Origin of the sequence: Methylophaga sp. UBA2012 (genome assembly GCF_002335235.1) — a bacterium.
Taxonomy (GTDB): Bacteria; Pseudomonadota; Gammaproteobacteria; order Nitrosococcales; family Methylophagaceae; genus Methylophaga; species Methylophaga thalassica.
In genome coordinates, this window is record NZ_DDCG01000018.1 from 1 (window position 1) to 57671 (window position 57671).

Consider the following 57671-nt stretch of genomic DNA (forward strand, 5'->3'; position numbering starts at 1 on the left):
GGTGAAGAAGAAGCCCGACTGATTTATCTGGGCGTGGCTCACTCGTTGGGCTTTGATGACAGCCGCCGTTTAGTGATGGACATCGGCGGTGGCAGTACCGAATTTATCATTGGTGATGGATTTAAAGGCTTGATGCGCGAGAGCCTGGAAATGGGCTGTGTGAGTTTTTCACAGAAGTTTTTTGCTGATGGCAAAACCACGGCGACACAGATGCAACATGCGATGTTGGCTGCGGCAAGACGTATTCGTTTTATCCAGCGACCTTATCGTCAGGCTGGCTGGCAGGAGGCTGTTGGCGCATCGGGCACGATTCGAACGGTCGCCAATATTTGCAAAGAACACGGCTGGGCTGATGATGGCGTGATTACCGGCAAGGCGCTGGAGAAGATGGTAAATCATCTTATCGAAGCCGGCAGTGTCGAAGAGGCAAAGTTCGACGGACTGTCTGAAGAGCGAAATAATGTATTAGCTGGTGGCTTGTGTGTATTGGCTGCTGCGTTCGAGCGACTCGGCATTGAAAAAATGATTGTATCCGATGGCGCTTTAAGAGAAGGGTTATTGTATGACCTGCTTGGCCGTATTCAGCACGATGATGAGCGTGATCGCACCGTCCTAGCCTTGATGCGTCGCTATCACGTTGATGAGGCGCATGCCGAACGTGTTGCGGTGATGGCAACCCAACTTTATGAGCAAGTGGCGCATGAGTGGGAGCTGGATCACGATGAGTTACTGCATCGTCTGCAATGGGCCTGCAAACTTCATGAAGTAGGATTGTCTATCTCTCATAACCAGTTTCATAAACACTCGGCCTATCTGGTGGAACATTCGGATTTACCCGGCTTTTCCCGTGAGGAACAGCATGCCTTATCAGTAATGGTCAGAGGGCAACGGCGTTCATTCCCGAAAAAACATATCAATAAATTATCGGATGAAATGCAGTTAAGCACACAACGCTTAACGGTGCTGCTGCGACTTTCCATGGTGTTTAATCGCGGCCGGTCTGAGCATGCCGATACCTATATCAAGTTAAAATTAGACGGTAAAAAGATGATGCTGGTTTTGCCTGATGGTTGGTTAAAAGAGCATCCATTAACTGAAGCCGACCTGGCCCATGAAGTGGAACAACTGAAAAAAGTGGATTTGAAATTGAGTGTGGTAGCCTAGCTAAGCAATAAAAAGGCATCTCTGGATAATCTCGGCAGAGATGCCTTGTTTTAACTAAAAAGAGTAACTGACAGCCGTATAAAATGACCGTCCCATGCCGGGAACGGTAACGCCCCAAGGCACACCGGAACCTGACATTGTCATTCCCTGACCCGTATAAGCACCTGACAATGGTTCGCTATAAGCTTTATCCAGAACATTGTCGATACCAAAATCAACACGTGCTTGTTTCCACTCATAGCTGGTACGTAAGTTTAATAAGCCATAGCCCGCTGTTTCCTGTTCATTCCGTTCATCGTTTACCTGATCTTTAGCAGCCACTACTTGCCACTCAGCGGTGTTATGCCAGGCACCTTTGGCATGCTGTAAAGTGAATGTCGCATTCAATGGCATGATGTTGTACAGATTGTCACCAGTATCGCGGTTTTTACCCCTGACATAACTGAACACCGCTTGGCCACTGATATGACCAATCTGGTCATCGTGATAAAGGTGTTTAGCCAATGACAAATCCGCGCCATATAACTTCGCTGAGACATTGTCGTATTGCAGGTAGACAAAGTTATCTGTTGCACTCAGGTTAGCTGTTGTGCATGCCGACATGCCAGTGCCACCACTACAACGTTTGGCATCGATAAAGTCATCTACATAGCTGACATAGGGAGTGAAAGTCACATTCCAGTCCTGTTTGTCGGCATCATGCCAGTCCGCTGTGAAGCTGATGGTGTGTGCAATTTCTGGCTCCAAATCCACATTCCCAACATAACCATTACCATCACCGACCAGGTTCACCATACGCATAGCCATGCCGTTAGTTGACCAGGCATAACGTTCATAGAGATTAGGTGAACGTGTTTTCTGAGCGTAACCGAATTCATAACTGGCATTATCAGATGGGGTGAAACGTCCCATTAAAGTCAGATCAAGATTGTTATCGGTTTTGCTTTTATCTGCATTATTGAAGTCAGTAGGGTTGTAATTTGTTGTGTTATACCCCTGAACATTGTCGGCATTCATTTTCACGGTTTCATGACGAATACCAGCCAGAGTTGTCCATTTTGATGTCCAGTTGGCTTCCCATTCTGTATAAATGGCATAACGGTCGCGTTGGCCATTATTGATATTTTCAAAGGTATTTGGCTGCATCATGCCTGTTGAGCCTGATGCTTCCCAGAAGTCATCCAGACGGTATTTTTGTATCTCTGTCCCCACTCTCAATAAATCACGGTCGTTGAGCATGACCTCTGTTTTTAACGAGACACCCGTATTGCGACCTTCCGTTTCCATCGGCATACCAAGCGCATCAGTACCGTATAAAAACTGTTTGTCATCACCAAACTGCATTTTATGGTGTGTTTTTTCACGATAAACCGAGGCTTCCAAAGAGCCCCAATCAAACAGGCCGTTGTAGATTAAATTGACTTGATTACTCCGGTTTTCGGTCATATCCATACGTTGGTTTGGAAAACCTTGATAAGGGATATCCTGATGGGCCAGTTTTAATTGCAATAAGTGATTATCAAGTTTAAAGCCAAGGTTTAAAGCATGGTTACGTGTTTCATAGGCGGTGGAGCCGACTTCATCACCATCTAACCAGCCACGATCAGAGGCGGCGGGGCCTGCAGTTTTAAAACTATCTGCCGCATCATAATTATTCGCTTTACTGGTGGAACCGGTGTAATTAAGGCTAAAGCTCTCCGTTGCTAGTGTGGTGGATAAATTGGCGCCACGAGCGTGGCCATTACTGCGGTAGAAGGCACCGATTTCACCTTTTGATAATACGCTGTCAGCATCTTTGGCAAACTCAGGTTGTTTACTTTTGACGATGATAGTCCCGCCAATACTGTCGCCACCAGCACTAACTGGTGTAATGCCTGAATACACTTTTAATTCAGCAATATTATTCGGCGCAATGTATGACAGTGGCGGATTCATATGATTAGCACAGGCTGAAATCAGATCCATCCCATCAACTTTAATCCGAAGACGATCGTCAGCTAAACCATGAATCACTGGCAGACTGGATACGCCACCAGCCCCATATAAGGAGACACCTGGAATACCTTTTAATAAAGAGGCCGTATCACTTGATTGGGCACGCTTTGATTTGAGTGCTTCCAGATCAAGTCCGGCACTGTCTTGAGGTAACGGTTGAATGGCTTGGCCAGACACGGTGACTTTCTCTAGTTCTTCAACATCGTGCTTGTGTTCAGCATAAGCAAGTGATGGTAGGAATAAACTCAGCATGATGCTGAGTGACAGACTGGTGCGTTTCATTTATCTTCTCTCTCAGATAACCCAACCAAAAATAATAGGAAGTTATCGTTATTAAGAAGTGTGTTTTTTCAATAAGTAGTAGGTGAAATGACACAAATTCATGCTGAAAAGGCGTGCTAACCTGATAATTAATCAAAAAAATAAGAGAAGACTGTAAGCATGGCTGCTATTACCAGTTCCTATATCACGGCTTTTTTACTCGGTTTATTCAGTACGGTGCATTGTATTGCGATGTGTGGCTCGGTGATTGGCGCATTGACGCTGAGCTTGCCGAAAGAAGTAAGAGAGAGCCAGCGGCGGATGTTACCGTTTGTGTTTAACTACAATGTCGGCCGTATTCTGAGTTATAGCTTTGCTGGCATTATCGTCGGTCTGTTAAGTACGCCACTGACCCAACTGAACGCACATTGGGTACTCAGGGTATTGTCGGTCATCATTATGATTTCAATGGGCTTATATCTGGCTGGCTGGTTCCCTAAATTTGCTCGTGCCGAGCGTATGGGCGCACCTTTATGGCGGTTATTGCAGCCTATTGGGCAAAAACTGTTACCAGTTAGAAAAGGCAGCCAGGCGTTTTTTTTGGGTATGGTTTGGGGCTGGTTGCCCTGTGGTCTGGTGTATGCCGCACTGGCCGTTGCGGCCACTGCTGGTGACCCGATCAAAGGTGGTCTGGTGATGTTGTCATTCGGCGCGGGCACCTTACCGGCGGTGATGGGCGCAGGTTTGTTTACCGGTATGTTAGCGGCACTGGGACGCTCACCTAACTTACGTAAAGCGGCAGGGATACTGATTATTCTGATGGCATTAGCGACCTTGTTCTGGCCGATGGAAAGTCTGCATGAGCATCATGCCATGCCTGATCATCAACATCTGATGCAGGGGTAAGCGTTATGAGTAAAATTTTAGGTCAATCGCCTGATTTAACCCATATCCTGCGTACATTGCCCATGATTGCTTTGAGTGATGCCAGTGTGCTTATCAGTGGCGAAACGGGGACTGGCAAAGAGTTAATTGCCTTAAGTCTGCATGAGCAGAGCCGCCGACGTGATAATGCCCTGATAACGATTAACTGTGCTGCATTACCCACAGAAGATGTGGAACTGGATTTGTTTGGCCGAAGTAATGAGCATGGCGAGGTCACCTTTCGGGGACGGCTGTTGGCGGCAGAAGGTGGTACGGTGTTTTTGGATGAAGTGGATGCCTTACCATTATCGGTGCAGGCAAAAGTCTTACGTTTTCTGGAAGCAGGTGAGTGTCAGTTACAGGGAAGTCATCGATTACACGTGGCCGATGTGCGTATTCTGGCCGCGACCAGTGCTGACTTGCCTGCGGAAGTGAAAGCCGGGCGATTCAGGGCTGATTTGTTTTATCGCTTACAGGTGGTGCCAATTGAGCTACCGGCCTTACGTAATCGTGCCGAAGACATTCCGCTACTGATGAAACATTACCTGAAAGAGTTTGCTGGTAATAATGCAGTGGTCAGGCTCTCAAGAGAAGCGGAACAGAGCCTTGTCCATTACCGCTGGCCTGGCAATATCCGTGAGTTACAGAATCTGTGTCAACGTCTGGCGCTTTTGCATGTCGGTGAGTTATTGCAACCGGCTGATTTACCGAGAGAGATGCGCCCCGAAGTGGCCATAGAGCAACATCAGTTTGTGCTGCCGGCCAGTGGTATCGATCTCGCAAAAGTGGAGCTGGACTTAATTGAGCAGGCACTGGATATGGCGGCTGGTAATCGCTCTAAAGCCGCCCGCTTATTAGGTATTAGCCGCGATACCCTGTTATATCGAATGCAGAAATATAATCTGTCCCCTTAATGAGGTTGTCTGTCTGACCTAGCAATGCCAAAATCATCAGCAATTTTGCAGCGAGAATTGGAGTCTTCTGAGTGAGACAGTATCTGGATTTATGCCAACGTATTATCGACGAAGGTGAGTGGGTTGAAAATGAACGGACGGGTAAACGTTGCCTGACCGTGATTAATGCTGATTTGGAATATGACGTGGCCAATAATCAGTTTCCCTTAATCACCACACGAAAGAGTTATTGGAAAGCGGCCATTGCTGAAATGTTGGGATATTTGCGTGGTTATGACAATGCAGCAGATTTTCGGGCGATTGGTTGTCGCACCTGGGATGCCAATGCCAATGATAATAAAGACTGGCTGAATAACCCTCATCGCAAAGGTGATGATGATATGGGACGGGTGTATGGTGTTCAAGGTCGTCGCTGGCAAAAACCGGATGGCTCAACACTAGATCAATTACAAAAAATCGCCGATGACTTGAAGCGTGGCATTGATGATCGTGGCGAGATTCTGACATTTTACAATCCGGGTGAGTTTGATATGGGCTGTCTCAGACCCTGCATGCATACCCACACTTTCTCTGTATTGGGCGATACGCTCTATTTAACCTCTTACCAGCGTTCTTGTGATGTGCCTCTGGGCCTTAACTTCAATCAGGTACAGGTGTTTTTCTTACTCAAAATCATGGCGCAAATTTCTGGGCTGAAACCTGGTAAGGCCTACCATAAGATTGTGAATGCGCATATTTACGAAGACCAATTGCAATTAATGCGCGATGTACAGTTGAAACGTGAACCTTATCCTTCACCGAGCTTACACATTAACCCGGAAATTAAGTCATTAAAGGATCTGGAAACCTGGGTCACGCTGGATGATTTTGAGGTTGAAGGTTACCAATATCACGAAGCCATCAAATATCCATTCTCAGTCTGATGCGATAGCTTGTTGCGGGAGTGAACGACATGGATAGACCGTTATTACTGGTATGGCAAGATGAGTTTAGTCAGCAAGTGCCCATTATTGACGAACAGCACAGAGCCATCCTCGCCACCATAAATTCACTGCATTATTTCCTCCAGCAAGGGCTGGAATTTGAGTCCTTATTACCCACGGTTAAGCTTCTGATAAGTTACATCGTGTTTCATTACAAAACAGAAGAAGGCATATTGAATTCAACGGAGTATCCAGAACTGAAAAACTATCAACAGCAAATGGATAATCTAATCACCGAATTCAAAGTTGTTTGTGAGCATGCAAAACATCAAAAGCGGCCCGAACAAGTGCTTATTTTTCTGAAAGATTGGTGGCAGGCCCATCTAGAAGAGCATAAAACCATCACACCTTATCTACATGACTGGAGTGGCGAATATTGCCGTGTAGATAAACAAGGAGAGAGAGAAAAATGAAAAAACAAATGGCGAGAACATTAACAGAGTACCCAGTATGGGATCGCATGATTCGCTGGTTTCACTGGATAAACGTATTGTCGGTTATTGCGTTGATTGCTATTGGTGTGGCAATTATGAACAGTAAAGCCTTGGGCGTAACGACAGAAGGCAAAATCTTGTTAAAAACATGGCATGTATATGTGGGTTATGTGTTTGTGATTAATCTTGCCGTACGGCTGTTTTGGAGTTTTATTGGTAACCGATTTAGTCGCTGGGCAGCTATTTTTCCGCTTGGAAAAAAGTATAAACAGCAACGGCAACTATACCTGGATAGCATCAATGAGGGTAAGCCGGTTGGTTTTGCAGGACATAATCCTCTGGCACGTTTGATGGTGACTTTGTTATTTATCTTGTTAACTACTCAGGCGGTAACAGGGTTAGTGCTTGGTGGTACCGATGTGTATATGCCACCATTTGGCGATAGTTTTAAAGCATGGGTGGCAGAGAGTCCACAAACAGAAGCCTTAGTTCAGCCATATTCAAAAGACGGCGTGAATGAAGCGGCTTATCAACAAATGCGTGACTTTCGTTCACCATTCAAAGAAATACATGAGATCGTATTCTGGGTGCTGAGTCTGGCCATCATCTTACATATTCTGGGAGTCGTTTATAGCGAGCTTCGGGAGCGTAATGGTCTGGTATCGGCCATGTTTACTGGTAAAAAAGTATTCAAAGATACCCCGGTAGACTGGGACGAAGATTAACTATGACGATAAGCGGTGCGCTTTCTAGCGTGCCGCTTTTGTTGCCAGCGCAATAAGCCGGTAATGAACAAAATTAATGGCAGAAAACCACAGATAAGCACAATAATCCTGCCAGTTAGACCAAAAGCTTCGCCATTATGTAAGGGGTGTAGCCAGTTTAAGACTTTATCTCCAGTTTTATCGGCTAAGCCATCACGGCTAGCGACAATATCACCAGTAAAGGCATTCACCCAGACTTGTGTTCGTGGAAAACGACGGCTTGGTTCGCCTTGTTGGTAGAAAACGACTCGCCAGCTATTTTTTTTGATTCCCGGTGATTCTACCCAGCGTAACTCAGCATCGGGGAATAGTTTAAAAGCTGACTCTACCGCTGTATCTGCTGAGATAACAGGTTTTTTTCCTTGCTGCTGCAGTGAGCGAGCAAGTATAGGGCTGGAAGTCAATGGAGAAAAAACACTGATAATTTGCTGAGTCTGTGTAGGTAAAGCCAGTGCTGCACCCGTTAAACTGAGCATCAACAACACAATGAAACCATAACTGCCAGACAGAATATGTAGATCAAACACTTTTTTTGCATAGCTGGTGCGCAACCGCCAAGCCATCACTTGTCGCAATTTATGCCAGCCGGGCCACCACAGAATTATTCCAGAAATCAGTGATATCAGACTAATCAAGCCGATGATCCCAATAAACGTTTTGCCGTTTTTATCCAGTAATAAGTTGTAATGCAGGTTGTAGATCCAGGTCATCACAAATTCGCCCCAGAAGCGTTTACTGGTGATCTCTAATGTGGCGGGATCGATTGTTACCATCAATGGCGCAAATTGCAGATCACGTGTTTCAACAGGCGTGTAATAACGCGCCATAATTGGCCAGCCTGAATGAAGTGGCTGTTCAATACGCCAGGAATCAGTTCGTGTTGGAAATTGCTGCTGTAAGTGATCAAAGACAGCTTGTTGCTGACTGACGGGGGCTGTCGAGACAGCTTCGATATCTGGATTTAACCAGATATCGAATTGTAAATAGAACACTAAAATGCTGCCCGTCAGACCTAGTAAGACCAGCATGATGCCAATGCTGAGTCCCAGGTAGGTATGAATTTTCAGCCAAAACTGTCGCGCTTTTGTCATTAATGCTTAAAAGTCATATTGAATTGAGCCATATATCGAGCGACCATCGCCAGGCGAATGCATTGATTCTGAATTCATCCACACATACTCATAATAACGATCAAAGATATTTTTAAGTTCAACATCGAGTCTGACCTTTTCTGTGAGTGCATAACTGGCTGAGGCATTCACTAACACATATTGACCGTATTTATTGGTATCGTTTTCCTGGTTTAAATATGCATCATCCTGGGCGCTCACCCAAGATGATAATTTAAGTTTTGGTGAGGCTTGATAATCTACCCCGGCATCAATCAAATAGTGTGGCACATGATCAATCTCGTTACCTTTATTAAGAGGTTTATCTGCACCAGCTTTGAGGATTTCTGAATCCTGAAAGGATGCGGCGAACCAGAGGCCAACTTTGTCAGAAGCTTGTGTATTGAATTGAAAATCAACGCCACGACGCTGGGTTTTACCAATATTTTCACTGTCATTATTGGCGTCTCCCAACTTTGTTTTAAATTCACCTGAGGCCACTTGCTGCCAGACAGCAATTCGCCCATTTAACCAATCTGTGGGTGTAAATTTAAGTCCGACTTCCCAGCCTTCGTTAATTGAAGCATCAAGATCGTTTGATAATGCGTTTTGTTTATAGCTGGCAGCGCCGGAAGCGACCTGAAAGGTTTTGCCCCAGTTGGTATACACAGCATATTGTTCATTAAAAGAATAGACCGCACTGAGTTTAGGTTGGTTGATATTGCCATAATCGTTAATTTCACGATGCGTGCCATTATCATTTAAGCTGCCACGAAAGGTATCAACCCGAAACGCGGGAACAATTTTCAGTTTCTCAGTTGGTTTATAAATAGCCTGAATAAATCCACCATAAATATCAAAATCAAAGTTCTGGTTGCGGGTTTGCGATGTTCTATTGCGGTCCAGATCCACCAGATAACGACGACTTTCATTATTTTGCCATTCAGCACTCAATCCACCCATCAGGCTGAACTCATGTGCCCAGCTCACATCCGGTCGCCAGGTTAAGGTAGTTAACGCGCCTTTATGTTCTTCTTCGGTTAATCGTTCGTTATGGTTGCCGCCTGCTGCAAAGGTGACATAACGATCTTCATCTAACTCATTCAAATAAGCTTTGCTGCTCCAGAATAGATTATCCGTGATATCAATATCCAAGTGAGCACTGAACTGATTCATCATACGATCACCACCATCTGCGGCGTTATGCGGTCGTGATTGCTCTGGATCATCATGTGCCTCTGCCCGGGTCAGATAACCGGCTTCATCAGCTTCAGCTTTGCCATGTCTGGCAATAAAGCCGATTTGGGCACGGCCATCATTAGGTGTATAAAACCACTTACCAGAGAAGGTACTTTTTTCGATATCACTGTGGTGACGATAACGATTAGAATTTAAATAGCTAATAGCATAGTTCTGGGAAAAGCCATTACTTTCCATGCCACTGATAAACTGCACATTGCGTGTCGCATAACTGCCGTAAGTGACACGAGCTTTATTATAGTTACCGCCTTGACGGGTAAAAATACCGGCATTACCAGCAATATTATGTAAACCATAACGCGGGTCATTGGTGCCCCGCACCACTTCGATACTCTCGATTTCCAGAGGTGTCAGTAACTCCAGATAGGGCATATTGCCGGAGTTCTGATTACTGGGAATGCCATCAATCAGCAGTTTCACTGCATTGACTTCACCTTCGCCATTAAAACCACGAAAGGAAATTTTGCCAGACTCATTACCCATACCGAACTGGGTCAGCATCACGCCCGGCATCTGGTCAAAAAGCTGCCATGTGTAACTCACATTCTGATCTTCAATCCGGTCTTGGTTCAACACATCAACTGATGTCGACAGATTGCGTGAAGTTAGTGGTCCTGTGCTGTCTGATGACACAACCAGACTACCCAAGCTCAGGCTGGCATCATCGATTAGCCCATTATCGGCAGCGTACAGACTCATACACTGCGTTAATAAAAAGCCCAGACTGAATAATTCCAGTGACTTTCTCATGATTATCTCACCCATTTAAATTCAAAAACTGGACAATAGTAGAGATATCAAACACCTGATAAATAGGTCATTTCACTTATCGTTATGGCAATTGACGCAGTTAAATACAACCGCGTTGTGCCAAAGAGGTGACATCTGCATCCCCAACGATAATGTGGTCCAGTACTCTTATATCGACGAGATCGAGGGCAGACTTAATTCGTTTTGTGATATGAATATCGGCCTGACTGGGCTCAGCGACACCAGACGGATGATTATGGGCCAGGATAATGGCTGCAGCATTATGTTTTAGGGCTGCTTTAACGACTTCACGTGGATAAACACTGGCACCATCAATGGTGCCGCGAAATAATTCATCGAAGGACAAAAACCGATGTTGGTTATCCAGATATAGACAAGCAAATACTTCATGAGGATAGGCGCGTAAACGTTGTTTGATATAGCGCATGGTGTTGTCAGCATCGGTAAAGGCATCACCATGCTTTAAACTCGATTCCAGGTGACGGCGGCCCATTTCCAGAACAGCCTGAAGCTGGACGTATTTCGCCTGACCTAATCCATGACCTTCACAAAACTGCTGCTGGTCCGCTTCTAATAATTGTCGTAAAGAGCCAAACTCATGAATGAGTTTGCGTGCTAAGTCGACAGCTGAAAATCCTTTCACACCCGTGCGCAGAAAAATCGCCAGAAGCTCTGCATCAGAAAGTGCCTTAGCACCTGATAATAAAAGCTTTTCCCGAGGGCGATCATCGGCAGGCCAATCCTTGATTGCCATGATTCACTTCCTTGTTGTTGTTCCTTCCCACACTATATTTGCAGTTATTAGTAAAAACAATCACTTGTATGTACTAATCAAGCAAAAAATAGTATCCTGTGCGCCCTTTGACTTTAGCAGAAACTATGGCTGGCAAACTATATATCAGAACATTCGGCTGTCAGATGAATGAGTACGATTCATCAAAAATGGCAGAAGTCCTGGCGGCATCTCATCAATTAGAACCCACAGATATTCCAGAAGAAGCAGATGTCTTACTTCTTAATACCTGCTCGATTCGCGAAAAAGCACAGGAAAAAGTGTTTCACCAGCTTGGTCGCTGGAAACGTTGGAAAGATACACGTCCTGACTTGGTTATTGGTGTGGGTGGCTGTGTGGCAAGCCAGGAAGGTGAAGCGATTCGTCAGCGTGCGCCCTATGTCGATCTGATTTTTGGACCACAAACCTTGCACCGTCTTCCGGCCATGTTGGAAGAGGTCAAAATCAGCCGCAAACCCAGCATTGATATCTCATTCCCTGAGATTGAGAAGTTTGACAATTTACCAGCACCGAAAGCTGATGGCCCAACTGCCTTTGTTTCGGTGATGGAAGGTTGCAGTAAATACTGCACATTTTGCGTAGTGCCTTATACCCGTGGTGAAGAAGTCAGCCGCCCGGTTGGTCCGATTCTGCGTGAAATTCGTCAGTTAGCGGCGCAAGGTGTGCGTGAAGTGAACCTGTTAGGTCAAAATGTGAATGCTTATCAGGGGGTGATTGAAGGTGATGAAACCGCTGATCTGGCGCTGTTAATTCATTACGTCGCTGCAATAGATGGCATTGAACGTATTCGCTTTACCACCTCTCATCCAGTTGAGTTTTCTGACAGCCTGATTGAGGCCTTTGCCGAAGTGCCAGAGTTGGTGAATCATCTGCACTTACCGGTTCAGTCGGGTTCTGATCGTATTTTGACGATGATGAAGCGTGGTCATACCGCGTTGGAATATAAAAGTAAGATTCGCCGATTACTGGAAGTCAGACCGAATTTAAGTATGTCGAGTGACTTTATTGTCGGTTTCCCTAATGAAACGGAAGAAGACTTTCAGGCGACCATGGATTTAATCAACGAGATTAAATTCGATCATTCATTCAGCTTTGTTTATAGCGCTCGCCCTGGGACACCGGCCGCGGCATTTGTGGATTCCGTTTCCGAAGAAGAAAAGAAACGTCGTCTGCAAATCATGCAGGATCGTTTACGTGAGTTGGAAGACGAGCATGCCAAAGCCATGATTGGCACCACTCAACGTATTTTAGTTGAGCGCGAAGCTCATCGCGGTGGTGGTGATATGGCCGGTCGCACAGAAAATAACCGGGTAGTGAATTTCCCTGGTGACCGCAGTCTTATCGGGCAGTTTGTGGATGTGCGTATTGAAGAAGCCTTCTCCAACTCCTTGCGCGGCGAATTACTCGCTGATAGCGTTGCACTTTAAGCTCATCGGAATTCTATAGTGACTCAAACTTCTCAAGCGCTCGATAGCATCAGCTTCGAGCTTAGTCCGGCAGATAACCCTCGTCTTGCCAATCTGTGTGGTCATATGGATGAACATATTCGTATGATGGAACGTGGCTTTGGTGTGGAAATCAATAATCGAGGCGTGAACTTTCAGATTATTGGCCCGGCAGATACGTTAACACTCATCCAGGAAGTCATTCATGACTTGTATGCTGAAACGGCACAGACCGTATTAGCGCCTGAGCAGATTCATATGGCGATTCGTAAAAGTGGTGGTGACGATGTCGCCACGGCCAGTGAACCTGATAAAGAAGTGGTGATTAAAACCAAGCGTGGTTTGATTAAAGCCCGTGGTGAAAATCAGCAAGCCTACTTACGTCGGGTGATGACCCACGATATTAACTTTGGTGTGGGGCCTGCTGGTACCGGTAAAACCTATCTTGCCGTGGCCTGTGCGGTGGAAGCCCTCGAACGTGATTTTTGTCGCCGCATTGTATTGGTTAGACCCGCAGTAGAAGCGGGCGAACGTCTTGGTTTCTTGCCCGGTGATCTAGCTCAGAAAGTTGACCCTTATCTCAGACCGCTGTTTGATGCCTTGTATGAAATGTTAGGGTTTGAACGCGTGGCTAAGTTAATGGAACGCAATGTGATTGAAGTCGCGCCATTAGCCTATATGCGTGGTCGCACACTCAATGAGTCTTTCATTATTCTTGATGAAGCGCAAAATACCACGATCGAACAAATGAAGATGTTCCTGACCCGGATGGGGTACAACTCCACTGCGGTCATTACCGGTGATATCACTCAGGTGGATTTGCCCGGTTCAACCCGTTCTGGCTTGCGTCATGCGATTGAAGTGTTGAAGGATGTGGACGGCATCGGCTTTACTTTCTTCCAGGCAAAAGATGTTGTTCGACATTCGCTGGTACAAAAAGTCATCTTGGCATACGATAAGGCTGACCGAAAAGCATGAGCGTGGTAGTGGATTTTCAGTGTGCTTATGATGGTGATATACCGGATGAGTCACTGTTTACTCAGTGGGCTGAAGCAGCGTTAGACGAAGTCAATGAAGACTGTGAACTGAGTATTCGTTTAGTCGATGAAACAGAAAGTGCTGAACTCAACGGTCAGTATCGTGGCAAAAATGGGCCAACCAATGTCTTGTCTTTTCCTTTTGATGCACCCATTAAATTAGAACCCCGTTTATTAGGCGACTTAGTGATATGTGTGCCTGTGGTAAGAAAAGAAGCGCAAGAGCAAGGTAAGGCCGAGTTACATCACTGGGCACATATGGTGATCCATGGATGTTTGCATTTATTAGGTTATGATCATATTGAATCGGATGAAGCGGAACAGATGGAAACATTAGAAATAGCTATTCTGCATCAGTTAAATATAGCTAATCCCTATGAATGGCAGGGAGTGGAATCATGAGTGAAGGACGACCGAGTCGCTTAGCAAATCAATCCTGGGTGCGAAAACTCAGCAATTTGTTTCTGGAACCGCAAGATCAGGAACAACTGATTGAGTTAATTCGTTCAGCTTCTGAACGGCATATTCTGGATTCAGAAGCGCTGTCTATTGTTGAAGGCGCATTAAGCGTCTCGCAAATGCAGGCCCGCGATATTATGATTCCACGCTCACAAGTGGTCATGGTGTCACGTGATGCTGCTCCTGAAGAAACATTGAAACTGGTCACTGAAACGGCTCACTCTCGCTTTCCTGTGATGGATGATGACCGTGATGATGTGATTGGCATCCTGCTCGCCAAGGATTTATTAACGGCTGTGGTGAACAGCGGTGATTTCAATTTTGATCTGCGTGAGATATTACGTCCTGCTGTATTTATCCCTGAAAGTAAGCGCTTGAATGTGTTGTTACGTGAGTTTCGGGCTCGCCGTAATCATATGGCCATCGTGGTAGACGAATATGGTGGCGTGGCTGGCATTGTCACGATTGAAAACGTATTAGAACAAATCGTCGGTGAAATTGAAGACGAGCATGATATTGATGATGATGCACCTATTCTGCAAAGAAATGAAAACACCTACACCATCAAAGCTTTAACGATGGTCGAAGACTTCAACGAGTTTTTTGAAACCGATTGGAGTGATGAAGATTTTGATACGGTGGGTGGTTATGTCGTTAATCAGTTCGGGCATTTGCCTGAACGTGGCGAAGAAATCACGATTGATCGTTTCCAGTTCACGATTTTACGCGCAGATAACCGCCGTTTGTATCTGATGAAGATGGTGGTGTTACCGGAAGAAGAGCCAGAAGCTGATACTGAATAATGCAAAAGAATAACGGGCTGATTATGCAGGGTTGGAAAGGACATATCGTTGCATTATTTGGTGGCGCTATTTTGCCACTGGCGTTTTCCCCCTTTAATGCGTATCCGATTGCTGTTTTAAGTCTGATTCTGCTTTTCGCCAGTTGGGATAACACAACACCTAAACAAGCCGCATGGCGAGGCTGGCTGTTTGGGCTTGGCATGTTTGGCGTCGGCGTGTCATGGGTCTATGTCGCTATTCATGTATTTGGGCACTCAGGCTGGTTCTTGGCCGGTATGCTGACATTTTTGTTTGTCGCTATTCTGGCTTCCTATCTGGCCTTGTTTGGCTGGCTGGTAAAAAAACTCTCTTCTTACACATTTTCCTTATTTGATAGTGTTTTACTGTTACCGATTGCCTGGTTTGGTTTTGAGTTATTTAAAGCATGGTTCTTGAGTGGCTTCCCCTGGCTCGAGCTGGGTGTGAGTCAAATTGAAGGTCCGTTAGCTGGTTGGTTACCTGTTATTGGTGTCAATGCTGTGTCTTTCCTGGTCGCGCTGACGGCAAGTTGTTTGTTTATTTTGTTTAAATACAAACAACCGTTGTTCATACTGCCTGTAGTGGTTATTTGGGCTGGGGGGCAAGGGCTGCAATCCGTCGATTGGACTCGGACGGCTGGCGAACCTATCAAAACTACGATTGTGCAGGGCAATGTGCCGCAAGATGTGAAGTGGAGTCCTGAACAGCTTGTCAGCACACTTACCCTGTATCAGCAATTAACGGAACAACATTGGGACAGCGAGCTGGTGGTGTGGCCCGAAAATGCCGTTCCCGCTTTTTATCATCAATTAAAAGACTTTTATATCGACCCGCTGATTAACGAAGCGCAACAACACAATACCGATATTCTACTTGGCCTGCCGGTTGAAGATAAAAATGGTCAGGACTACTACAACAGTATGATGGTCGCCGGGCAAGATGAGGGCTTCTATCATAAACGCCATCTGGTGCCTTTTGGCGATTATGTGCCTTTTGCCTGGCTCAGAGGGTTGATTGCTTTTTTTGATTTGCCGATGTCTGGCTTTGTACCGGGACCAGAGCAACAAAGTCTGTTAAAAGCCTCTGGGCAGCAAGTTGGCATCTCTATTTGCTATGAAGATGTTTTTTCACTTGAGGTGTTAGACGCATTGCCTCAAGCTTCTATTCTGGTTAATGCCACCAATAATGCTTGGTATGGGGATTCATTCGCACCGCATCAACATTTACAAATTTCACGAAGCCGTGCTTTAGAAACAGAAAGGCCTTTGGTGCGGGCTACAACAAATGGCATATCGGCATTTGTCGATTATAAAGGGCATATTCAGTCGCAAACTCCTCAATTTGAGCAGGCAACGCTGACGGCTGATATCCAGCCAAGACAGGGCGCAACCCCCTATGTTATCGCCAAACGCTGGCCAGTGTTTATGTTGATGCTTTTGATGCTGCTAAGCTGGTTTTATTATCACCGTAAAACGGATTCAACCTAACCATCATGCAGTTACTGACGATTCAACGCATTCTAGGCATTTTATTATCGCTGTTCAGTATCACGATGCTGCCGCCTGTATTGGTGTCCTGGTACTACCAGGATGGTGCCAGTAGCGCCTTCCTCACCGCCTTTGTTTTGTTGTTGATTATCGGCTTATTGTTTTGGTTGCCCGTCAGGCATCATCGTAAAGAGTTAAAAATTCGCGATGGTTTTATTGTGGTGGTGATGTTTTGGATTGCTTTGGGCTTATCCGGGTCATTGCCTTTCTTCTTGACTGAAGTCCCTAAAATGTCATTCACTGATGCTGTGTTTGAGTCGATGTCGGGGCTGACAACTACTGGTGCAACCGTTCTTACTGGCTTAGATACACTGCCTAAAGCCGTTCTGTTTTATCGCCAGTTTCTACAGTGGTTAGGCGGCATGGGAATTGTCGTATTGGCGGTCGCTATCCTGCCCTTATTAGGTGTTGGTGGTATGCAGCTCTATCGTGCTGAGACACCGGGGCCGATGAAAGATGCCAAACTCACACCACGGATCACCGAAACAGCTAAAGCACTCTGGTATATCTACTTATCGTTGACCATTGCTTGCGCGATTGCTTTTCGTTTAGGTGGGATGACCTGGTTTGACGCTATTTGTCATAGTTTCTCAACAGTGGCTATAGGTGGTTTCTCCACTCATGATGCCAGTATTGGTTTTTTTGACAGTGCAACGATTGAAATGATTACCGTAGTCTTTATGTTGATCTCCGGTATGAACTTCTCGCTTCACTTTCTGGCTTGGCGCCACCGCAGCATCAAACATTATTGGAAAGACTCTGAGTTACGGACTTATCTGGCCATACTTGGCGTGATATCAGTAGTGACGTCGAGTTATCTGTATTTCAGTGGTACCTTCGATAACCTTTGGACCGCAGTGCATCAAGGCGTTTTCCAGACAGTGTCTATCGGTACAACGGCTGGTTACACCACAACCGATTATTACCTGTGGCCTGGTTTCTTACCTATCCTATTATTGATGGCAAGTTATATCGGTGGCTGTGCTTTTTCCACGGGTGGCGGTATTAAAGTCATCCGTATCATGCTGCTGTTTAAACAGGGGTATCGTGAAGTGTTACGTCTGATTCACCCTAATGCGGTCTTTGCCATCAAGGTGAATGGCAAAGCCCTGCCTGCGAAAGTGGTTGGCGCGGTCTGGGGCTTTTTTGCCATGTATGTGTTCTGTTTCAGTATCATGCATTTATTTTTAATGTCGACCGGCCTTGATGTAGTGACCTCATTCTCTGCAGTAACAGCCTGCCTGAATAATCTCGGTCCAGGGCTTGGCGAAGTGGGTGCCAACTTTGGTGAGATTAATGCACCCTCCAAATGGGTATTAGCCATGGCTATGCTATTGGGACGATTAGAAATATTTACTTTGCTTGTGGTGCTGACCCCGGCCTTTTGGCGTCGCTAATGATGGATGTACAACAAAAATGGGATGCGATTTACAGCAAGCGCCAGAGTGAGAAGCCTGGTGTTTCGACAGTGTTAGAGCAAAACCAGCATTTATTACCTAAAACTGGGCTGGCATTAGATCTGGCTTGTGGGTTGGGTGGCAATAGTCTTTTTTTAGCAGAGAAAGGCTTAAAAGTTGAGAGTTGGGATATTTCATCGGTCGCGATTGAACAATTAAAGGTAAATGCCGGAAAAGTCTCTTTGGATATTCATGCACAACAACGTGATGTCATTGCGGATCCTCCTGCAACAGCAGTCTATGATGTGATTGTCGTATCGCATTTTTTAGTACGGGATATGGCGCCAGTGATTGTTGATGCTCTCAAGTCGGGTGGTCTGTTGTTTTATCAGACGTTTTGTCGGAATAAAGTTAATGAGATTGGTCCAAATAACCCTGACTTTCTGTTAGATGATAATGAGCTACTGCATATGTTCAGCGGTCTTAACGTTCGGGTTTATCGTGAAGAATCTGTGTTGGGGCAGCTTGAGTCAGGTTGGCGAGATCAAGCCATGCTGGTCGCTGAGAAAGCTTAAGCAGATTTTATTGTAAATAAACTTGCCTGAAGCATGGTTGATCTATAAAATAACGCGGTTCTAAAGCTCGTAACCTTATGGTTACAGCAAGATTTTTTGCAAACACACATAACGAGTACAGATATGAAAGCGGATATCCATCCAGATTACACCGAGATCAATGTTACCTGTAGCTGCGGTAACACCTTTAAAACTCGCTCTACACGCACTTCAGACTTGACTCTGGATGTGTGTTCAGAATGCCACCCGTTCTACACTGGCAAACAAAAAATGTTAGACACAGCGGGTCGTGTTGATAAATTCCGTCAAAAATACGGTAAATAATCTGTCGAACAAAAATGGTTTGAACTATGATTGACGTGTTCGTACAAGGTAGTACAAGTCACGACAGAATACGAAGCCTCTGCTTAATCGCAGGGGCTTTGTTGTTTCTGGGGCTTGGTGGATGTGCAACGAATCCGGTAACCGGTGATCAAAACTTCGTCATGTTTGGTGAAGATACCGAGCTGGAGATGGGAAGGACCAATCATCCCAAAATTATTGCTGAATATGGTCGTTATGATGATGAGCAACTGCAAACTTATGTGCAGTCTGTGGGCGAAAAACTGGCATCGGTTAGTCATCGTAAAGACTTAGTCTATCGATTTACTGTACTGGATTCTCCGGTCATCAATGCCTTTGCCTTGCCAGGTGGTTATGTTTATATCACCCGTGGCCTAATGGCTTATCTGAATTCTGAAGCTGAACTTGCTGCGGTGCTTGGCCATGAAATTGGTCATGTCACTGCCCGGCATGGTGTCAGACAACAAAGTGCAGCACAAGCGGCCAATATTGGATATACCCTGGGCTCAATATTAATCCCGGAGCTACGTAATGCAGGGTCCCAGAATATCTTTAATATGTTGGGTGGTGCTTTATTAAGCGGTTATGGCCGTGAACATGAGCTTGAGTCGGATCGCTTAGGTGCCGAGTATCTGGCCAGAGCAGGCTATGATCCACATGCCATGATTGATGTCATTACTGTATTGAAAAATCAGGAGATTTTTGCTGCTGCTGAGGCGAAGAAACAAGGTCGTGAGTATCAGGGCTACCATGGTTTATTTGCTAGTCACCCTGATAATGATACACGGTTGCAAGGCGTTGTTGCCGCTGCGGATAAATATAAAGTGACTGACGGTAAAATCGACAGAACGGCTTATTTAGACCATATCGCCGGCATGACCTTTGGTGATAGTGAGGAGCAGGGCATTCGCTCCGAAAATCATTTTTATCATCTTGCTATGGGGTTTGCTGTTGATTTTCCTGAAAAATGGCACATTAACAATAACCCGGATAGCCTGCAGGCTGTAGCCCCTGATGGCAAGGCTGTCGTTGAAATGGGCGCAGCGGATCTGAATCGTAAGTTAACGCCGGAGCAGTTTATTAAGCAACGTTTGAAAATTACCACAATTCGTTCTGGCCAAAGCTTTAATAGTCATGGGCTTGAAGGATATACCGGGATTACGCTTGCTCAGGATAAAACCATCAGGGTCGCTGTCGTTTACTTAAAAGATAAAGCCTATATTTTCTTTGGTGGTGCAGAAAGTAACACTTTGTTTAGCAGCTATGATCAAGCTTTTATTAACACGATTAAAAGTCTGCATAGTTTGCGAGAAGATGAAATTAAACTGGCTCAGGAGCTAAAAATCCAAATTCTCAGGGTGGGTAAAAACGATAATTATGCTTCATGGGCAAAACAAAGCAGAATCAGCAACAGCCCAATTGAGCAATTACGATTACTGAATGGCGACTACCCGAACGGTGAATTACAGTCCGGGCAGTTGGCCAAACAGGTTCGATAAATCAGAATAAGTCGATGACCGGTGATGTACCGCTATCACCTTGCCCAGATAGCGGTGCCATCTGTTTTGGTACATATTCTTCTCTGAAGGTCTCATATATCGCATCTGTGGCTTCAGGTCTAGCCAGTAGGCCTGTCGCGGGATCGATTCTGACGGTTACCATTCCAACAGGTGGTTGCAATGGTGCTTCTGGCATGCCTTCCAGAGCAACTTTCATGAAATCTATCCACATTGGTAAAGCGGCGCGCCCCCCTGTTTCATAGCGGCCTAATGAGTGTGGATTATCGAATCCTACCCAGGCCACAGCCACTAATTCCGGATGAAAACCATTAAACCAGGCATCCACCTGATCATTGGTTGTACCGGTTTTTCCGGCTAAATCATCACGACCAAGACTCATTGCTTTCCGACCGGTGCCATGTTTAACCACATCCCGTAATAAACTATTCATGATGTAGTTATTTTGTGGCGTCATGATACGCTTAGCGACATGGAAATCACTATCATCAAGAGTAGATTCATCCATCAGACAGGTTTCACAAACGGTATCAGGTGTTGCCTGCATCACAATTTTTCCAGAGGCATCTTCTACACGCTGGATGATGTAAGGCTCAATTTTATAACCACCATTAGCCAGTGAGGAATAGGCTCGTGCCATATCCCATGGGGCGGCACTGCCACTGCCCAGCGCTAACGACAGATTTTTATGCATCATGCCGGGTTTGAAACCAAAACGTTCTGCATATTGAACGGCATAGTCAGCGCCAATATCGCGCAACAACCGGATGGATACCAGGTTACGGGAATGAATAAGGGCTTCGCGTAAACGTGTGGGCCCAAAGAATTTACCGCTGTAGTTTTGTGGTCGCCAGACGTTCTCTAGACCAGGATCATCAAACACCACTGGTGCATCATTAATAATCGTCGCTGCGGTGTACCCTTTTTCCAAGGCAGCAGAGTAGATAAAGGGTTTGAAGCCAGAGCCGGGTTGGCGACGAGATTGAGTCACACGGTTAAACTTGTTGTTAAAGAAGTCAAAACCACCATTCAATGCTGTGACTGCACCATCATATGGGGCAACAGCAACTAATGCGCCTTGGGCCTCAGGTAGTTCAGCCAATTCCCAGTTAGGGCTGGTCAATTGTTCGACACGGATGATGTCACCTACTTTGATGGCATCTGTGATCTTTTTAGGGACAGGGCCACGACTGTTGGTACTGAGTTTTTTCTGAGCCCACTTAACGGCATTAAGTGGTAATTGAGCATAACCCCAGTTCCGAATATAGAGCTCTGCTTTTTCATCTGTGGTCTCAATAACAACAGCCGTTTTTAACGGACCTATGTTGTCATAGTCCTTAACCACTTTATCAAGAGCTGCGCGGTCAGAAACATCTTCTGGTAAAGCCACATTTGCAACGGGACCGCGATAGCCATGTCTGCGATCGTAATCTAACAAAGCCGATTGTAATGCCTTATTGGCTGCTTGCTGATGCTTTGCACGAATCGTTGTATAGACGTTAAAGCCATTGGTGTATGCCTCTTCACCAAACTTATTAATCAATTCTGTACGAACCATTTCAGACACATAGGGCGCGTAAACTTTGATTTCCGGGCCATGGTAGCTGGCAGTAACGGGTGCTTTTATGGCTTCCTCGTAATCGGCTTTCTGGATAAAGCCGACTTCCCACATACGTCGTAAAACATAGTTTCGTCTTACTGTCGCGCGTTCTGGATTGGCTATGGGATTATAAGCGGAAGGGGCTTTGGGTAAGCCTGCAATCATCGCCATCTCAGCGAGAGATAACTGATCCAGTGGTTTGCCGTAATAGACATTAGCAGCGGCACCGACACCGTAGGCACGACTGCCTAGATATATTTTATTCAAGTAAAGCGCTAATATTTCTTCTTTCGATAAAACCTTTTCAATCTCCAGTGCGAGAATAATTTCATTTAATTTTCTTAAATAAGTTTTTTCATTAGATAAGAAAAAATTGCGCGCAACTTGCATGGTGATTGTGCTACCACCCTGTGATTTTTCACCTGTGAGCAGCAGGGAGTAAGCAGCACGAATAATGCCCTGATAATCAACCCCAGGATGCTGGTAGAAGCGATCATCCTCTGCGGCTAAAAAGGCCTCAACCAGCGGTTTGGGGATATCATTATATTCCACTGGAATACGTCTTTTCTCGCCAAATTCAGCCATCAATAGACCTTCAGAGCTGAAAATTCGCAAAGGGATTTGCAACTGAGTTTCTTTAAGGGTGTTAGTGTCAGGCAGTTTGGGAGCCAAAAAGAAATAAATCACGCCGGCGGCGATAAGGGTCAACAACGCTAAAATTAAAATAAGCTTTGTGGTCAAACGAATAAATCGATACATGTAGACTTGGCTGCTATGTAAGAAATGATGTGAAAGTATATATTGAGTCACAAATAATAACAGTGAGAGGGTTCAAATCACTAGTTTTATTGATATATTTAGGTTGACAAGCTCAAGATTCTTAATAAACTACTTTAAGTAATAGTGCTAAGTGGGCTTATTCAATGAATCAACGGGAATTGAGGCGATAAATGTTCGGACGAAAAAAATCCCCTTTGCTAGGCATAGATATCAGTTCTTCGGTAGTAAAGGTATTAGAACTGAGTAAAAAAGGTGAGAAATATACTGTCGAGTCATATTCCGTTGAGCCTTTACCTGTCAATGCTGTGGTTGAAAGCCGCATCGAAAATAGAGATGAAGTGGCTGGCGCAATAAGACGCGCAGTCAAACGTTCAGGCACAAAAGCCAAAGAAGCCGCTGTTGCCGTTTCTGCTAATTCAGCCATCAGTAAAATCGTATCTTTTCCTGCTTCATTATCAGAGCGTGAGCTTGAAGAAAATGTCCTTATGGAAGCAGAAAACTATATTCCTTACCCACTTGATGAAGTACGACTGGATTTTGAAATATTAGGGCCTTCAGCAGCTGATGTTGAAGCTGTTGATGTTCTGCTTGCTGCTTCACGCCGTGAAAATGTGGATGTCCGTACTGAGGTGGTCGAGAAAGCTGGATTAAAACCCCGACTGGTCGATGTCGAAGCCTATACTATGGAAAATGCGTTTGAATTAATCGCTCGACAATTGCCACACCATGGCCAGGGCTTGACGGTCGCCGTTGCTGATGTCGGTGCAACACTGACAACCTTACACGTACTGGTTGACGGTAAAATTGTTTTTACCCGAGAGCAAACATTTGGCGGAAGAATGTTAACTGAAGATATTGAACGCCATTACGGGATGTCTTATCAGGAGGCGGGGCGAGCGAAGAAAGATGGCAGTTTGCCAGATGATTATGGTCCGAAAGTGCTTGAACCTTTCAAGCGTTCAATGGCAATGACCGTAACACGAGCATTGCAATTCTTCTTTTCAGCATCGACACAATATCAGTCCATCGATCATATTATTCTGGCTGGGGGGTGTGCTTCTATCGAAGGTATCGATACGATGATAGAAGAAGAAACCGGTACATCAACATCTATTGCTAATCCTTTTGCAGAGATGATTCTGGGATCTCGGGTGAAAATACAGGCATTAAGTAATGATGCTCCTTCGATGATGATTGCTTGCGGCTTGGCAATGAGGAGTTTTGACTGATGGCACATATCAATCTACTGCCATGGCGTGAAGAGCGAAGAGAAGAGCGGCAGAAACAGTTTTATTTAGCGATGGGCGCGACTTTTTTGTTTGCAGCCCTTATTTTTTATCTTGTGATGGGTTACGCCAATAGCCTGATTAGTGATCAAAACCAGCGCAATACGCTATTACAGACAGAAATCACTAAGTTAGATGTCAAAATTAAAGAAATTCAAGACCTCGAAGCACAAAAGAAACGGCTTCTGGCCAGAATGCAAGTTATTCAGGATTTACAGGAAAGTCGTCCTAAAGTGGTAAAAGTATTCGACTCTATCGCGCGGGTGGTTCCTGAGGGTATTCATTTAGAAAAAGTGGTACGTACAGGTAATACCATTACCTTCAGCGGAACGGCAGAATCGAATGCCAGGGTATCTGTCTTTATGCGTCAACTTGATGAAAATCCTGAATACGGCGAGTCTCGCCTGGAAGTTATCAAACGGACATCTACAAGCAATAATGCGATCAGACAGTTTACTGTAGAGGTCAATGAATCAGCAGCTGCGACAAAGGGGGATAAATAATGGACCTTTCCTCTATTACCGAACTTGATTTTAATGAAAGTGGTGAGTGGCCCACGCCTATAAAAATCGTTGCTGCTGTGTTGATTTGTCTGTTGGTCTGGGCTGGTGGTTATTATTTTATTCTGAAAGATAAGCAAGCCGAGCTGACCAAACTTGAGCAAAAAGAAGTCGAACTCAAGCAAATTTTTGAGATTAAACAAGCCAAAGCGGTAAATCTCGAGGCTTACAAAGAACAGTTAGCCGAAATGCGAGTGATGTTTTCCTCTATGCTTGAGCAACTACCTAAAAAAAGTGAAGTACCCGATTTACTCGTCGATATCACCCGAACAGGTTTGATAAATGGTCTGGAGTTTGAGCTTTTCAAACCCGAAGGTGAGAGGCCTGTGGATTTTTATGCTGAATTGCCGATACAGATGACGGTGACTGGAACATACCACCAGTTCGGAGAATTTGTGAGTGGGGTAGCGGCTTTACCACGAATTGTGACTTTGCATGACATCAGCATGGGGCCAATGAGTCAGGCGACAGGCAAAATGACCATGAACATTACAGCAAAAACCTATCGTTATTTTGATGATGATAAATAGAGTAACAATGACATGAACACAATTTACCCATCATCAAACCTTATATTTAAATGGGCCTTATCACTGCTTCTTGTATGCTCACTGGCAGCTTGTAATCAGGATAAAGCCGATTTGAATGCCTATATAGCTCAGGTGAAAAGTCAACAGAAATCGGATATAGAGCCGATACCCGTTATGAAACCCTATGAGAAGTTTGCGTATGCGGCTTCAAACTTGAGAGACCCGTTTGTTCCAACTGTGATTGATGTCCCGCAGCCCGCACCAGAGCCTGTTGTTGATAATGGTATTCGTCCCGATGAAAACAGACGAAAAGAAGTATTAGAATTTTTCGATTTATCACAGTTGCAATATGTAGGTACATTGGAGCAAGAGCAGGTTTGGGCTTTGGTAAGAGCACCGGATGGTGTCATACACCGTGTGCAGACAGGTAACTATATGGGCCAGAATAACGGCAAAATCATGGAAATCAGTGATTCTAAATTGGTTCTCAAGGAAATCGTTCCTCAGGGCGGTGGTGGTTATATCGAACGTGAGACTTCCGTTCCGGCGGTAGAGGTAAATTAGTCAATGAAAATGATTAGAGATGGAAAAGTCATGGATACACAGCAATCATTACAAACCAAGCCGAGTTGGAGCGTTAGATTGAAACAGCATTTATTCTGGTTAACCGCTTTTCTAATGGCATCAAATAGCGTCAATGCAGCAGAAATGACGGCTGTCGATTTCACTGCACTGCCTGGTGATAAAGCAAAAATACAGGTGCAGTTCTCTGGAGATTTTCCTGAACCACATAGTTTTTCGACAGATGATCCAGCCAGGATTGTGATTGATTTTGCTGGTGTCAAGAATGCACTGCCACAGAGAGTCAAACAGGTAAATATTGGTGTGACTAAAAGTATCGCTGCTGTGGAAGCAGGGGATCGCACCAGAATGGTTATTAATCTACTGCAAAAAGTGCCTTATACAATAAGCCGTGACAACAATCAGATGACTGTTACCATCGATAGTGTCAATGTGGCCAAAAATAAAACAAGTACGACATCGGCAGCAAATAGTGTGACTGATATTGATTTTCGTCGAGGTGATGACGGCCAGGCCCGTTTGATATTAAAACTCGCCAATGATAATGCCTCTATGGATGTTAAACAGGAGCGGGGAAATATTGTTGTTGATTTGAGCAATGTTTCTTTGCCGGAAAAACTTCATCGTCGTCTGGATGTGATGGATTTTGCTACACCAGTACAGTTTGTGGATACTGAAAGTAAAAATGGTGGGACGCAGCTAACGCTGACAACAAAAGGTAAATATGAACACCTTGCCTATCAATCTGAAAATACACTGGTGGTGGAAGTTAAACCTGTAGCAGAAGATGAGTTGAAAAAAGGTGGCCGAAATGAGTTTGGCTACACCGGCGAAAAACTCTCATTGAATTTCCAGAATATTGAAGTGAGAGCGGTACTTCAACTCTTGGCTGATTTCACAGGAATGAATCTGGTCACCAGTGATACAGTAACGGGCAATCTTACTCTACGTTTGAAAAATGTCCCTTGGGATCAGGCCTTAGATATCATTCTAAAAACAAAAGGCCTTGCCATGAGACAAAATGGCAATGTGATGTTAGTGGCACCGGCAGCAGAAATTGCGGCAAGAGAAAAGCAAGAGCTGGAAGCACAAAAACAGCTAGTTGAGTTAGAGCCTTTGTATACGGAGATCAAAGAAATCAAGTTTGCCAAAGCTGATGAACTGGCAACTTTGTTGCAAGGCGATGGTAAAGAGTCAGGTTTCTTGTCAGCCCGAGGTAATATTACGATTGATGCCAGAACAAACTCCCTGTTAATTCGTGACACAGCGAAGAGTCTGACTGAAATTGGGCAAGTGATTGAACAGTTGGATAAACCTGTCAGACAAGTACTGATTGAATCACGAATCGTTATTGCCAATAATGATTTCGAAAATGAATTAGGTGTGCGGTTTGGAGCCTCTGCAAAAAGTAATACCTTGGGTGCTGCTACTTCGTCATCACTCAGTGATTTGTCAGTCACCGACACCGGTAGTGTTACTCCAGCAACAGGAGCGAGAGCACTTGGACAGGATTTAAATGTTAATCTACCTGTTAGTGATGCCGCAGGCACTATTGGTCTTGCATTAACAAAATTACCGCTAGGCATGATTCTTGAGCTTGAATTATCAGCCATGGAAACAGAAGGTAAAGGTGAGGTTATCTCATCTCCACGAGTGATCACCTCTAACCAAAAGCAAGCTACGATTGAGCAGGGCACAGAAATTCCATATCAGGAAGCAACTTCAAGTGGTGCGACGAATGTATCTTTCAAAGAAGCTGTTCTTAAGCTTGATGTGACACCTCAAATTACCCCTGATGATCGTATTGTCATGGATTTGGAAGTCAGTAAAGATGCAGTAGGTAGCCTTTTTAATGGTATTCCGAGTATAGATACTCGAAAAGTTCAGACTCAAGTGTTGGTCGACAATGGTGAAACCGTCGTGCTTGGTGGTATTTATGAACAAACAAAATCTGATACGGTAGAACGTGTGCCATTCTTTGGTGATTTACCCTATGTCGGCTTTATGTTCAGAAATACGAATAAAACAGATACAAAGCGCGAACTACTTGTTTTCATTACACCAAAAATTGTAAAAGAAGGTTTTCAATACTGAAATCAGTCATTTTCAGTTAAAATCAAAAAGCCGGGTCTTGTATGAGCCGGCTTTTTTGTCATCAGCATTTGGATAAACCACATTGAGTTTAGGTAATATATTTCTTGTTGGGCCGATGGGATCAGGGAAGTCTACGATTGGTAGACAACTGGCTAAAGTTCTGCATAGAAAATTTTATGATAGCGATAAAGTCATCGAAAAGCGTACAGGCGTCTCGATTTCCTGGATTTTTGAGATGGAAGGCGAGTCGGGTTTTAGAGAACGTGAATCCAAAGCGATTGACGAGCTGACAGAGCTAAAAAATGTGGTCGTGGCTACAGGTGGTGGTGCCGTTTTATCCGAGCAGAATCGACAATGCCTGAAGTCTCGTGGCCAGGTGATTTATTTATCAGCCTCAGCCGAACAGTTATATCGGCGCACGGCCAGAGATAAAAAACGGCCATTGTTACAAAATACGGATAGACGTAAACAAATCGAAAATTTGCTCACTATTCGTGAACCACTCTATCGTGACGTGGCTGACATCATAATAAAAACCGGTGAACAATCCGTCCAGCACACTGTAAATGAAGTTATCCGTAGGCTGAAAGAATTAGACAAGAAAAGAAGAACTCATGAAAACGTTACAGGTTGAATTAGCAGAGCGAAGCTACCCGATATACATCGGTACTGACTTATTGTCACAGAAAGAACTCCTTACAAAGCATATTAAGCGTCAGGAAGTATTGATTGTCACCAATGAAACAATCGCACCTTTATATCTCGATAAAGTAAGTGCTCTGTTGACAGAATTTAAATGTGACTCGGTGGTGCTTCCTGATGGCGAATCATACAAAACTCTGGAGGTCATGAATCATATCTTTGACAAGTTACTGTCTGAGCAGTTTTCCAGACAAGTGACTTTGATTGCATTAGGTGGTGGTGTGATTGGCGATATGACAGGGTTTGCAGCCGCTTGCTATCAGCGTGGTGTACCCTTTATTCAAATACCCACCACATTATTGTCACAAGTGGATTCTTCTGTGGGTGGGAAAACAGCGGTTAATCATGCTTTGGGTAAGAATATGATCGGCGCTTTTTATCAGCCTCAGTGTGTGGTCGCTGATACCAATACACTCAATACGCTGGATGACCGACAATTAGCATCGGGTCTTGCCGAAGTCATTAAATATGGTTTGATCAATGACCTGGACTTTTTTGAGTGGTTAGAAAAAAATATCTCAGCATTAAAACAACGTGACTCCCAAGCCCTGGCTTACGCCATTGAACGCTCATGTCAGGATAAAGCGGATATTGTTGCCAAAGATGAGACAGAGCAGGATGTTCGTGCCTTATTGAATTTAGGTCATACCTTTGGGCACGCTATTGAAACTGGCATGGGCTATGGTAATTGGCTACATGGCGAAGCGATTGCAACTGGTATGTTGATGGCGGCAGATCTCTCTGCACGGCAAGGTTGGATGTCTGCCGATGAAGTGAGCCGAATTGCCGATTTGTTTCTCGCTGCTGGACTTCCTGTTCAAAGCCCACAGGAAATGTCTGCTGAGAAATTTTTATCCCTGATGTCTGTGGATAAAAAAGTGCAGGATGGCGTTATCCGTCTTGTACTCTTAAAAGGTATTGGTAAGGCCATCATCAGTGATGATTATGATGTAGAAAAGCTGCAAGAAACGCTGGTGGCATTTCAGGAAAAACAGTAGGTGATAGATGAGTGATATTGCGGCAACATCGCCTGAGCCAGCATATATCACTAAGCTGGCCTTACAGCGTTTACCTTTTTCTGAAGTCAAATCTGCGGAAGATTTTTTTGATGGCCGATATATTAAGCAACGTCGTTTGCTTATTCTGCATTTATTAAGATCCACTTCCACACCGATATTGTTGCAAGCTGACACTGGCTTAGGAAAAACGACGTTACTGCAACAATTACAGCGTCAAACGACGTCGGATATGCGCTTTTATCGCTGGCGTAATAATATTTCCACACTTGAACAATATCAGGGCATGCTAAAGGCATTAGCTACTGAACTTGCGTCGACAAATGATGAAAAATCATTGGCGAATCTATTAAAAGAGCGGTTGAGTCATCTAAAAAAACTCAATATCACACCGGTATTGCTAGTAGATGACGTACAACTTTTATCTGAGCCTGAGCAGCAACTATTACACAGTTGCCTGAGCTGGCAGGATGATGAACAGCAACCCATTCTGCAAGCTGTTCTTTCGATGACGGCAGAGACGAAATTTAATCTTGTTTCTACACAGTGGTTGGATTTACCACCGCTGGAGTTTATTGAGACAGAAGCGTATTTACTACATCGTTTGAAAAGCGCCGCATATCAGGGCGACAGCCCTTTTTCGGCAAAAGAAATTCAGTATTTAAGTAAGGCCTCTGCTGGTAATCTTGCGCGGTTAAATGCTCTGGCTCATCAACAATTGCTGGGTATCAAGGCAAAAACCTGGAAACGTACGCCTAAAATTTCCTTGGGTCAGATTAACTGGCTTCGATGGAGCGGTGGTATTTCACTTGCTGCTGTTATTGTGCTTATTCTGATTTTCCAGAATCGAATCAATGACTGGATATCTGCATCTACAGCATCACAGAACACACTGGAATTACCTGAAGATATTTCCGCAGAGGATAATAAGCTGGCTACAGTAGTGGTGGGCGATGAGCAAGAGAAAGAAGCCAAAATGCTATCTGAGCGAGAAAAACTAGAGGCCTTGCTTGCAGAAATCCCAACGCCAGCGTCAGAAACTTCAAGTGCTCAAGAACAGGAAAAATTGATGCCGTCGGCTGAAGCTGAGCAGGTAGTTGTCGAAGCAGAACCTGAGGAAATAGAAAAAGAAACCCCTACCGTTCCTGGGCCTGAAGAGCAAATAGTTAACAATGAAAATAAAACAATTGCTCCAAAACAAGTGAAAAAACTTGAACTAAGTATCCTTGATAAGGTTCACGACACTAAGTGGATTCTTTCTCGCCCAGCCAAACATTACACATTCCAGTTAATGGGGTCATGGGATGACAAAGAAGTCGATGCCTTTATTGAAGAACATGGGCTGACCGGTGATGTGGCCCGCTTTACCAGCTTGCGTGATAACAAACCTTGGCATGTTTTAATTTTTGGTGTTTATCCATCTAAGCAGGCAGCTTTAAAAGCGAGTAATCAGTGGTCAGGTGCAATGAATAATTTGCCTACCTGGTTACGCCGTTTTGATAGCGTACAGAAACAAATTAAAGAAAAGGGTGTAAAGCCTTGAGCAGTTTTTCTGCACTAGTATCGAGCCCGGCAAAAATCACACGGTGATAGCACGTTTGATTCAAGTTAATGGTAGAAACGGTACCCTTTTCGACTAACGGGGCTAACAGAGCGTCATGATCCGCTTTGAAACAGACAATCCCAGTGCCATGATTGATAACCGGCCATTTTGTTTGTTTCTGAAGTTGGCTTGCAAAATATTCTGCTTGCTCTAGTCGGTAGTTGATCTTATCGATAAACCAATCTTTTCCTAATATTTTCCAATTTAGCCATAGAGGTATAAATAATTCTGCCCCATAAGAGCCGCTAATGGCCTTCTCCGGTGATTCGGAGAGGTAGTTGATGTCATGGGTATGTTCAGGTTTTGAATGGCTGAATAAAACACTGCAAGGGCGTGGCTGAAACAGTGACTTATGGGGATCAAAGCTGAGACTATCCACTTTGGGCATAAATTGCTTAAACAGATTGTTTTCATCGATGAGTAAATTACTGCCGCCCCATGCCGCATCGATATGTAACCAACAGTTATGTTTTGTTGAAATAGCGGTGATTTCTTCTATGGGATCAATTGCCCCTGTCGCGGAGGTGCCCATATTAGCAATAATCGCGATGGGGGCATCTTGTGCACATTTTTTCTCTAATGCAACGAGGTCGATTTGCTGAGCCGTATTGCAGGGAATCGCTTCAAAGGAGATACCGAGAATGTCACAGGCTTTTCTTATCGAGTAATGTGAAGCTTCACTGCCGTATACCACCTTTTTATTAACAGACTGACTTCTTGCCTGCCATAATGCGTCTAAATTTGAGTAGGATCCGCCATGCGTGAAGCGTGCATGAGAAAAGCCAAACTCGTGAGCTAACGTTGTTTTTATCTCGCTTTCAGCGTGTTTAAGTTTAGGGTAAAGGTCTGGAGATAAGAGATTGCCATGGTGGTGTAGTGCTAACTGCATGCCTAATTGACTATAAGGTGCTAATGACGGTGTCATATGAGCAGCCCAGTCGGCGCGTTCATGATAGCTGGCTTCGTTAACTAAGTCTTGGTAAGAGATGTCTGACGACATTAACCGTTGCGTATCAATGATATATTGTTTGTCTTCTGAACGATGAACGACAGGGGATTCAGGATTTCTCATCAGCTGTCATTGCAGGACAAGACCTTTGTCAGGGAACAAGGCTTGTTGTTGAAAATGAAATAAACGGGTCATCACTGGTTGTTGATGGAATAAAGGCAGAAAACCACTATCTAGTACATTATGACTGATCAATGATTTTATTTGACTGGAGATGACTGTGCTGCGTTTGATAATGCTTAACTCGTCAGCCTTTAGGGATTGACTTAGCCACAGAGCCATACTGTCTGATGTAATATTCCAGCTGTGTCTCAACTCCGGGACAGATAATACTTTTTTATCAGGTAACCAGATATAAAGACCATTTTTCAGTGGCGCGGTTGGTTGCTCAGTTGGATAATAAAAAGGCCGACAATTTGGCGCGAGATCTTGTATCAGTAAGCCGAACTGTGACATCGCTAATATCGCCATGTGATGCGCTGTTGAGTCACTAAATCGATGTAAACGTTGGGCATGTCGGACTTCATCGGCGAAAGGACCACCGCCCGGTACAATAATGACTGTTTCGTATTCACTGGCTCTGCTTAACAATGTCAGCCATTGTTTCAGCTCTGGGGTATGAAAAAGGCTGCCGCCCAGCTTGATAATCCGCATATTATTGTAAAAACTTGATTAAATTAATCATGGCTGCCGCTTTATCATGCACTTCCTGATATTCCTCATCTGCATCTGAGTCTGCCACAATGCCACCACCAGCCCAGAATCTTAAACGATTGTTACTGAAGACCATAGTGCGAATAGTAATATTAGTATCCATATTACCATCAAAGCCAATATAACCAATGCTTCCGCAATAAATACCACGACGGTGAGGTTCTAGTTCTTCAATAATTTCCATTGCCCGAAGTTTGGGGGCGCCAGTAATTGAACCACCAGGAAAGCAGGCTCTGAGCAAGGTAACGGCAGATTCTGTCTTGGCAAGTGTACCTGTAATCGTACTGACCAAATGATGCACGGTAGCAAAGCTTTCCAGAGCAAAAGGATGGGGAACCCGAATACTCCCAGGCACACATACTTTGCCGATATCATTTCTGAGTAAATCAACGATCATTAAATTTTCGGCACGGTCTTTCAGGCTGGCCTGTAATGATTGAGCAAGCTGGCGGTCTTTTTCCGGATTGTTTAGATCCCGCGGCCTTGTACCTTTAATCGGTTTTGTTTCAACTTTGGCCCCATCAACGCGTAATAAGCGCTCTGGTGAAGAGCTCAAAATGGTTACATTGCCCGTGTCAAAATAGGCTGAAAACGGCGCTGAATTTTGTTTACGTAATGCCTGATAAGCTATCCAGGGATCCCCTTCAGCTGTGACCTCAAAGCGTTTTGCCAGATTTACCTGATAACAGTCACCTTCGGTAATATATGTTTTGATTTTTGCGAATGCCGCTTTATAGCCAGATTCATCAAAATTACTGGTGAGTGGGCTGATAATGGTAAATGTTTCCGATGTTTCTTCCGCTGTGGACACATTTAATTTCTGAAGCAGTTCTGGCCATATTTTATGGGTTTGTGGATCCAGACCATGACTAGTTAACCAGCAGCGTTTCAACTTGTGATCAACGATGACTGCCCAATCATAGATACCAATCGCCATATCTGGAATATGTTCAGCATCTTCAGCAAGTTCAGGTAATACTTCCAAATACCGACCTAAATCATAGGCAAAATAACCTATTGCACCACCGGCAAAAGGCAAATCGGTTGTCCGCTGTTTATAGTCTTTTAATATGTCATTAAGCAGCAGAAAAGGATCCAACGTCACAGTTCGCTTATTGTGATGATGGCTTATCTGTGTGCTGCCGGCCGTTGTTTCTAAGGTAATAAATGGCGCTGCCGCGAGAATGTCATAGCGGCCTACTTCTGGTGAGGTATTGGCACTATCCAGCATGACTGGCCAGGGATAATCACGTATTTGACTAAAAAGAGCGGCACTGTCTTCGACATAGGGCAGCTCAGTTGTTAAGGAAGGGTAATCAGCATTCATTAAGGTATTCTACGACAACTGATGTGCGGCAAGAAGAGCTAAAGCCGCTGCAGGTGCGAAACAAGAGGCTTCGGGATGATGTTGGCAAAACTGAGCATAATCGATATAGGGACGGTTCAGCCGGGTTGCACATTTTTCGACGATAAATTTCCCCACACCTGCACCCACAATCGGACTGGATAGTTTCCAGTCTGGAAATCGGCTTAATACTTGATGACAGCCTTTAATGACTTGTTGTAACTGCTTTTCGGCAAACCAGGCTGCGACATTTTGCCATTGTGCTATGGAAGCATCGTGTGTATCACAGCCTAGCATTCTGGCTAATCGCTGTTGGCTATAAACCGCATTCCATGGCTTGCCATCAGCACTTTCATCCTGAATATCGGTGGAGATAAGTTGATCTAATAACAGCCAGATATCACCACTACTGGCAAACCATTCTGCAGCGAGTGAAATACGGTCGCCATGCAATGGCGCTTCATCAGTAATGGCCATAAGTGGTGTTCTTATGGCACCGGTATACACCAGTTCTCCTGAACGCTGCCGGCCATAATCGGTGGTAGCGGCTGGTTGTATTTGATAGTTATCAATGGCGATGATGTCGCAAGTCGTACTTCCAATATCAATGAATAAGCCCTGTTCGATATGCTTAGCAGCCAGAATTGCGCTGGCTTGCCAGTTCATTGAGGCAACATCTTGCCATTGCAGGATGGCTTGTTTTTTATTGAGCCAACCAGATTGGCCCGCAAAAAAATGCAAGTCATCAGCTTTTAGGTGAGTATCAACACAATTAACAATGGCTTTGACACCTTCTTCTCGATTATTAAAAGCATCAACCAGTTCCCCTGTCATCGTGATGTAGTGTGATATGGGCGTGTCAGGCAATTGTTTGAGTGCTTTTTGTAGCGTATCAGTTAATGCATCAATGCCTTTCCACAACGCACAGGGGAGCTGAAAAACATTAAGCAGTTTACCTTTGCTGTCTGCATAAGCGACTTTAAGGTGAGCCCCGCCGATATCCCAGCCACAATAAGCCATATTTGTTTTTGTTATCATTTTGCTAGTAATGCTTGTATTTGTTTATTAAGTGTTTCAGAGGGATTTGTTTTTTCTCGCATGGCAGGCTCAGCATAGGTACTGGTTAGTCGTGGATTTACCTCTATGACATATATGGCATTGGTCGTTTTTACAATGTCGATACCAACAAACCCACTTAACCCATCGATACAATGACTAATCTGATTGGCTAAACTCAATGCCTGCTCACGAGATAACATATCAAAACGCTGTGCTTCACAGTAACCTAAGTGTAACTGTTGCTGATCTTGTTTTATATGCTGAATATTGACTGAAAGCAGTTGAGTTTCCCCTTCATTGATAAATAAACTTAGGCTGAGGTTCTCACCAGAAATATAAGTCTGAACAATAAATTTATCTTTAGGCAATGTCGACAGTCGTTGTCTTGTGTCAACACTATCGCTGCAATAGGTGTTTTCACAGCCTGCACCATCAATTGGTTTTATGATCCATTGAGCCTCGGTGGAGTGATCTTCACTTAACCAGTCATTTGCTGTGAAGGTCTTTGGTGTTGTTATATGATGTTTTTTTAAATGTTGATAGCAGAGATATTTATCACTACAAAGTCGAATCGCACTGGAGCTACAGTTAAATATCCGCTTTTGTTGCTGCTCCAGTGACAACACAAAATTAAACAGTATTGAATCTGTTTCGGGGGCTATGACCAGAAAGAAATCATAGTGCTGTTGGCATTGTTGCCAGGTTTCAGTGAATTGAAGCTCATTTTGGATAGGATATGTCGTTAAACGATCTGTAGGGATAGTTAGTGCTGGCAGTCTTGAGTCTCGCATGAGCGCGACTTTATAACCATATGCCAGTAGATCACGACAGATGCTTTCAAGCATTAACTCACCTTCGTGCATCAGGCCAGCGGAAAATACCTCTTCTGACAAGGCTCCACTGGTAAGATGTTCATATATAAAAATCGTCATTTAAGCGGACATATTGAGAACTATGAATATTATACCTGTCATTGATATACGTGATGGTATTGTTGTACATGCAAAAGGCGGAGACAGGGCTAACTACCAGCCATTGACCTCGTTATTAACATCATCAGTGATACCTGAGGATGTCATTGGCGATTTATTAGTTTGGTACCCTTTTCAGCAGTTATATATTGCCGATCTGGATGCGATAGAGAAGGGAGTTCATCATCCACAGCGTTATAAAAATATCTTGACGGCATTTCCACGGCTGAATATTTGGCTTGATGCGGGTATTGCTGAAATGCAGGATTATTTATGTTATTCAGACACATCCCGACTATTTCTGGTGCTTGGTAGTGAAACTCTGAAAGATATCAGTTTGCTTGAAAAGTCTGGTTCTGATGTTGAAAAACAACCAATTTTGTCATTGGATAAAAAGTCTGGGCAGCTTCTGGGACATGGGGCCATCCATGAATCAGCATACTGGACAGATAGATGCATCGCGATGAGTTTAGATAATATCGGTGCGAATCAAGGTCCTGATTTTGAGTGGCTGAAGTTATTAATGGAAGCTAAACAGAGTGTGGGCTGGTATGCTGCGGGCGGTGTACGTAGTGAAGAAGATTTAGAAGAATTATCAGAAATGGGAGTCGCAGGAGCTCTTATTGCCAGTGCATTACACACCGGTAAGATAAGAAAATCAGCAATCAAGAAATTAAGCAGGGACATCACTCTTCCGTAGAAGAGTGATGTATGAATTGCTTAAATCTTACTTAGCACCAAATGGGTGTTCGCTAGATTTGTATTGTGCAACAACGTCAGCCGCTTTAGGCTCACGAGCAACTGCACGTTTGATAGCTTCTTTAGTAGCGCGATAGTTCCAATCTTGGATTTTTTCATCGCTATCAGCAGTTGGAGAGATGAATACACCAACGCAAATGAAGCAGTCATCAGCTTCACCAGCTGGGATTGTGCCATCTTCAACACATTCAGCAACAGCAAGTGAAACACCACGCTGTGCTGGGCCGAACATTTGAACGGCTTGTTTCATGTTTTTGATGGTGACTTTGTTGAACATTACAGTCGCTGGCTTAACCATTAAGTTAGGCGCAACAACAGCCAACAAGCCATTAACCCCTTGTTTCTGGTCGGTGAGTGTACGGCAGAAAGCATCTTCTGCTGCTGAGCCACGTGGACCCATGATTAAGTCAATGTGAGCTACGTTGTCTAAGTCACCATCTTCGATGACCAATGATTCACCTACAAGTACGCGATCGATAACTGGCATGTTATATTTTCCTGTTCCAAAAAAATTGTCAAAAAGGCTCATTTTTTTCCCTCCTTATTGTGAAAGGAAGGGTTTATACGTAATAAAGGAACGTATCACCTGCTCAGTGCCGTCCGCTAAATGCTTCGTGGTACTGAAATTCATTAAAAGAAAGCAGTCGACCAAACCTGTGCAGTAATAATGTCGCTGCGATGAGGTCTGCCGATGTTCCCGGGTTAATTGCTTTCTCTTTTAATTCTTTATCCCAGAGAGAGAGTGCATCAAAATGGGTGTCTAAATTACCCGTTTCTTCTATTTGGATCACAAACTGTTTTGCTCTCTCACTGACTTTGGTTGCCAGCGCAGTGGATTGCTTACGGGATATCAAGCTATCCAACGCCTTCGATAACAACTTAAGATACGCGAAAGCGGTTGCCCATTCAACACTTTCCCCAGAATTTATCGCTTTTGTCAATGCTGGCAAACTCAGATCCCATAGCGTCTTGAAATTATTGACATATTGTTGGGCAATTTGATCACGGTTTTTTGCTAAGTCCATGGCTTCAAGCAAGGTAATGGTTGGTACTGCGCTGATATCATGCTCGTCTTCCTTGCCTAGCCCTCCCGCTTCAGCCAAACGTATTGCTTCGTAGCAATGAATTGCATCATTAACAGTCAGGTTACTGAGTACGACTTGGAGCCGCTGTGGAAGTTCATCAAATGATTGACAATACTGGATCGCCTGGCAAAGTGGTGCAAATAGTAAAACGATGCCTAAATTGGTATTGCAGTTAACAACCTGTCGTGTTGCCTGAACCGATTGCAAAATACGTTCGCCTACGGTCAAGCCAGTTTTTGCCATAATGGGTGCAATTGCACGAGCGCTTTTAATAAAATCTTCCACCACCATATTATGGCCGTCACTGATGACATTTACGTTACCAGGTTTAGGCGCTAATACTTCCTGCTGACAGGCCCAGAACACAGCATCTTTAATGTCTGATTCAGAGAGCATGTGTGGCTTGTTTCTGCTCTATTCGTCTGATTAGTGCTTGTGCTAAGTGCATAGCAACATCAACGCCGGTCGCTTGATAAAGGCCTTTCCACGCTGGAACGCTATTAACTTCTAAAACAGTAAAACGACCGTCTTTATCTCGAATCAGATCAACTCCAGCGTAATCAGCATTCACTGCTGCAGTGGCTTTTATCGCTAATTGTTTCATGTCTTCGGTGACCGTTGTCGCAAAACAACTGGCGCCCTGAGCAAAATTGGTGATCCATTTGTTTGAGCGTCGGCTCATTGCAGCACAGACTTCATTATCGATGACTAATAACCGCCAATCTTGCCAGATCCCTTCTTTCTCAGGTGCAATATATTCCTGAAGGTAATAAGCGTCGCCGACAGGAGCGAGCTGTTCAAATTGGCCTAACTCTTCTATTAAAGTAATGCCTTTACCCTGACAGCCAAACAGGGGTTTCATCACGATTTTATTACCCATATTCAATTCCCGGGTAATGATGTGTTTTGCCATGCTGCTATCTTCGCAAGCCCAGGTTCTGGGGGTGCTCAATCCTGCCTGATGCAAGCGTAATGATGTTCTGGCTTTATCTACCGTGTATTCAATCGCAGTTGCCGGGTTAAAAACGGGAACACCCAGTTCAGCCAAGGTATGTAAAACATCCATACGGAGGGTAATTTGTTCCAGAAACCCTGGCGCAATTCCACGGACCATGGCGGCGGCGGGTAGCTCATTCTCGAAACCTGGAATATACAATCCCGTGGGGGAATCAAGGTCAATACGGCAGGCCGCTAAGTCAGTTAATACGGCATCGGCACCAAGCTGGCTCAGTGAATGCGTTAATTGTTCACTGTGCCAGCCATGTGTGTCATTAAAAATAACAAGGCGATTTGTCGCCATAGATAATTAAAGTCCGAAAGAAAGGTTGAGTAGTTCCTGATTCAGCTCACCAGCAGTAAAGCTTTTACCTGTTTTAGTACTCGTCACAATGACTTTACCTGGGCTGAACAGCATGCCGTCAATTTTGAAAAAGTCGTATTCATATGACTTAAAGATATCCGCAAAAGGTCGGCCATAATCTGATGAGGTATTGCTTGGCATTTTTTCAGCCAGATATTTCGCTTCTTCATCGGTGGCATCGACAAATAAATGAACCTGGCCACCAAACAGAATAGCGTCATTAGTGCGGCCCATGGCTGTCATAAAGTCCCCACCTGGCGGTGCGACAGGTGTTGAGCCATAACCATCAACAATTTTCTCTAACGGGAAATGCAGTTCGTGGGCTTTATGCATGGCCACTTCCAATACGCGAATAGCAATTTGCATAACACCAGCCAGACTGGATGTCGGGGTAAGAATAAAAGTTAGATTTTCTGGTTTGATACCACAGTTATCAGCCACTTTTTCAGCCACTTCTACTGGTGGGAAACTATCTACTTCCAGAACAATAACGGTAGATTCTGCTTCATCTTTGTAACCAAACTCTTTAAATATCTCTTCTCTTGCCGCCAGTGCACGACCAGGGCCTGAGCCTAAAGCAAAAAACTTACTGTCTTCACTTTTATGAGATAAGCTCCATCCTGCATATTGACTACCAAGACAACTCAATACCGGTGTTTTGGCATGAACATTAACTGACCATGGCCAGTTAGCAAAACCACTGTTTGTTCCAAGTGTGGCCGTACCCAGACCACCCATGCAAATTTCGCCAATAAGACGTCCAGCTTCAAGACCGCCAGTACAATTGATACCTGCATCAACGACGCGGGTGCCATTGCTTAATGTGCTGATTTCAAGTTGTAATGCTTCAGCATTATCAATTAATGCATCTACGAGGGGTTGGCAGGCAGCGTTTACACTGGTCCATTTGGCTGAAATGTCTGTGCTCATTGTAACGTCCTATAGCTAGAGTCGAAAAAAGTTGCTTAGATTATACGTGATGAATGGTTCGCTTATGCAAGGTCATTAGCCTCTACGATAGCTCGATAAAACGCTTTCAATGGCATCGCATCGCTGCTGATGTATGGCTTGTTTGATTTGTTCGCCAGCCAAACCTTGTTCAAGTAGTGGTTTGATATCCACCTGAGCTGCTTGTTGGAAGCATTCTGCAAAGGCCATTTTTTCAGGATAATCGGCTGTTTCATAACCAGGACGACCACGAAAATCGGCTTCGCCAGCAAGTAAAAACTGCTCAAAGCGTTGAGGGCGTCGAAAACTATCCAGACCCTCGATAACATCCAAAACTCTTGTCGCATCAAGTTCAAATAATAAGTGAACATCCGTGTGGTATTCCGCTACTTTTGCGGCGAGCGTGGCGATGTCTTTGGGGACTCGTAAACGTTGGCATAATTTTTTAGTGAGTTCTATGCTTGTCGCTTCATGGCCTGCATGGCTGGGGAGGATGTCTTTTGGCGTTAGACCTTTGCCTAAGTCATGACATAAAGCGGCAAATCTGACAGCAAGGTCATCGCTTAGTTTGGCTGACTGGTCAATAACCATCATCACATGAATTCCGGTATCGACTTCAGGATGCCATTTTGGAATTTGTGGCACACCAAACAGGCGATCAACTTCAGGAAATAAGCATGAAAGCGCATTCACCTGTCGAAGGCTGGTGAAAAAGACAGAAGGCTGGTCAGTTTGTAACGCTTTTGATAGTTCTTGCCAGACGCGTTCAGCAACAAGATGCTCTAACTCTCCACTGGCTACCATCTGTTTGATCAGCTGTTGCGTTTCTTCAGCGATGGCAAAGTTAAAGCGTGCAGCAAAGCGGGCTATTCGCAGAACTCTGACAGGATCCTCAATAAAAGCAGGAGAGACATGACGGAGAATGCCTTTCTTTAGATCTTCGATGCCATTGAAGGGATCGATGAGATCGCCATCCACTGATTCTGCAATGGCATTAATCGTGAGATCACGCCGAGCAAGATCTTCTTCTAATGTAACCTCTGGTGAGGCATAAACAGTAAAGCCCTGATAACCATGGCCGGATTTTCGTTCCGTTCTGGCGAGGGCATATTCTTCCTGAGTTTTAGGATGAAGAAAAACCGGAAAGTCTTTACCTACGGGTTTATATCCGTTTTTTAACATATAGTCTGTAGTGGCACCAACCACCACCCAGTCACGATCTTTGACGGGTTTTCCAAGCAGTTTGTCCCGAACGCAACCACCTACAAGATAAGTTTGTATGGTGTCGATAACGACCTTACTCCGATTTTACTTTGGGCATTCTTTCAGACAACGGTTTAATGGATTGGTTACGCTGACTATCAAAAATAGCCGCGTAGCTCATCACTGTCTGAACATAATGCCGTGTTTCATTAAAAGGAATATTTTCAGCCCATATATCAGCATCAAGTGAGCTGTCTGGCAACCACTTGTTCACGCGATGTGGTCCGGCATTGTAGGCGGCTGTAGCCAGTACAGGGTTTTTTTGGTTTTCATCATACATACGGCGTAAATAGGCACTGCCGAGTTCGATATTACGTTCTGGACGGTACAACTCACTAAGTTGTTTGAGTGGACGATTAATGATTTTGGAGATTAATCGTCCGGTGTCCGGCATTAACTGCATAAGTCCCATCGCACCGGCATGAGATCTGGCTTCGGGGTTAAAGGCACTTTCCTGACGGGCAATGGCTAACAGCCAGGATGGATCCAGCCCCTGAGCTTTTCCAGCTTGCAACATCGCGTCGTCATAGACAACTGGGAAACGCAGATCCAGGGCATCCCAGTATTGCGCCTTGCCTAATAAAGCGATGGTTTGATTATGCCAACCCCATTCATGAGTGATCATGGCGATCATCTGAAGCTCACGATCTGGCCGTGTCTGTTTCAAATGATAGGCTTCCCGGCGCGCTTCCAAATGCATATTTTGCAGGAAAAACTCATGTAAACGTTGAATAGCAGGCTGTTTTCTGAGTGCTGCCATTTCTTCTTTAGTGACCGGTATTGGCCGGTGATTCATTTTGTAAGGTTGGGTTAAGTGGTCGGAAGCAAGAAACGAATAATAGTCACGTTTGCCAAGAATGGCTGAAAAGGTCTGATTAGCCGCTGCTTTTTGTCCCTGCGCTTCCTGACTTCTGCCCAGCCAATACTGCCAGCGTGTCGAGCCCAGCTCATCAATATTCATTAGCTTGATAGCTTTCTCTACAGCTTTCCAGTCTTTTTGCCACAAAGCCGCGCGAGCCTGCCATTCGCCGCCAGGGATATCACCGAAATAGGTCAGTGCTTTTTTATCACGGTTGAGTGCTGCCCATTTACCGATGGCTTTTCTAATTTCAATGACATCTTGTTGCGTAAATTGATAGCGAGGTTTGATGTTTAACCAACTGTTGAAGGCTTGTTCTGGTGAACGTCTGGCCAGTTGCTGTAGACCATGAATAATGATTTCGCGGTTTAGCGCATTATCCCTGCTTAATGTTTTATCTTTTGCCAGTCCATTCAGTACAGGGAGAGGGTTATCATGAATCGATTGCCACTGTTTGACCAATAGCTGGTTTTGTTCAGGATTGGCTGTTGATTTGGCTAAGTAATTGGCCATAGAAAACTGATTATCACGAATTGCTAACATCATGCGTTGATGACGTAGATCTTTATTTAATAAGCCAGCGGCTTCCCAGGCTGAAAATACCGGGTCACACGCTTTTTCCTGAGAGTGGGGGACAAGCCATAATTCTGGTGCCTGCTCGAATGCTTTTTGTTTTTGGCCGGTAGCCAGTAAAGCTTGCAGGTAATAACACTGCCTTGTTGCTGTTTGTGGTGCCTGATAAAAGCTCAGATAATCAGTCCACCTTTTTTGCTGAGCTAATTTGTTTAACCAAAAGTTGCGTAAGCGTTCTGCATAAAAGCTGCCATCTTCTTTTGTCAGAAATTGATGCATTGATGCATTACTTGCCTGATTGAGTCGGCCATTGAGGTAAAGATACTGTAAATATCCTTGTAGTGGATAACCATCCAGTTGGTTATAGAGCGCTTGATAGCGGGTGATCTGGTTGTCCTGTAATGCTTTTTTGGCCTGTTGAAATAATTGACGCTGTTTTGTGAGTTGCGCGGCATCATCGCTATAAGCCAGAGGACTTAACAGCAGAAAGAGAATAAAAAACGGCAGTGCTTTGAGTAGTTTCATAGCTACTATGTTAAACCATATATACAAACAAAATCAGCCCATCAATAAATAAAAATTGAGAGCGATTGACTGTGTTAATCGAAGGTCGGATTTTAATCGTTTCAGACTAATTAACTGGCATTCTTGATAGCCAGTTCAAGGTTATCAAGATGGGGGATGAACGCGACTTTATTGCCGATTTTAATCTGACAATATAAAAACTCAGAAGCATTCTGATCATGCGTCATTTTTAACGCAGATGCATTTAAGGTGATGAGTTGTGGTGAGCCTGTGCAGGGAATAGCATAAAAACCGATATCTGCTTCAGCATTGATGCCTTCGATGATACAGAGTTTATTGGCCGGATAAACTGTTTCCACATCCTGTGCTAACAAGGTTTCAAGATCGACAACTGCCAGCGATTTTTGCTGCCAATCAACCCATTCCAACCATGGTGTTGTTTTTGTTGAGGAGGAGTTGATGGTGGCTTTCGGAATAACTTCAGTAATCGTACTGTTCGGCAGCAGCAGGTAATGCTTTTGCAATGGAATCAGCATGCAATGAATAAATTGGGCTTGAGCTGGTTTTTCCATATCTGATATCTACTGTGTGGGTTCTTGAAACGTGTCTTTTCCGAGCAGTTTTTGCATCTGCCAGATAAGCTCTTCTTCTTGATAAGGTTTTCCTAAATAAGCATTGACGCCTATTTCGAGAGCTCTTTCACGGTGTTTATTACCTGTTCTTGAGGTAATCATGATGATGGGCAGATGCCTGAATTCTTTATCGTTGCGAACAATGGATGCGAACTCAAATCCATCCATGCGGGGCATCTCAACGTCTAACAGAATGATGTCCGGTTTTTGTTCATGTAGTTGCGACAGAGCATCCACGCCATCACGAGCTGTCATGACTTCAAAACCGATTCGACGTAGTAAATTGCCTGTAGCCTTGCGCATGGTGATCGAGTCATCAACGACCATGGCTATTGGTAATCTGTCCTGTAATTGCTCTAACTCTCGTTCAAGATTTATTGCATCGTCAGTATCCAGCGTGATGTGTTGACTGCTATCCATTAATGTCGGGATATCCAGAATAAATACCACATGACCATCACCCAGAATGGTAGCACCATTGATCGCTGAGATATGTCCAAGCTGAGTACCGACTGACTTGATGACAATCTCACGATTACTGACAATATCATCGACTAACAGGGCAATGCGCAAATCACCTGAGCGGAACAGCAGTAGCGGCATTTGATGTTTTAAGTTATCAGCCAATGACAATGGCTTGTCGAGTAATGAGCTAAGCGGCATAAACCGATATTTCTCTCCATGGAAATCATAGTGCGGTTTATGCGTGCCTAACATCAGTTTGATATCGCGAACGCTAATGCGCTGACCAGCGTTTATTGTGTTGAGCGGTAAGGCATATTGCTCGTCTTGAACTCGTATGAGCAGGGCCTGAATGACCGACAAGGTCAGCGGCAGACGAATAATAAAGGTGCTGCCTTTGCCACGTTCAGACTTGATGCTGAGGCGACCTTTCATGCCACGAATCTCATTACTGACGACGTCCATGCCAACACCGCGGCCAGCAAGTTGAGAAACATTGTCTGCGGTGCTAAAGCCTGAACTCAGAATTAATTGTATCAATTCATCATCTGATGGCATGTTATCGTGACTGATGAGGTTCATCGATAATGCTTTTTCACGAACCTTGTCTAAATTGATACCATGGCCGTCATCACTGATATTGATGACAATCTCAGAACCCTCACGAGTGATCACCAATGACAGCAGGCCATTGTCTGGTTTGCCATTACTGATACGAACGTCACTGTCTTCAATACCATGTGCAATAGCGTTGCGAAGAATATGCTCCAGCGGCGCGACAAGTCGATCAAGAATGGTTCTGTCTATATCCAGCTCTGAGCCTCGGATTTTTAATTCCACTTTTTTGCCCAGCTCGGATGCTGTTTGTCTGACAATTCGCTCCAGTCTGCCAACGATGCCACTAAAGGGCAAAAGTCGCGTAGTCATCAAGCCTTGTTGTAAGTCAGTGTTCAGTCGAGACTGTTGAAGTAATATTGCATCAGTCTCTCTCACCAGCGTGTTCATTGAATGACTGATGTCATGTAAGTCGATAACACTCTCTGTCAGACTACGTGAGAGTTGTTGAATCATTGAGAATCGATCTAATTCTAGAGGGTCAAAATCTGATTCGTTTTTAATCCTTTCATCTTCGTAACGGAAAAGAATCTGGGTTTCCGTTTCAATCTCTAAATTACGTAACTGATCATGCAGGCGGGCAACGGTTTCTTCCATTTCATGCAACTGCTGACGAAGCGCAACATGTTGTTGTGTTACACGATCACGAGAAATACTCACTTCACCAGCAAAATTAGTCAGATAATCCAGAAGATCAGCTCTTACCCTGACTTGCTCAACATGTTGTGGGGTAACGGCGACATCTGTTTGCAATGGTGCAACAGGTAAAATATCGGCTGATCCATCGCCATCGTGCTCGGCTTGTTTCACTTTTTCAGGAGCTGGTAATGGCCTGTCTTCAATATGTAAATCTTGACCTTGTGTGCGTGCAGTAATTTCAGCAATCAGTGATAAAGCGGTTTTGACGGCTTGTTGATTAGCTAACTGCTCCTGCATTTCAGCCAACTTATCCTGACAGCGCTGCAATAAATCAAAGAAGTCTTCGTCCGCTTTTTGTAGACCATCACTGACCGCCAGCACTAAGGTTTCGATCTGATGCGTGAGATCTGCCATAGGCATAATGCCTGTCAGTCTGGCACCACCTTTTAGTGTATGTAGATCACGTTGAAGTTGTAATGTGTCTTGTTCAGTGTGGGTATTACTTACCCAGGCCTTGATGATCTGACGACTGGAGTCGAGTAGCTCTTGTGCTTCAGCCGCAAAGGCTGACAATAGATCATCATCCACATCTGTAGGGATGGCATAGTCGGTTTCGTCTAAGTCAATGCCCTCTTGATGCAGCGCTTTCTGCGTTAAATAATTATCAACACGCGTCGGAAAATCAGAGGAGGTTGATAAAGGCTTATTTTGCAACAAGCTTTCAATAAACTGGTTGAGCTGTTCGTATCCCTGCTCTAGTAAAGCATTTAAACCGATATCTTGAGGATGGCAGTGATTGATGAGTTTACTCAGGCTGGCATAGGTATTTGCAATTAACCTTTGTTGTGCATCCGATGCCGTTTGTTCCAGTTTGCTCAGGGTAGATGTTATCGCTTCAATATTTTCTTGATCAGATGGGACCTGTTGCCATTGCTTTAATTGTGTTGTGTAGTCCTCAAGCAGTTCGTCTGTTTCTTCCAGCAGTGTCATTAAAAATTCAGGATCAATGACTGGCGCTTGCAGATTTTCACCTGATGGCATGAGCTCTGAGATGTATGATGATAATTCAATAAGATCAGGCTGTTCACCCTCTCCGGTAATATGGTGCAGTACCAGCTCAAAGCCTTCTACCACATTATTCATCAGTTTCATCTGATGATTGTCTAACACAACATCATTCATATGAAGCTGTTTGACTGCTTGATCCATTTCCGTCGCAATCATCGCCATGGCTTTAACGCCTGCAATATTGGCACAGCCTTTTAGTGAGTGAACTGAACGTAAGACAGGAGAGGTAATTTGTCTTGAGAAAGCAATATCGTTAAGGCTTTGTTTGAGGTTGGCAATATGCTGTTTAGCCTCAGTAACAAAGATAGATAATAATTCGTTATCTTCTTCATCAGCAATTTCATCCGCTTCTGCTTCTGATAAGGCTTTTGCTTTTATATATTCAGAAACACCGGTATTTTTTTGCCCAAGCTCAATAATGTAATGGTCAACAGAGCTTAGCGATGTTTGTTGTATTGGCGTTGACAGCGCTGAGCGGAATGCATCGATTTCTTTCAGTCGATTCTGTTGTGCAATATAGCGTTCAACACTGGTTTGTTGAGGCTCTTCAGACGATTGTTCTTGTCTTGACGCCAGTCTCTGAAGGTATTTTTCAACGCTGGTGGCAGCCTTAGCAGGCTGTGGTTCAACACCCCATTTATCTCGGATATAACGCTCAACGCTGGTAGGAATAATGGCATCTATTTCAAACAGTGGTTTTGCCGGGAATTTCTGAGCATCTTGCTGTGCCTGATACGTTGTTAAATCAATATCCAGTCTTGCCTCATCGCGGGCCTTACGAATTTGGATATAGCGTTCCACAGAAGTCGGTCGATACTGTTCAGGTTGTTCTTTTGCTTCTTTCAGTAGCGGATTGAGGCAGGTTTCTTTGAGTTCATACAAGGCATTGATTTTATCAGGTGTGCTGATATCAGCTTGAGTGAAGCGTGATAATAAATCGGGCAATGCCTGATAGGCTTCTTGCACCAGTTTTTTCACCAGATGATTATCATCGCGATTGCCTTCTATCACATGATTTAATACATCTTCAACAGCCCAGCAGAGCTCGGCTATGACCGTCGCATTGGCCATTCGACCACTGCCTTTTAGAGTATGGAAATGACGACGGGTTTCTGCCCGGGCGGTCTCATCTTGTTCATCGATCCAGGCGGGAATCTGTTGAGCTAATTCCTGTAAGACCTCTGTGGCTTCTTCGATAAATATTTCAGCGACTTCTCTATCGATACCTTCAGCAAATTGCCAAAGCTCGCCTGGCGGTAAATCGCTATGTGTTACATCATCTAAAACCGAAAGGCTTTGATCTTCTTCAGATAAGCTGATTGGCGTTTCGTCATCATTAGCAAAAGACAATACTGGCTCAGCATCTGGCACGATAGGCTCAATAGCCGCTTCAGTGTGCTCTGCAACAAACTCTTCTTGGATTATCTCTGGTTCTGCTATGAATTCAGGTTCAGCAGATATGTCGCTGTCACTATCAAATTGAAGCAGTTTAGTTTTTGCTGTTGATAAATAATCATCATCCGCATGACCGTGATGACGAATTCCTTCCATATAGAGTTCACAGCAGGCGATGATATCCGCCAGCTTTTGTAATTTAATGGCAGAAAAATCATTGTTACCGTGCTTATATTCAGACAATGTGTCTGCGGTCAGTTTGATTATTTCTGCTGCGGCAGACTGATCCAGCATATCCAAACAACCGGCTATCAAAATGAGCTGTTGTTCTGTGTCGCCCAGTCCATCGCTGTAACGCTCGGATTTTTCCATCAAAGTGAGGGTTTCTTTGATGTTGGATAATTCAAGCAAACATTCAGACATCACTGTTTGACGTAACTGATCGTTAACATTCGCCTGTGTTGATGATTGTAGTAATGATTCAGCCTGCAACAGGCTATCAGCAAGCTGGGTTAGATCATCATCCCCTGGAACATCACCTCTGCTGCTAATGGCATTAAGTTGCTCGACCTGATGGTGTAATAAATTACTGGCTTCGTACTCGGCAAGTAGGGCCAGAGTATCGGACATGCTTTGTAGTTGTTTTGTCGTTGAATCAATGGTTTCAACAGTGATGTTATTGTCATGGGCATGTTGATCGAGCTGATCTTTGATGTCCTGAAGTTGCTCGAGTAGAGCCAGGTGGGCATCACCTAATGCGTTATCACTCATGCCATAGATACGTGAGCGTTGATCAAAGAAATAGAGCTGCAAAGTGGCTTTTAACAGTGTGACATTAGGCCCACGGCTGCTGGCTCTGGCGATAGCAAGCAGCAGTTGCTTTTCCAGGTCGTCTGGGAAGTTTAATTGCACTGCCGCCTCACCCGATTCGCTATGTTGCTTGATCGGTTGAACCAGCTTGCCTAGTAAGGGTTTTATCTGGCCTGCAGAGGTCAGGCCTTGTTGTTGAATGGCTTCGATAAGGGTTTCAGCTGTCCACCAGAATAAACAGACTTTTTCCTGGTGGCTGGATAATCGTAAAAAATGCACAATCGCATGCATTTGTCTCAAACTATCCTCATCCTGCTTACGCAACCATTGTAATAACAATACTTGAAAAACGTGACCCAGCTTACGTTGCTCGATATTTAATGCCGGGATTTTTCGTGCAGGGTTAGGGGCAATGCTATCCGGTAATACTACGGAGAAGCTTGGGTTGAACATCTCCATTTCAGTTTTTGCGTCCGCTTTGTAAGCTTGTCTTAGTTCATTGATCAATTCCAGTACGGCAAGTGGATGATCCTGGAAGTCGTTATTCAGCAGTTTTAAATAATTAGGTAATAGTAATAGTGATTTCACAATGGCATCTTGTGCCACGGATGTATTGGCTACCTGATTATTCTGTAAGGCTCTGACAGTTTTTAGCGTTTCATCTGTCAGCATGGCAGCACCAGACATATTAATCATGTCCAATGTGCCTTTCACCTGATAAAGAGACTCGATGGTGTCGGTGAGTAGTTTATCGTCAGCCTGACCATCAAGAAAATTATTCATGGCCGCTAAGGCATGAGCAAGCGACTGTTGCAATTCATCTTGCAGCCAGACTAATGCATCGTAATTGCCTTTGATGAGTTGTGCCATTAGATGACTTTCTCCAGATAAGCTTAGCGTGGCAACTTGAAGCCAGAGACAGACTTACGCAGTTCATTGGTTAACTCAAGTAATCGACCAATGGAGGCTGCACTTTCATTCGTGCCGGTAGATGTCTGCATAGTGATTTCCTGAATAACATTCATGTTTTCAGAGGTTGTCACAGCCGCTGTTGCCTGTTGTTTGGCATTATCAGAGATGTTGTTGATAAGTTCGGCCAATTGATGAGAAACGCTTTCAATCTGTTCAAGAGAGGTACCGGCATCCTGAGATAACTTGGCTCCAGCAACCACTTCCGTCGTACTTTGTTCCATTGAGCTGATGGCTTCATTGGTGTCACTTTGAATGGTCTTAACCAGTGCATCAATCTGCCGGGTTGCGTTACTGGAACGTTCAGCCAGACGCTGAACCTCATCAGCAACGACCGCAAAACCACGACCTGCTTCACCCGCCATGGCCGCCTGGATAGCAGCGTTTAGTGACAATATATTGGTTTGTTCAGCAATGTCGTTAATGAGTTCGACAATGTCGCCGATTTGCTGCGAGCTCTCACCCAGACGTTTAATACGTTTGGATGTTTCCTGGATTTGTTCACGAATGGTATCCATTCCGTGAATCGCTTTTTTCACCGCACTGTTACCCTGGATTGCCAGGGATACAGATTGTTTTGCCACGTCAGATGACTGGCTGGCACTGCGGGATACCTGTTCGATAGACCCTGCCATTTGAGTGATAGATGAACTTACTTCAGTAATTTGCTGGGCTTGATGCTCACTGGCATCAGTCAGGTGTAATGCTGTTGCCTGAGTTTCTTGTGCGGCGGAAGCTACTTGCATGGTGGTCGAATTAATTTGCTCAACCAGACTTCTTAATGCGTCAATGGTATAGTTGACTGAGTCGGCGATTGCACCCGTAATGTCTTCAGTCACGGTTGCGCTCACTGTAAGGTCACCATCGGCCAGATCGCCCATTTCATCGAGTAAGCGCAGAATGGCATCCTGATTATGGCGGTTTTGCAATTCCATTTTATCCAGTGAAACTTTTAACAGCTGGATAGTGGGAAAGCAGAGATTAATCGCTGCAAGCGTACTGAGAATAAATAATACGCCAACCCCAATGACAACAAACAGCAGGTTGGGGTAAATAAGCGTGTAAAACCCAGTAGCAATAAGGGCTAAACCTGCCAATGACAGAGCAAACAGCAGGATAAAGGCAAATAAGCCTGGCCAGTTCTTACTGTTTTTCAGCGACGAAAATAAAAGCTTGCTGGTTGAGTTCATATATCTTGTCCTGATATCAAATTATTATGCGGCAGCATTAATAAACCTTTCATCTTCAATAAGTTTTGAAAAACTGAAAACGTCCCATTGTGTGTCTTGTTGGTAAACCGTGCCGGTTAGATAAGGCGAAATATCTTTATGCGATGGGGTATCTATTTCATCCGGTTCACGTTGAAAATGTTTAAGCCCGTAGACTTCATCAACTAATAAACCACTATTGATGTCAGCGTCATTAATGACGATGATGCGGCTGCGTTTAGAGACTCTGCTGGGTTTGTCGATAAGGTAATGTTTCAGATCCAGCACCGGCAATAACTCACCTCGCAGATTCACAATGCCAAATACCCATGACTTAGCTTTGGGAACAGCGGTGATATGCTCTGGTACCGGAAAAACTTCTCTTGAATCGTTTAATGGAATGACAAAGTGATGATTAGCAACACGAAAGCCAATAGCCGTCCAACTTTGTCCGAGCGTTTCCTGCTGTGTTAAGCCTGCGGCTTTCTGTCTACTGCGGCGTTCGATGTCCTGCAGTATGGCAATGATGTCTTCTGGAGATTGTGGTTGCATCATAGTCATTTATCCAGCAACGATTGAATCTGCTCAATGATCTCATCCTCTGAGACCGGTTTACCAAGATACCCTTTTGCTCCTTGGCGGAGCCCCCACATCTTATCGGTCTCCTGGTTCTTTGAGGAGACAATAATGATGGGAATGTGGCGGGTTTCATCATCACGACTAAGAATCCGCGTTGCCTGGAAGCCATTCAGATTTGGCATCACCACGTCCATCAAAACGAGGTCTGGTTGTTCTGTTTGGGTCATCGTTACGGCTTGTTCGCCGTCTTCTGCAACCAGAATTTGATGACCATGCCTTTCTAGTAGCTTTTGTAAAACATAAACTTCAGTAGGAGAATCGTCAGCGATTAAAATTCGAGCCATAAGCTAATTTGCGTCCTGAGTTTTTTCCAGCAAATGTGTTCGGATGGCACCGAGTAAGTCTTCACGGGTAAAAGGCTTGGTTAAATATTGTTCAGCCCCTACAACGCGCCCTTTTGCTCTATCAAATAAACCATCCTTGCTGGAGAGCATTACTACGGGTATGTCCCTAAATTTAGGGTTATTTTTAACTAATGCACAGGTCTGATATCCATCCAGTCGTGGCATCATGATGTCAATAAACAAAATATCCGGGTGATGAGCGCTGATGACGGGTAAAGCTTCAAATCCATTATCAGCCGTCAGTACATCACAACCAGCTTTTTTTAACAGTGTTTCAGCTGTGCGGCGAATGGTGTTACTGTCATCAATCACCATCACCTTTAGGCCGTTAAATTCGTTATCACTCTGGCTCACGACAATGCTATACCTGAATTATTTTATAATTGTAATGCAGACGAAGATAACCCATTTTTGTTTTACAGGCTAGTGATGACTTGAGATGAATAACTATATCAGCGAGCCCTAATTTCACAATGGTTAAGTATGAATGACTTGAAATATCAAATTTGTGTCCCATGTCTCTTCTTATCGACATTTATACTGTTCTCTACACTTTAAAATCACAAGCGAGCCAACCATGACTTCAGGTGTCCCACATTTAACTACAGCACTCAATGGTCCTCTTCTTAAACTTGAGGCGATATTGTTAGAAAAGCAGACGCAAGTCGAAACATGGTTAAGGCAACAGTGGTTGAAGACACCTGCGCCTTTTTATGCTTCTGTCGACTTACGCAACGCAGGTTTCAAGCTGGCTCCGGTAGATACCAATCTTTTCCCCGCAGGCTTTAATAATCTCAATCCTTCATTCATACCTTTATGTATTCATGCAGCTCAGGCGGCGGTTGAACGTGCCTGTCCTACTGCTAAGCGTGTGTTAATTGTGGCTGAAAATCACACCCGGAATCTATTTTATTTAGAGAGCCTGGAGACCTTGCGAGATATTTTTCAGAAGGCCGGGATGGAAGCGCGTATTGGGAGTTTGTTGGAGGATATTAAAGAACCGATGAGTATTGATTTGCCATCAGGTAAAAAAATTACGCTGGAGCCGTTAGTGAGAAATGGTAATCGTGTTGCTGTCGGTGACTTCTCACCTTGCCTTGTCTTATTGAATAATGATTTATCAGCGGGACGCCCCGAAATTCTGGAAGACCTTGAGCAAGAAGTTATCCCACCATTACGTGCGGGTTGGTCTACCAGAAAAAAATCTGATCATTTCACCCAATATAACGGCGTCGCAAAAGAATTTGCTGAACAGATAGGTATCGATCCCTGGTTGGTTTCACCACTCACACTTCAATGCGGAGAGGTAAACTTCAAAGAAAAATCGGGAATAGAATGTCTGGCCAGAAATGTAAATAATTTATTGGCCTCTATTCGTGCCAAGTACGCTGAATACGATATCGACAGAGAACCCTTTGTGGTAGTGAAAGCGGACTCTGGTACGTATGGCATGGGAATCATGACGGTCAAAAGTGCTGAGGAAATTGAGAACCTTAATCGTAAACAGCGAAATAAAATGTCATCGGCAAAAGAAGGCTTAGTTGTTGATAATGTCTTGGTGCAAGAAGGGGTCTATACCTTTGAAACTTTGGGGACAGAGAAAGCGGTGGCTGAACCCGTGATTTATATGATGGATCACTATGTCATTGGTGGTTTTTATCGAGTGCACACCGGACGTGGTGTGAATGAGAATTTAAATGCGCCTGGCATGCATTTTGAGCCATTAGCCTTTGCTCAGTCTTGTAGTACACCGGATCAGAGCGATCTGCCCGATGCTGAACCTAATCGTTTTTATGCCTATGGTGTGATTGCCAGACTGGCATTATTAGCAGCAGCAAGAGAAATCGCCTGATTAAATCAGGCGTTGTGCTCGCTTAAATAGGCGATAGTCATTGTTTGGTTATGTAACAGGCTATGACTGTCATCTTCTCCAGAACAGATTTCACCGTTGGAATAAAACCCGGTAATACCTGTCTGCATACCTAGTAGCCTCTGAACAGCAAAGACTTCATCTGAGACTTGTGATTCCATCACCAGTTTACGACCGACACAGCTCACACAAATCGCTAGTGCTTTGTCATTGATATTCACGTCTTTTTGCAGAATCTGTCTGGCAGCTTCACTGGCACCTAAAACCAAACGATCATGGTCTGATTTCAGAAAACGTACTGTTGAACCTTCTTTAATATTACCGGCGAAGGTCAGGCTGTTTTCTTTTTCATTAATGGCGAGCAATGTTCTGATGACATTAACATTCTTCTCATCCATGATGGCAAATGGGAAATTCAGCCCGGAAGCCGGTAATTGATTAGCGTAATAACCGATATACATTTTATAAAGAGGTAAAGCCGGTTTATTATCCAGCTCATACACCACATTTTTGTTTGAACGCGTAATTTGTCTGGGGGGGCCATACGGCTGCCAGCCACCTAAGGCTCCACTGGTGACGATGGCATCCTCACCGTAAATACCAACAGCAATCACTACACGATCCTGAATTTTGTCATTATTGATTAACAGGGTCTGTTTAAATGCCGCAGAGTCACCTGCTAATCCCCCTGTGATAGGAACGTTTGGTAAAATTTCCTGAAGCCCTTCTACTAACTCTGAACCATTGACATTTAAACCATCACTGAGCACAAAGACGCCTTTCAGATCGTCCATTTTTAATTCAGCAGCGATTTGTGCACCCAGCGCATGAGACTGTTCCATGCTATTAACTGGCTTGCTAATAAACCTTAAGGTGCTTCGCTCCCATTGCATGGCGGTGATATGGATACTGTCGTCATAAACGCCATCACCAGTAATCTCGCCGGAAGTGGTGCAGCCAATAATTTCTGCCTTTGGATAGCGTTTTTTTAAGGTTTTTGCGAAACCTTTATCATTGAAGCGGCTCACAGAACCGAAAACGAGAACCCAATTGGCTTCAGGTAAGGGAGAGGCCGACGGTAATTTATTCAAACCCGTCTTGGCGGGGAGGTGCTCCTGTACAAACTTCATTGGTTGGTGAACCTTTGCTCCATCATTGGCTTTTAGCGCCGTTGTCAAAAAAGCGTAACAAATCCATCAAGTGATACTACAACGTTTAGTGGTTAAGGGGAATCAGGCGAACAGGAATTTGTGAGCTGCCTCACAATGAGAACGTAAAATTGAAAATAAAAAAGCCGCATAAATGCGGCTTTTTCGGTTTCGCTTAGGTCAGGATATTGATTACCAGTTAAGTTTTTTCTGCAGTAATTCATTGACCTGGGCCGGATTGGCCTTACCTTTTGATGCTTTCATAATTTGACCTACAAAGAAGCCAATGAGCTGTTCCTTGCCATCGCGGTATTGTTGAACTTGATCGGGGTTATTTGCCAGAACCTCATCCACCATCGCTTCAATGGCACCGGTGTCTGTCACTTGTTTCAGGCCTTTGCTTTCAATGATTTCATCCGCATCTTTGCCTTCACCTGCCCATAATGCTTCAAACACTGTTTTAGCAATCTTGCCTGAGATGGTGTTGTCAGTGATTCGGTTTAATACGCTGGCAAGTTGTTCTGCGCTGACTGGGGATTCTGAGATATCCAGATTAGCCTTGTTTAAGGCCCCCGAGACATCACCGATGACCCAGTTAGCACATTGTTTCGGATCCTTACCACCTGTGGCTGCCAGCAATGACTCAAAGTAAGTAGCGAGTTCACGGCTGCTTGTTAGTACTGAAGCATCATAAAGAGATAGACCTAACTCATTAACAAAACGATCACGTTTTTCATTCGGTAATTCAGGCAATGTTGCTTTAATCTCGTTGATGGTCACTTCATCAATAATAAGCGGTAGCAAATCCGGATCGGGGAAGTAGCGGTAATCATTCGCTTCTTCTTTGCTACGCATAGCACGGGTTTCATTTTTGTCTGCATCATACAGACGGGTTTCCTGAATCACTTCACCGCCGGATTCCAGAACATCAATCTGACGCTCGATTTCATAATTGATTGCACGTTCGACATTACGGAAAGAGTTGATGTTCTTCAGCTCAGCTCGGGTACCAAATTTTTCCTGGCCTTTGGGACGAACAGAAACATTGGCATCACAACGGAAGGAACCTTCCTGCATATTGCCATCACAGATCTCGAGATAGCGAACCAGAGAGTGAATTTTTTTCATGTAGGCAACGGCTTCTTTTGCACTACGCATATCGGGTTCAGAAACAATCTCTAATAAAGGCGTGCCGGCACGGTTTAAATCAATACCGGTTTCGCCATCAAAGTCTTCATGCAGCGATTTACCGGCATCTTCTTCAAGGTGAGCACGAGTGATGCCAATGACTTTTTCTGTGCCATCTTCCAGCTCAATATTGATATGGCCTTTACCAACTACGGGTAGCTCATATTGGCTGATTTGATAGCCTTTAGGTAAATCAGGGTAGAAGTAGTTTTTACGGGCAAAGACTGAGCGATCAGAGATTTCAGCATCAACGGCGAGGCCAAATTTAATCGCCATTCTGACGGCTTCGGCGTTGAGTACAGGTAATACGCCCGGTAAACCTAAATCAACAGCACATGCTTGTGTGTTGGGTTCTGCACCGTATGCGGTGGCAGCACCAGAGAAAATTTTAGATTTGGTGGCGAGTTGGGTATGAATTTCTAACCCAATAACAACTTCCCATTCCATATTGACGGCCTGATTATGAATGATAAAAAACGATGAATTGTAACAATTATTAACGCAAACTGAGAATTTTCCAGCCTTTTTCCTTGGCGACAGCTGCAAGCTTGTCATCCGGATCAACAGCCACAGCAGTATCCACTAATTCTAGTAACGGAATATCGTTATGGGAGTCACTGTAAAAAATACTGTTTTCCATATCTTCATCCCGGTGGTTTAACCACATTTTCAAACGTTCGATTTTGCCATGCTGGAATGACGGGGTGCCGGAGACTTTGCCGGTAAATGCACCATTGATCATTTCAGGTTCGGTTCCAATCAGGTGTTCAATACCCAACAGTTCGGCAATAGGTTGAGTCAGAAAACTATTGGTGGCGGTAATAATCAATAAGGTATCACCCTGAGCACGATGTTTTTCGATGAGCTCAATACCCGCCGGCAATATAATCGGCTTAATTTTTTCTTCCAGATAAGCCGCGCGCCAAGATTCTAATTCCTGCATAGAGTG

General features: G+C 44.3%; 50 protein-coding genes (1 of these 50 running past the window's edge). 25 read left to right on the top strand and 25 right to left on the bottom strand.

From position 1 onward, the window contains the following. A partial coding sequence (locus tag B2248_RS12695; RefSeq protein WP_286723175.1) for a Ppx/GppA phosphatase family protein occupies positions 1 to 1164 on the top strand: 1164 nt, incomplete at its 5' end. 54 nt (positions 1165 to 1218) lie between these two features. On the opposite strand, the gene B2248_RS12700 is transcribed toward B2248_RS12695, so the two are convergent. After that, on the bottom strand, positions 1219 to 3441 hold the full coding sequence (locus tag B2248_RS12700; RefSeq protein WP_273178445.1) for a TonB-dependent receptor: 2223 nt from the start codon (positions 3439 to 3441) through the stop codon (positions 1219 to 1221). A 159-nt stretch (positions 3442 to 3600) separates the two neighbouring features. Here B2248_RS12700 and B2248_RS12705 point away from each other — a divergent pair, with 159 nt between their 5' ends. The 5 genes from B2248_RS12705 to B2248_RS12725 all read left to right on the top strand — a co-directional run bounded on the left by B2248_RS12705 (position 3601) and on the right by B2248_RS12725 (position 7400). After that, positions 3601 to 4326, top strand: a complete 726-nt coding sequence (locus tag B2248_RS12705; RefSeq protein ID WP_273178444.1) for a sulfite exporter TauE/SafE family protein — start codon at positions 3601 to 3603, stop codon at positions 4324 to 4326. 5 nt (positions 4327 to 4331) lie between these two features. Further along, a complete protein-coding gene (locus tag B2248_RS12710; RefSeq protein WP_273178443.1) occupies positions 4332 to 5258 on the top strand; it encodes a sigma 54-interacting transcriptional regulator in 927 nt (308 codons plus the stop codon). A gap of 71 nt (positions 5259 to 5329) precedes the next feature. Further along, complete coding sequence (locus B2248_RS12715; RefSeq protein ID WP_273178442.1) at positions 5330 to 6181, top strand: thymidylate synthase; 852 nt, start codon at positions 5330 to 5332, stop codon at positions 6179 to 6181. 29 nt (positions 6182 to 6210) lie between these two features. Then, the gene (locus B2248_RS12720; RefSeq protein WP_273178441.1) at positions 6211 to 6654 is read left to right on the top strand and encodes a bacteriohemerythrin; all 444 of its coding nucleotides are present in this window, start codon (positions 6211 to 6213) and stop codon (positions 6652 to 6654) included. Next, positions 6651 to 7400: a cytochrome b/b6 domain-containing protein gene (locus tag B2248_RS12725; protein WP_273178440.1), complete on the top strand. Its 750-nt coding sequence runs from the start codon at positions 6651 to 6653 to the stop codon at positions 7398 to 7400. The genes B2248_RS12720 and B2248_RS12725 overlap by 4 nt, the downstream gene beginning before the upstream one ends. Here B2248_RS12725 and B2248_RS12730 read toward each other — a convergent pair. The 3 genes from B2248_RS12730 to radC all read right to left on the bottom strand — a co-directional run bounded on the left by B2248_RS12730 (position 7397) and on the right by radC (position 11333). Beyond that, a complete protein-coding gene (locus B2248_RS12730) occupies positions 7397 to 8530 on the bottom strand; it encodes a PepSY-associated TM helix domain-containing protein (protein ID WP_273178439.1) in 1134 nt (377 codons plus the stop codon). The two genes, B2248_RS12725 and B2248_RS12730, sit on opposite strands and share 4 nt — an antisense overlap. A 6-nt stretch (positions 8531 to 8536) precedes the next feature. Then, positions 8537 to 10558: a TonB-dependent receptor gene (locus tag B2248_RS12735; protein ID WP_273178438.1), complete on the bottom strand. Its 2022-nt coding sequence runs from the start codon at positions 10556 to 10558 to the stop codon at positions 8537 to 8539. Between the two features lie 100 nt (positions 10559 to 10658). Beyond that, positions 10659 to 11333 (bottom strand): RadC family protein, encoded by a 675-nt coding sequence (gene radC, locus B2248_RS12740; protein ID WP_273178437.1) that lies wholly within the window; start codon positions 11331 to 11333, stop codon positions 10659 to 10661. Between the two features lie 125 nt (positions 11334 to 11458). On the opposite strand from radC, the gene miaB reads away from it, so the two are divergent. From miaB to B2248_RS12785, 9 genes are all read left to right on the top strand, one after another. Continuing rightward, positions 11459 to 12799, top strand: a complete 1341-nt coding sequence (miaB, locus tag B2248_RS12745) for a tRNA (N6-isopentenyl adenosine(37)-C2)-methylthiotransferase MiaB (RefSeq protein ID WP_273178436.1) — start codon at positions 11459 to 11461, stop codon at positions 12797 to 12799. Between the two features lie 18 nt (positions 12800 to 12817). Continuing rightward, positions 12818 to 13795: a PhoH family protein gene (locus B2248_RS12750; protein ID WP_273178435.1), complete on the top strand. Its 978-nt coding sequence runs from the start codon at positions 12818 to 12820 to the stop codon at positions 13793 to 13795. Continuing rightward, complete coding sequence (ybeY, locus tag B2248_RS12755; protein ID WP_007143974.1) at positions 13792 to 14256, top strand: rRNA maturation RNase YbeY; 465 nt, start codon at positions 13792 to 13794, stop codon at positions 14254 to 14256. Before B2248_RS12750 ends, ybeY begins: the two co-directional genes overlap by 4 nt. Continuing rightward, positions 14253 to 15116, top strand: a complete 864-nt coding sequence (locus B2248_RS12760) for an HlyC/CorC family transporter (protein ID WP_007143973.1) — start codon at positions 14253 to 14255, stop codon at positions 15114 to 15116. The genes ybeY and B2248_RS12760 overlap by 4 nt, the downstream gene beginning before the upstream one ends. Next, a complete protein-coding gene (gene lnt / locus B2248_RS12765) occupies positions 15116 to 16621 on the top strand; it encodes an apolipoprotein N-acyltransferase (protein WP_273178434.1) in 1506 nt (501 codons plus the stop codon). Before B2248_RS12760 ends, lnt begins: the two co-directional genes overlap by 1 nt. A gap of 5 nt (positions 16622 to 16626) precedes the next feature. Further along, complete coding sequence (locus tag B2248_RS12770; RefSeq protein WP_273178433.1) at positions 16627 to 18078, top strand: TrkH family potassium uptake protein; 1452 nt, start codon at positions 16627 to 16629, stop codon at positions 18076 to 18078. After that, positions 18078 to 18653, top strand: coding sequence for a class I SAM-dependent methyltransferase (locus tag B2248_RS12775; RefSeq protein ID WP_273178432.1), 576 nt, complete (start codon positions 18078 to 18080; stop codon positions 18651 to 18653). Before B2248_RS12770 ends, B2248_RS12775 begins: the two co-directional genes overlap by 1 nt. A gap of 123 nt (positions 18654 to 18776) precedes the next feature. Continuing rightward, positions 18777 to 18977, top strand: a complete 201-nt coding sequence (gene rpmE, locus B2248_RS12780) for a 50S ribosomal protein L31 (RefSeq protein ID WP_007143969.1) — start codon at positions 18777 to 18779, stop codon at positions 18975 to 18977. A 26-nt stretch (positions 18978 to 19003) separates the two neighbouring features. Next, positions 19004 to 20494, top strand: coding sequence for a M48 family metalloprotease (locus tag B2248_RS12785; protein WP_273178431.1), 1491 nt, complete (start codon positions 19004 to 19006; stop codon positions 20492 to 20494). A 1-nt stretch (position 20495) separates the two neighbouring features. On the opposite strand, the gene B2248_RS12790 is transcribed toward B2248_RS12785, so the two are convergent. Then, positions 20496 to 22871, bottom strand: a complete 2376-nt coding sequence (locus B2248_RS12790) for a penicillin-binding protein 1A (RefSeq protein ID WP_273178430.1) — start codon at positions 22869 to 22871, stop codon at positions 20496 to 20498. Positions 22872 to 23062: 191 nt separating this feature from the next. On the opposite strand from B2248_RS12790, the gene B2248_RS12795 reads away from it, so the two are divergent. From B2248_RS12795 to B2248_RS12830, 8 genes are all read left to right on the top strand, one after another. Further along, the gene (locus B2248_RS12795) at positions 23063 to 24121 is read left to right on the top strand and encodes a pilus assembly protein PilM (protein ID WP_273178429.1); all 1059 of its coding nucleotides are present in this window, start codon (positions 23063 to 23065) and stop codon (positions 24119 to 24121) included. Then, positions 24121 to 24681 (top strand): PilN domain-containing protein, encoded by a 561-nt coding sequence (locus tag B2248_RS12800; protein WP_273178428.1) that lies wholly within the window; start codon positions 24121 to 24123, stop codon positions 24679 to 24681. Before B2248_RS12795 ends, B2248_RS12800 begins: the two co-directional genes overlap by 1 nt. Beyond that, positions 24681 to 25268: a type 4a pilus biogenesis protein PilO gene (locus B2248_RS12805; protein ID WP_273178427.1), complete on the top strand. Its 588-nt coding sequence runs from the start codon at positions 24681 to 24683 to the stop codon at positions 25266 to 25268. The genes B2248_RS12800 and B2248_RS12805 overlap by 1 nt, the downstream gene beginning before the upstream one ends. A 12-nt stretch (positions 25269 to 25280) precedes the next feature. Then, positions 25281 to 25832 carry a pilus assembly protein PilP gene (locus B2248_RS12810; protein ID WP_007143963.1) on the top strand — a complete coding sequence of 184 codons (552 nt, stop codon included), beginning with the start codon at positions 25281 to 25283 and terminating at the stop codon, positions 25830 to 25832. A 30-nt stretch (positions 25833 to 25862) separates the two neighbouring features. After that, entirely contained in the window at positions 25863 to 27944 is a 2082-nt protein-coding gene (pilQ, locus tag B2248_RS12815; RefSeq protein WP_273178426.1) for a type IV pilus secretin PilQ, read from the top strand. A gap of 82 nt (positions 27945 to 28026) precedes the next feature. Continuing rightward, positions 28027 to 28578 (top strand): shikimate kinase AroK, encoded by a 552-nt coding sequence (gene aroK, locus B2248_RS12820; RefSeq protein WP_139031814.1) that lies wholly within the window; start codon positions 28027 to 28029, stop codon positions 28576 to 28578. After that, positions 28559 to 29644, top strand: coding sequence for a 3-dehydroquinate synthase (aroB, locus tag B2248_RS12825; RefSeq protein ID WP_273178425.1), 1086 nt, complete (start codon positions 28559 to 28561; stop codon positions 29642 to 29644). The genes aroK and aroB overlap by 20 nt, the downstream gene beginning before the upstream one ends. Before the next feature lie 7 nt (positions 29645 to 29651). Then, complete coding sequence (locus B2248_RS12830; protein ID WP_273178424.1) at positions 29652 to 31205, top strand: SPOR domain-containing protein; 1554 nt, start codon at positions 29652 to 29654, stop codon at positions 31203 to 31205. On the opposite strand, the gene B2248_RS12835 is transcribed toward B2248_RS12830, so the two are convergent. From B2248_RS12835 to B2248_RS12855, 5 genes are read right to left on the bottom strand one after another with little or no spacing between them, the layout of a single operon-like run. Next, on the bottom strand, positions 31180 to 32337 hold the full coding sequence (locus B2248_RS12835; RefSeq protein WP_273178423.1) for a pyridoxal phosphate-dependent decarboxylase family protein: 1158 nt from the start codon (positions 32335 to 32337) through the stop codon (positions 31180 to 31182). The genes B2248_RS12830 and B2248_RS12835 overlap by 26 nt on opposite strands. A gap of 6 nt (positions 32338 to 32343) precedes the next feature. Next, entirely contained in the window at positions 32344 to 32928 is a 585-nt protein-coding gene (locus tag B2248_RS12840) for a delta 1-pyrroline-5-carboxylate synthetase (protein WP_273178422.1), read from the bottom strand. A gap of 1 nt (position 32929) precedes the next feature. Continuing rightward, complete coding sequence (gene pabB, locus B2248_RS12845) at positions 32930 to 34315, bottom strand: aminodeoxychorismate synthase component I (protein ID WP_273178421.1); 1386 nt, start codon at positions 34313 to 34315, stop codon at positions 32930 to 32932. 9 nt (positions 34316 to 34324) lie between these two features. After that, entirely contained in the window at positions 34325 to 35371 is a 1047-nt protein-coding gene (locus B2248_RS12850; RefSeq protein WP_273178420.1) for a hydantoinase/oxoprolinase family protein, read from the bottom strand. Next, positions 35368 to 36324, bottom strand: a complete 957-nt coding sequence (locus B2248_RS12855; RefSeq protein ID WP_273178419.1) for an ATP-grasp domain-containing protein — start codon at positions 36322 to 36324, stop codon at positions 35368 to 35370. Before B2248_RS12855 ends, B2248_RS12850 begins: the two co-directional genes overlap by 4 nt. 22 nt (positions 36325 to 36346) lie before the next feature. On the opposite strand from B2248_RS12855, the gene B2248_RS12860 reads away from it, so the two are divergent. Then, positions 36347 to 37063, top strand: coding sequence for a HisA/HisF-related TIM barrel protein (locus B2248_RS12860; protein WP_273178418.1), 717 nt, complete (start codon positions 36347 to 36349; stop codon positions 37061 to 37063). Positions 37064 to 37090: 27 nt separating this feature from the next. Here the strand turns inward: B2248_RS12860 and fae are convergent, their stop codons facing one another. The 12 genes from fae to B2248_RS12920 form a co-directional block, all read right to left on the bottom strand. Next, positions 37091 to 37609 carry a formaldehyde-activating enzyme gene (fae, locus tag B2248_RS12865; protein WP_007143952.1) on the bottom strand — a complete coding sequence of 173 codons (519 nt, stop codon included), beginning with the start codon at positions 37607 to 37609 and terminating at the stop codon, positions 37091 to 37093. 103 nt (positions 37610 to 37712) lie between these two features. Next, entirely contained in the window at positions 37713 to 38603 is an 891-nt protein-coding gene (locus B2248_RS12870; protein ID WP_007143951.1) for a triphosphoribosyl-dephospho-CoA synthase, read from the bottom strand. Then, positions 38593 to 39507 carry an ATP-grasp domain-containing protein gene (locus B2248_RS12875; RefSeq protein WP_273178417.1) on the bottom strand — a complete coding sequence of 305 codons (915 nt, stop codon included), beginning with the start codon at positions 39505 to 39507 and terminating at the stop codon, positions 38593 to 38595. The genes B2248_RS12870 and B2248_RS12875 overlap by 11 nt, the downstream gene beginning before the upstream one ends. Before the next feature lie 6 nt (positions 39508 to 39513). Beyond that, complete coding sequence (gene mch / locus B2248_RS12880; RefSeq protein WP_273178416.1) at positions 39514 to 40497, bottom strand: methenyltetrahydromethanopterin cyclohydrolase; 984 nt, start codon at positions 40495 to 40497, stop codon at positions 39514 to 39516. Positions 40498 to 40572: 75 nt separating this feature from the next. Next, positions 40573 to 41796 carry a multifunctional CCA addition/repair protein gene (locus B2248_RS12885; RefSeq protein WP_273178487.1) on the bottom strand — a complete coding sequence of 408 codons (1224 nt, stop codon included), beginning with the start codon at positions 41794 to 41796 and terminating at the stop codon, positions 40573 to 40575. 16 nt (positions 41797 to 41812) lie between these two features. Next, positions 41813 to 43735, bottom strand: coding sequence for a transglycosylase SLT domain-containing protein (locus tag B2248_RS12890; protein ID WP_273178415.1), 1923 nt, complete (start codon positions 43733 to 43735; stop codon positions 41813 to 41815). A 110-nt stretch (positions 43736 to 43845) separates the two neighbouring features. After that, positions 43846 to 44307 (bottom strand): chemotaxis protein CheW, encoded by a 462-nt coding sequence (locus B2248_RS12895; RefSeq protein ID WP_273178414.1) that lies wholly within the window; start codon positions 44305 to 44307, stop codon positions 43846 to 43848. Between the two features lie 9 nt (positions 44308 to 44316). Further along, on the bottom strand, positions 44317 to 50226 hold the full coding sequence (locus B2248_RS12900) for an Hpt domain-containing protein (protein ID WP_273178413.1): 5910 nt from the start codon (positions 50224 to 50226) through the stop codon (positions 44317 to 44319). 23 nt (positions 50227 to 50249) lie between these two features. After that, positions 50250 to 51515: a methyl-accepting chemotaxis protein gene (locus B2248_RS12905; RefSeq protein WP_273178412.1), complete on the bottom strand. Its 1266-nt coding sequence runs from the start codon at positions 51513 to 51515 to the stop codon at positions 50250 to 50252. A gap of 24 nt (positions 51516 to 51539) precedes the next feature. Continuing rightward, positions 51540 to 52088, bottom strand: coding sequence for a chemotaxis protein CheW (locus B2248_RS12910; protein WP_273178411.1), 549 nt, complete (start codon positions 52086 to 52088; stop codon positions 51540 to 51542). 2 nt (positions 52089 to 52090) lie between these two features. Further along, complete coding sequence (gene pilH, locus B2248_RS12915; protein ID WP_273178410.1) at positions 52091 to 52456, bottom strand: twitching motility response regulator PilH; 366 nt, start codon at positions 52454 to 52456, stop codon at positions 52091 to 52093. Between the two features lie 3 nt (positions 52457 to 52459). After that, positions 52460 to 52831 carry a response regulator gene (locus tag B2248_RS12920; protein WP_040576291.1) on the bottom strand — a complete coding sequence of 124 codons (372 nt, stop codon included), beginning with the start codon at positions 52829 to 52831 and terminating at the stop codon, positions 52460 to 52462. Positions 52832 to 53093: 262 nt separating this feature from the next. Between B2248_RS12920 and gshA the strand changes: the two genes are divergently transcribed. Then, entirely contained in the window at positions 53094 to 54368 is a 1275-nt protein-coding gene (gene gshA / locus B2248_RS12925; RefSeq protein ID WP_273178409.1) for a glutamate--cysteine ligase, read from the top strand. Positions 54369 to 54373: 5 nt separating this feature from the next. Here the strand turns inward: gshA and B2248_RS12930 are convergent, their stop codons facing one another. The 3 genes from B2248_RS12930 to B2248_RS12940 all read right to left on the bottom strand — a co-directional run. Continuing rightward, entirely contained in the window at positions 54374 to 55516 is a 1143-nt protein-coding gene (locus tag B2248_RS12930) for an FIST signal transduction protein (protein ID WP_273178408.1), read from the bottom strand. 210 nt (positions 55517 to 55726) lie between these two features. Next, positions 55727 to 57169: an Asp-tRNA(Asn)/Glu-tRNA(Gln) amidotransferase subunit GatB gene (gene gatB, locus B2248_RS12935; protein ID WP_273178407.1), complete on the bottom strand. Its 1443-nt coding sequence runs from the start codon at positions 57167 to 57169 to the stop codon at positions 55727 to 55729. Between the two features lie 49 nt (positions 57170 to 57218). Further along, positions 57219 to 57671, bottom strand: the 3' portion of a protein-coding gene (locus B2248_RS12940; RefSeq protein ID WP_273178406.1) for an HAD family hydrolase. It continues 201 nt past the right edge of the window; the window shows 453 of its 654 coding nt (coding positions 202–654); its start codon lies beyond the right edge, outside the window; its stop codon occupies positions 57219 to 57221.

Excerpts from the sequence above, each read along its gene's own strand:
- B2248_RS12700 (WP_273178445.1), bottom strand. The coding sequence starts at position 3,441 with ATGAAACGCACCAGTCTGTCACTCAGCATCATGCTGAGTTTATTCCTA.
- B2248_RS12705 (WP_273178444.1), top strand. The coding sequence starts at position 3,601 with ATGGCTGCTATTACCAGTTCCTATATCACGGCTTTTTTACTCGGTTTA.
- B2248_RS12710 (WP_273178443.1), top strand. The coding sequence starts at position 4,332 with ATGAGTAAAATTTTAGGTCAATCGCCTGATTTAACCCATATCCTGCGT.
- B2248_RS12720 (WP_273178441.1), top strand. The coding sequence starts at position 6,211 with ATGGATAGACCGTTATTACTGGTATGGCAAGATGAGTTTAGTCAGCAA.
- B2248_RS12725 (WP_273178440.1), top strand. The coding sequence starts at position 6,651 with ATGAAAAAACAAATGGCGAGAACATTAACAGAGTACCCAGTATGGGAT.
- B2248_RS12730 (WP_273178439.1), bottom strand. The coding sequence starts at position 8,530 with ATGACAAAAGCGCGACAGTTTTGGCTGAAAATTCATACCTACCTGGGA.
- B2248_RS12735 (WP_273178438.1), bottom strand. The coding sequence starts at position 10,558 with ATGAGAAAGTCACTGGAATTATTCAGTCTGGGCTTTTTATTAACGCAG.
- radC (WP_273178437.1), bottom strand. The coding sequence starts at position 11,333 with ATGGCAATCAAGGATTGGCCTGCCGATGATCGCCCTCGGGAAAAGCTT.
- miaB (WP_273178436.1), top strand. The coding sequence starts at position 11,459 with ATGGCTGGCAAACTATATATCAGAACATTCGGCTGTCAGATGAATGAG.
- ybeY (WP_007143974.1), top strand. The coding sequence starts at position 13,792 with ATGAGCGTGGTAGTGGATTTTCAGTGTGCTTATGATGGTGATATACCG.
- B2248_RS12760 (WP_007143973.1), top strand. The coding sequence starts at position 14,253 with ATGAGTGAAGGACGACCGAGTCGCTTAGCAAATCAATCCTGGGTGCGA.
- lnt (WP_273178434.1), top strand. The coding sequence starts at position 15,116 with ATGCAAAAGAATAACGGGCTGATTATGCAGGGTTGGAAAGGACATATC.
- B2248_RS12770 (WP_273178433.1), top strand. The coding sequence starts at position 16,627 with ATGCAGTTACTGACGATTCAACGCATTCTAGGCATTTTATTATCGCTG.
- B2248_RS12775 (WP_273178432.1), top strand. The coding sequence starts at position 18,078 with ATGATGGATGTACAACAAAAATGGGATGCGATTTACAGCAAGCGCCAG.
- rpmE (WP_007143969.1), top strand. The coding sequence starts at position 18,777 with ATGAAAGCGGATATCCATCCAGATTACACCGAGATCAATGTTACCTGT.
- B2248_RS12785 (WP_273178431.1), top strand. The coding sequence starts at position 19,004 with ATGATTGACGTGTTCGTACAAGGTAGTACAAGTCACGACAGAATACGA.
- B2248_RS12790 (WP_273178430.1), bottom strand. The coding sequence starts at position 22,871 with ATGTATCGATTTATTCGTTTGACCACAAAGCTTATTTTAATTTTAGCG.
- B2248_RS12795 (WP_273178429.1), top strand. The coding sequence starts at position 23,063 with ATGTTCGGACGAAAAAAATCCCCTTTGCTAGGCATAGATATCAGTTCT.
- B2248_RS12800 (WP_273178428.1), top strand. The coding sequence starts at position 24,121 with ATGGCACATATCAATCTACTGCCATGGCGTGAAGAGCGAAGAGAAGAG.
- B2248_RS12805 (WP_273178427.1), top strand. The coding sequence starts at position 24,681 with ATGGACCTTTCCTCTATTACCGAACTTGATTTTAATGAAAGTGGTGAG.
- B2248_RS12810 (WP_007143963.1), top strand. The coding sequence starts at position 25,281 with ATGAACACAATTTACCCATCATCAAACCTTATATTTAAATGGGCCTTA.
- pilQ (WP_273178426.1), top strand. The coding sequence starts at position 25,863 with ATGGATACACAGCAATCATTACAAACCAAGCCGAGTTGGAGCGTTAGA.
- aroB (WP_273178425.1), top strand. The coding sequence starts at position 28,559 with ATGAAAACGTTACAGGTTGAATTAGCAGAGCGAAGCTACCCGATATAC.
- B2248_RS12830 (WP_273178424.1), top strand. The coding sequence starts at position 29,652 with ATGAGTGATATTGCGGCAACATCGCCTGAGCCAGCATATATCACTAAG.
- B2248_RS12835 (WP_273178423.1), bottom strand. The coding sequence starts at position 32,337 with ATGAGAAATCCTGAATCCCCTGTCGTTCATCGTTCAGAAGACAAACAA.
- B2248_RS12840 (WP_273178422.1), bottom strand. The coding sequence starts at position 32,928 with ATGCGGATTATCAAGCTGGGCGGCAGCCTTTTTCATACCCCAGAGCTG.
- pabB (WP_273178421.1), bottom strand. The coding sequence starts at position 34,315 with ATGAATGCTGATTACCCTTCCTTAACAACTGAGCTGCCCTATGTCGAA.
- B2248_RS12850 (WP_273178420.1), bottom strand. The coding sequence starts at position 35,371 with ATGATAACAAAAACAAATATGGCTTATTGTGGCTGGGATATCGGCGGG.
- B2248_RS12855 (WP_273178419.1), bottom strand. The coding sequence starts at position 36,324 with ATGACGATTTTTATATATGAACATCTTACCAGTGGAGCCTTGTCAGAA.
- B2248_RS12860 (WP_273178418.1), top strand. The coding sequence starts at position 36,347 with ATGAATATTATACCTGTCATTGATATACGTGATGGTATTGTTGTACAT.
- fae (WP_007143952.1), bottom strand. The coding sequence starts at position 37,609 with ATGCCAGTTATCGATCGCGTACTTGTAGGTGAATCATTGGTCATCGAA.
- B2248_RS12870 (WP_007143951.1), bottom strand. The coding sequence starts at position 38,603 with ATGCTCTCTGAATCAGACATTAAAGATGCTGTGTTCTGGGCCTGTCAG.
- B2248_RS12875 (WP_273178417.1), bottom strand. The coding sequence starts at position 39,507 with ATGGCGACAAATCGCCTTGTTATTTTTAATGACACACATGGCTGGCAC.
- mch (WP_273178416.1), bottom strand. The coding sequence starts at position 40,497 with ATGAGCACAGACATTTCAGCCAAATGGACCAGTGTAAACGCTGCCTGC.
- B2248_RS12890 (WP_273178415.1), bottom strand. The coding sequence starts at position 43,735 with ATGAAACTACTCAAAGCACTGCCGTTTTTTATTCTCTTTCTGCTGTTA.
- B2248_RS12895 (WP_273178414.1), bottom strand. The coding sequence starts at position 44,307 with ATGGAAAAACCAGCTCAAGCCCAATTTATTCATTGCATGCTGATTCCA.
- B2248_RS12900 (WP_273178413.1), bottom strand. The coding sequence starts at position 50,226 with ATGGCACAACTCATCAAAGGCAATTACGATGCATTAGTCTGGCTGCAA.
- B2248_RS12905 (WP_273178412.1), bottom strand. The coding sequence starts at position 51,515 with ATGAACTCAACCAGCAAGCTTTTATTTTCGTCGCTGAAAAACAGTAAG.
- B2248_RS12910 (WP_273178411.1), bottom strand. The coding sequence starts at position 52,088 with ATGATGCAACCACAATCTCCAGAAGACATCATTGCCATACTGCAGGAC.
- pilH (WP_273178410.1), bottom strand. The coding sequence starts at position 52,456 with ATGGCTCGAATTTTAATCGCTGACGATTCTCCTACTGAAGTTTATGTT.
- B2248_RS12920 (WP_040576291.1), bottom strand. The coding sequence starts at position 52,831 with ATGGTGATTGATGACAGTAACACCATTCGCCGCACAGCTGAAACACTG.
- gshA (WP_273178409.1), top strand. The coding sequence starts at position 53,094 with ATGACTTCAGGTGTCCCACATTTAACTACAGCACTCAATGGTCCTCTT.
- B2248_RS12930 (WP_273178408.1), bottom strand. The coding sequence starts at position 55,516 with ATGAAGTTTGTACAGGAGCACCTCCCCGCCAAGACGGGTTTGAATAAA.
- gatB (WP_273178407.1), bottom strand. The coding sequence starts at position 57,169 with ATGGAATGGGAAGTTGTTATTGGGTTAGAAATTCATACCCAACTCGCC.